The sequence below is a fragment of the Flavobacterium adhaerens genome (genome assembly GCF_040045115.1).
GTDB lineage: Bacteria > Bacteroidota > Bacteroidia > Flavobacteriales > Flavobacteriaceae > Flavobacterium > Flavobacterium adhaerens.
In genome coordinates, this window is the sequence record NZ_JBDLZX010000013.1 from 57,672 (window position 1) to 98,772 (window position 41,101).

The following is a 41,101-nucleotide window of genomic DNA, read 5'->3' on the forward strand; positions in this document are numbered from 1 at the left end:
ATCGAGTTGAGCTGTTTTGTTTTGACCGATGGGAAAAGCTATAAAATTTTGCCAACAGCCAAAGATTACAAACGTATTGGCGAAGGCGATACAGGTTTGAACACAGGTGGAATGGGAGCGGTTTCTCCAGTTCCTTATGTAGATGCCGTTTTGATGGAAAAAATTGAAACCCGTATCGTAAAACCAACAATTGCTGGTTTCCAGAAAGACGGAATCGAATACAAAGGTTTTGTATTTATTGGTTTGATCAATGTAAAAAACGAGCCTTTGGTTATCGAATATAACGTGAGAATGGGTGATCCCGAAACAGAAGTTGTGGTACCACGATTAAAATCGGATTTGGTGGAGTTGTTTTTGGCAGTTGCCAATGAAAAACTAGGGGACTTTAACCTTGAAGTAGATCCAAGAAGTGCTACAACGGTTATGCTTGTTTCAGGAGGTTATCCTGAAGATTTTGAAAAAGGAAAAGTAATTACAGGATTAGAGAAAGTAGAAAATTCAATTGTTTTTCATGCGGGAACCAAGCTAGATAATGGGAATGTAGTTACAAACGGAGGTAGGGTAATGGCGATTACGTCTTACGGAAATAATTTTCAAGAAGCTTTAAATCAATCGTATCAAAATGTAGATAAAATTCAATTTGAAAAAATGAATTTCAGAAAAGATATTGGATTTGATTTAATCTAAAAGACATAAAAAAACACAAATGGAGTTTTTATTAATTCCATTTGTGTTTTCTATATTTTTAAATCTACGGATTATTTTAAAAATGAATGAGCAGTAGTATCTTGTTCATCTTCTCCATTTTCTTTTTGCAATTTTAATTGTTTAATCCAGTAAACAATTGCAGCAGAGCAAATAATAATAAATACCCAGTTGATAAAATTGGCACCAAACCAAGTTTTAAGTTCTAAAGCGCGGAAGAAATCTAAAGGAGCAAATAATATGTTTACAAATAAGTATTGTATTCCTTCAAAAAATGATGTCATCATAATCTATATCTTTTATTTTTAGTATTTTACTTTTAGGAAATTGTAACTTTAAAAAAGTTGTTGTAAATCTTTTTTAATCTTGTTCGATTCCTTTTTAAACAAGTATTATATTTACAGTCACAAAAGTATAAAATATCCTTATGATAACAAGTGTTTTTAAAAAATCTACACCATTTAATTTTTCTTTGGTGGTAATTTTGATGCTGGTTTTCTTTTTTCTATATCAAATTCAAGATCTTAGTTGGACAAATTCAATTATTGAAATTCTACAAAGAGTTGGTTTATTTCTAATTTTATTTGCAACAGTTTTTCTGAATAGTTTTATTTCAAAAAAGAACGGACTTAGTAGAGACAGCACTTACACGGCTTTTTTTACAGTTGTTTTTCTGATTTTTTTTCCAGACCTGTTTAATAATCCCAATTTAATACTGGCAAATTTTTTTATTCTTTTAGCCATTAGAAGATTAGTTTCCTTACAAACTTTAAAAGAATCTAAAGAAAAACTTTTTGATGCCTCTTTATGGATTTTTATTGCTTCCTTATTTCAATTTTGGAGTATTTTATACCTTTTATTAGTTTTTATATCGATTATTTTTCACGTTGCAAGCGATTATAGAAACTGGGTAATTCCGTTTATTGCGCTTTTTGCAACATCAGTATTGTTTGTTTCTTGTTCGTTACTTTTTGATATTGATAGTATAGCATTCCTACAGAAAAGTAGCAGAATTGACTTTGATATCGATTATTTTACCAATAATTATCAAAATGCAGCATTTGCAATTTATGTTACTGTGGCTTTGTTTTTTATAATCTCTATGTTTGCCTCTTTGTCCAATAGGCCACAAGTATTACATTCATCCTTCAAGAAAATAGTAGCTTCTTTTTTTATAGGACTTGTAGTTTTTGTTTTATCGGCAAATAAGAGTAACGAAGTTTTAGTGTTTACCTCTGCACCATTGGCAATAATGGCGACAGCTCATATCGAAATGTCTCAGCCCAAATTAAAAGAAGAAATAGTATTGGCGGTGCTTATTCTATGTAGTTTGTTTACTTTCTTTTCGCAACTATAGTTTTGATCCATAGGCTAAGTCGCCAGCATCGCCAAGACCAGGGACAATATAACTTTTGTCATCGAGTTTCTGGTCTAATGCGGCAACCCAAAGATGACAAGAATCAGGCAAATGTTGTTGTAAATAGGCAACTCCTTCTGGTGCAGCAATGATTGCAGCAATGTGGATTTCTTTTGGAGCCCCCTTTTCTATCAGTTTATTAAAAACGGCCACCATAGATAAACCCGTTGCTAGCATGGGATCGACCAACAATAAATTTTTATTTTCGATGGCGGGAATAGCTTGGTATTCTACACAAATTTCAAAAGAATCATCATTATTTGGGTGATGTCTGTAGGCCGAAATAAATCCATTTTCAGCATTATCAAAATAATTTAAAAAACCTTGATGCAAAGCCAAACCAGCTCTCAGAATCGAACATAAAACGATTGGGTCTGCCATTTCAGTTGTATTTTTAATCCCCAATGGGGTTTTGATTTCAACAGTTTTGTAGGCTACAGTCTGACTGATTTCGTAAGCCATAATCTCACCAATTCGTTCTATATTTCTACGAAAACGCATACTGTCATTTTGAACATTTGTATTTCGAATTTGACTTAAAAAATGATTCAAAACACTGTTTTTTTCGGATAAATAATGTACTTCCATCGTTTTGCTATTAAAGACTTTATTTGTGGAGTTTTTTTTACACTATAAAAGTATAAAAAGTATCTTTGTGTTTTTAAAATCTAAAATTATGTTTTCACAATTAGCTTATTCAGTTTTTGAACAAAGTATAAAAGATTATCATGAATTTGATAATGTCGATCAGCCTATAAACAACCCTTTTCCAAAAGATAAATTTGAACATTTACTGTATTTGAAAAATTGGATAGATACTGTGCAATGGCATTATGAAGACATTATTCGTGATCCAAATATCGATCCAGTTGCAGCTTTGACATTGAAAAGAAAAATTGATGCTTCCAATCAGGAGCGTACCGATATGGTTGAATATATTGATAGTTATTTTCTTCAAAAATACAGTCATGTCATTGCCAAAAATGGTGCTAAAATTAATTCAGAAAGTCCAGCTTGGGCGTTTGATAGATTGTCTATTTTGGCTTTGAAAATTTATCATATGCAGGAAGAAGCTACTCGTACTGATGCTTCACAAGATCACAGAGATAAATGTCAGGCAAAATTGAATATTCTTTTGGAACAAAGAACAGATTTGTCTACAGCAATCGAAGAATTATTGACTGATATTGAAAATGGAGATAAATTCATGAAAGTGTACAAACAAATGAAAATGTACAACGATGATGATTTGAATCCTGTCTTATATCAAAATAAAAAATAATTTTAAAAGTAAACTTTATTTATGATAACTATTGAAAAGTTAAAAAAACTTAAGGAATCTGAGGATAAAGTAGAATTTAAAAAAGGAGAAGGCGGTAACATTTCCTATGATGGAGGTTTTAAACTCAAGCCTAGTGATAGGCGAAGATGTATTTTAGGCTATGTTACCGCTTTATGCAATGAAGGAGGAGGGTATTTGGTTATCGGGATGAGCGATAATTATCCACACGAAGTAATTGGTACAAAACAAAATCTGGACTCCATAGGAGAACTTGAGTCCAAAATATATACTGATACTGCTATTAGGCCTTTAGTTTACGAATTATTTGAAGGACAAAAACGAGTATGGGTAATTGAAGTTCCTTGTCGCCCAGCAGGAAAGGTATTTAAATTTGAAGACGTTGCTTTAATGCGAGTTGGTGAAGAATTAAAGCCAATGTCAGACGAATTTTATTTAAAAATAATTCAAGAACAAGAACCTGATTTTTCACAGCAAATATGTGAGGGTTTAGCTGTTTCTGATTTAGATGAAAGAGCGATTACAATTTTAAAAGACAAATATTCTCTAAAACAAAATAATCCCAACTTTAAGACGCTTTCTAATGAACAGTTACTTTCCGATTTAGATTTATTAAAGCATGGAAAATTAACTAATGCAGCATTAATTCTTCTTGCAAAGAAAGAAGTATTAAATGAAAAACTTCCTCAAGCTGCTGTTATGTTGGAATATCGCAATGCTGAAAATCAGATACCTTTTGATAATAGAATACCTTTTTCTGAACCTTTTTTTATATTAATTGATGAACTTTGGAAAACGATTAATCTAAGGAATGGTAGTTTTCCTATTCAAGATGGAGCTTATATTTTTAATGTACCTTATTTTAATGAAGAAGTAATTCGTGAATCTATTAATAATGCAATCACACATAGAGATTATAGAAAAACTTCTGAAATAGTTGTCAAACAATTTCCTCAAAGATTAGATATATTGAATGCAGGAGGATTTCCAATAGGGGTCAATTTAGAGAATTTATTAAAAACACCAAGTACTCCTAGAAATAGACTTTTGGCAGATGTTTTGCAAAAGACAGGAATTGTAGAACGTTCTGGACAAGGTGTTGATAAAATATTCTACAATACACTTATAGAAGGAAAAGCAGAACCAGATTACTCAAAATCTGATTATTTTCAGGTCAATTTAAAATTATCCGCAGTTATAGAAGATAGAGCTTTTGCTTTGTTTATTGTTGCAGTTCAAGATGAATTATTGGAAACAGAAAAGCTATCAGTTTTGGAGGTACTTACTTTAAATATGATTAAAAAAGGTGCAGCAAAAAACGATTTAGACACTGAAATAGTTTCTAAGCTTTTAGAGAAGAAGCTTATTGAAAAAAGAGGAAAAACCAATGCTATTTATTATATTCTTTCAAAAGATTACTATGAATTTACGGATGAGAAAGCAAAATATTATAATCTGCAAGAATTAGATGAAAGTCAAGTTTTCAATACTGTTTTTAAATTTCTATTGAAGGAAGGAAAGGCTAAAATGAAAGATTTTGTGGGTCTTTTTGAAGATAAATTATCTCGAAAACAAGTACGAACTAGAATTGAAAAATTTGTTACAAATGAAACTATTGAACAGCAAGGAGCTATATATAAAATAAGTGATGATTATATAAAAAAAATGGAAGTTTATGCTGAAGCAATTTCTAAAACTATTTCTGACTTAGAAAACAAAAATGAAAAGGCCAAAAAAAGGCCAAAAAAAGGCCAATAAATTATTGATAAGTATGACTTTTTGTTAACAAGTCAAGTGTTAAGGCTTGATTTTCAAGAGATTTATATAAAATGAAATGGCCAAAAAAAGGCCAAAAAACAACTACATTTTACAACATTTCACCACTATTTAAATTTTAAAACAATAAAATTGTCTAATAAAATAAAGCATATCGCCGTCATGAGGCTCTCCGCAATGGGAGATGTCGCTATGACGGTTCCTGTTTTGCGAGCTTTTGCAAATCAATATCCTGATGTAAAAATTACTGTAATTTCTAGACCTTTTTTTCAACCTTTTTTTGAAGGAATTCCTAATCTTTCTTTTTTTGCTTTTGATGAAAAAGAAAGACACAAAGGTTTCAAAGGACTATTGTGTTTGTATCAAGATTTGAAAGTGTTAAATATTGACGCTTTTGCCGATTTACATAATGTATTACGGTCTAAAGTTGTCCGAACACTTTTTGCCTTGAGTGGAAAAAAAGTCGCAGCAGTCGATAAAGGAAGAGATGAGAAAAAACAATTAACTCGTTCTGAAAATAAAATTTTCAAACCATTAACGACTATGTTCGAACGACATGTAAAAGTTTTTGAACAACTTGGTTTTTCTGTAGATTTATCAAATCCTGTATTTCCAGAAAAAGCAAGATTAGATAATGACATCAAAGAATTAATTGGAGATAATTATCAAAAATTAATAGGAGTCGCTCCTTTTGCACAATATGATTCTAAAGTATATCCTTTGGATTTAATGCAGCAAGTCATAGACCAATTAGCCGAAAATAAATCTCATAAAATTTTGCTTTTTGGCGGTGGAAAAAAAGAAATTGAGCTTTTGAATTCCCTTTCAACTGGAAAAGACAATGTAGTTGTGGTTGCTGGGAAAATAAAATTTCAGCAAGAATTACAACTCATTAGCAATCTTGATGTAATGCTTTCTATGGATTCAGGAAATGCTCATATTGCTGCGATGTTAGGTGTAAAAGTAATCACATTATGGGGAGCAACACATCCATTTGCTGGGTTTATGCCTTTTAATCAGCCATTGGATAATGCATTGGTTTCAGATCGAAATCAATATCCAAAATTACCAACTTCAGTATATGGGAATAAAAAAGTCGAAGGTTATGAAGATGCCATGAGAACAATTAATCCGCAAACAGTGGTCTTAAAAACAGAATCATTGTTGTCTAGATAAATTTAGTATTTATAGAAACGAAAAAACTTCCCCTTTCAGAGAAGTTTTTGTTTATCATTTTATTCTATTTTTAAACATCATCAAAGTCAACATAAATTGTTTCTGATGTGGGATGGGCTTGACAGCTAAGAATTAATCCGTCGGCAATTTCTTTTTCTGTAAGGATGGAGTTTTTCTTCATTTCGGCAGTTCCTTCAGTAACTCTACAAAGACAACTACTACAAATTCCGCCTTGACAAGAATAAGGAGCATCAATACCTTGTTTAAGAGCAGCATCGAGAATGGTTTGTTTTTGAGACATTTCAAAAGTGGTTTCCTCATCATCTACCATTACCGTAATTTTGGTATGACCGTCTAACGATTTTTGAATCGTTTGTTCTTGAGAAGAAGTAGTAAAAAGTTCAAACTTGATAGCCGATTCTTTTACATTTTTTTCTTTTAATACTGCCGAAACAGTATTAATCATGTCCTCTGGACCGCACAAATAGAATTTATCAAACTCCATTGTTGCATGTTTGGTATTCAAAATATAATTTACAGCAGCTTTGTCAATTCGGCCAAATAATGCATGCTCAACATTTACTTGACTATATACATAATCAATAAATAAACGGCCAACATATTGTAATTGTAAATCGTGTAATTCCTGATAAAAAATGGTTTCTTCGGGAGATTTGTTTCCATATACCAAAGTGAAAGAACTTTTAGGTTCGTTTTTCAAAACCGATTTGATAATGGATAAAATGGGCGTGATTCCGCTACCAGCAGCAAAAGCAATATACCCTTTTTGACGGTCACTTTCTGGTTCAAAAGTAAATTTTCCCTCTGGTTTTCCCACTTCGAGTGCATCACCGGCTTTTAATTTGGTATTAGCAAATTGAGAAAAAGCACCATCTTTTACAGCTTTTACAGCAATTCTTAATTCACCACTTTCCGGAGCAGAACATATAGAATAAGCACGACGAATTTCGGTATTGTCTAATGTCAATCGTAAATTAATGTATTGACCCGCAATAAAAGTATAATTAGGTTTTAATTCTTCGGGCACATTAAAAAGTATGGAAACCGCATCTTTGGTTTCGCGTTTTACTTCTTTCACAATTAATTTCAGAAAATTTGGCATAAGACTATTTTTTTTGCAAAAGTAATAAAACTATTCAGGTTTGAAAGGATTTGGCTCTATTCCATTATTTTTGAGCTGGTTTTGTAACTTTTTCTTACGAATGGCAACTAATTCCCAAACCAAAATTAAGATCATGATTTCAAAATTTCTCTACCTCGAATGGAAATCCTTTGTTAGATCGGCTTCTTTTGCAACGAGTTTGGCAATGAAAATTCTAATAGGAGTACTTGTTCTGTATTTTTCATTAATTTTTTTAGCATTAGGAGTAGGTTCTTTTTATATTCTTAAAAAAATGAATTTGGAGCCATTGGAAACTGTAAACAAGTTTATGGCCTATTATTTTTCAATAGATTTGGCGTTTAGACTTCTGCTTCAGTCAATTCCGGTGCTGAATATAAGACCTTTGTTGATTTTACCTTTTAAGAGATCTACTATTGTACATTTTTCTTTGGGTAAAACGGCATTGTCTTTTTTCAATATTATGCATGCTTTTTTCTTTGTTCCCTTTTGTGTTGTTTTGCTAATAGAAGGTTATGATGTAATAAGCGTTTTGGTTTGGGGAACAGCACTTTTTTCATTGGTTTACTGCAATAATTTTGCAAATATTTTATTGAATAATAAAGATCTGTTATTGGTAATTTTTCTAGTAATTGTTTCGATTCTGGGAGGGTGTCAGTATTATAAAGTCTTTGATATCACGTTGTACACTTATCCTTTTTTTGAAGGATTATTTCACACTAAATGGCTCTTTCTAATTCCAATTTTGGTTTTGGCAGGGTTATATTATTGGACTTATAATTATCTAAAAGGGGATTTGTATTTGGATGCAGGACTTTCTGTCAAAAATGACGTTGCTAAAACAGAGAATCTGACTTGGTTGAATCAGTTTGGGACTTTGGGAACTTTTTTAAAGAATGATATTAAATTGATAAAAAGAAATAAACGTTCCAAAGCAACAATTTGGGCAAGTGTTCTGTTTTTGTTTTATGGTTTGATATTTTTTAACAATCCTACCCAACCGGAAGTGATGTACATTTTTGCCGGAATATTTGTTTCGGGAGGATTTTTATTCACTTTCGGGCAGTTTGTTCCGAGTTGGGACAGTTCTTATTATCAGTTGATGATGACTCAGAATATACCGTATCGGGTTTATTTGAATTCGAAATGGTGGTTAATAGTTATAGCTACTGTAGTTTCGACCATTTTGGCATCTTTCTATCTGTATTATGGTTGGCAAATTTATCTTACGATAGTGGCTGGAGCCATTTATAATATTGGAGTAAATTCACACTTGGTTTTATTGGGTGGGGCTTTTACCAAAACTCCAATAGATTTATCGATGAGTAAAGGCGCTTTTGGAGACAAAAAAAGCTTTAATGTAAATACTATGCTACTTTCTTTACCCAAAATGGTTTTACCATTGTTGTTATATTGGTTAGGGTCTTATTTTATGAGCCCTAAAGTGGGGTTGGTTTTGGTTGCTTCGGCAGGAGTTTTAGGGTTTGTATTTAGAAATATAGTTTTTTCATTGATTGAAAAAATTTACAAAAGGGAAAAATACAAAACGGTTGAAGCATACAAACAAAAAGCATAATCGTAGGGGGCTACATTACAATGTCGCTACGCTACAGGATTAAAAATTAATTTCTAAAAAATTGTAATTACCATGATTCAAGTAAACAATCTTTCCAAAAAATACAACGATACCACAGTTTTAAATATAGAATCATTAGAAATTCCAAAAGGACAGAGCTTTGGATTGGTAGGAAATAATGGAGCGGGAAAAACTACTTTTTTCAGTCTGCTACTGGATTTAATTCAGCCCACAACAGGACATATTTTAAATAATGAAATTCAGGTAAATACAAGTGAAAACTGGAAACCTTTTACCGCTTCGTTTCTAGACGAGAGTTTTTTGATAGGTTATTTAACTCCAGAAGAATATTTCTATTTCATCGGTGATTTGAGAGGTCAAAATAAAGCTGATGTTGATGCATTATTGGCTCAGCATGAAGAGTTTTTCAATGGTGAAATCCTTAAAAACAAAAAATATTTACGTGATTTATCCAAAGGGAATCAAAAGAAGGTTGGAATCATTGCCGCTTTAATAGGAAATCCAGCGGTGATAATTCTTGACGAGCCTTTTGCAAATCTGGATCCAACTACGGTAAATAGATTAAAAAAAATTATTAAAGAACTGGCCGAAAACCCTAGTATTACAGTATTAGTTTCTAGTCATGATTTGCAACACACGGTTGAGGTTTGTGACCGAATCGTGGCTTTGAATAAAGGGGAAGTGGTAAAAGACATGTTGACATCAAAGGAGACACTTCAAGAGTTGGAACTGTTTTTTGCGGTTTAAATTTATATATATCAAAAAGAAACGTATTTTTACAAGTCATTATACTAAATACCTTTTTAAAAAGTTTAATGGTTTAAACGTTTCCCTTTGAATACTAATACATCTAAATATTTTTTTGCAGTAATTTTTATCTCTTTCTTGATAGCTTGTTCTACCAAGAAAGATACTTTTTTGGCTAGGAATTCACATGCTTTAAGTACCAAAATGAATATTTTGTACAACGGTCAAATTGCGTTAGAGAAGGGAATAAAAAATGTAAACGATAATACAATCGAAAATTTTTGGAAACAACTACCCGTCGAGAAAATGCAAATTACCGATGAGGTATCGGCCGATGGAAAAGCCAAAAACTCTGATTTTGAAACAGCCGAAGCCAAAGCAACCAAAGCTATTCAAAAACACTCCATGAATATTGGAGGCCACGAAAAAAATTACCAGATAGACGAAGCTTATTTGTTACTCGGGAAAGCAAGATATTACGATCAGCGATTTATTCCTGCCCTAGACGCATTTAACTACATTCTTTATAAATACCCCAACAGTAGTAATATTTATGATGCCAAAATGTGGCGAGAAAAAACAAATGTTCGTTTGGGTAATGAAGCTGTTGCCATAAAAAACATTTCAAAACTCTTAAAAGACAATGAGTATAAAGTAAAAGAGGTAAAGAGAACAAAGTTAAAAGACCAAGAGTTTGCCAATGCTCATGCAATTTTGGCAAGTGCCTATCTGAATTTAGAAGAGAAAGATAGCGCCATTATCAAGTTAAAAGTAGCTAATCAATTTACCAAAATCCATCACGAAAAACAACGCTACTCTTTTTTGTTGGGACAATTATTTGAAGAAGAAGGACAAAAAGATAGTGCGATCTATTTTTACCAATCGGTTATTGATATGAATCGAAAAGCCGAAAGACGATTCGTGATTCAAGCTTATGCCAAAAAAGCCATACTGTCAGAATATAAAGATGCTGATTATGATTTGTTTGTCAAAAAAGCGCAAAAGATTATGGAAGACAGGGAGAACAGACCTTACTTGGATATAATTTACCATGGTATCGGAATTTTTTATGAAAATCATAACGAAAAAGAAAAGGCGTTGTATTATTATAATGCTTCCTTAGAGGCAAAATCTGCGGATCCTTATATGAATGCTTCAAATTATAGAAACATTGGAAATTTATATTTCAAGCATACAGAATATACAAATGCAGCCAAGAATTATGACAAATGTTTAGAATTGTTAAACCCAAAAACAAGAGAATATCTTCAGATTTCTAAAATCAGAAAAAATTTGAACGAGGCTATTGTCAATGAAGAAATTGCCAAACGAAACGATAGCATAATTTATGTGGTAAATCTTTCCGAACCAGAACGAATAGTTTATTATGAGAATTATATTCAAAAGCTAAAAAGTAGTGATGAACTCAAAAAAATGCTCGAGGAACAAAAAAAGCAAAAAGAAGAAAATATCTTAAAGAATGTAGCTTCTAATGATCCAAATCTTGCAATGTCTAATTCTAGTGAGCCTTCGTTAAATCCTCCTAAAGATATACCGAGTACTTTTGGAACAGCAGCATCAAACGTATTCTATTTTTACAATCCCAATACAGTTGCTTACGGAAAATTAGAATTCAGAAAAACCTGGGGTAATAGATTGCAAAATAGTTATTGGAGGATTTCATCAGTTACAGCAAATGCAACTGCAGTTCCAACAGCCACCGTAGTAGCAACAGAGGATAAAAAAGATGAAACTTTAGAAGTTAATGAAAAATATACAGTAGATTATTATTTGAAACAATTGCCAAAATCGCAACAAGAGATCGATAATATTGTCAAAGAAAGAAACGCCGTTTATTACGAGTTGGGAATTGTTTACAAAGAAAAATTCAAAGAGTATGATTTAGCTTCGTCCAGATTAGAAAAATTATTGACTTATCGACCAGAGGAAAAATTGATTCTGCCAACGAAATATCATTTGTATAAAATTTATGAAATTACAAATTCAAACAAAGCAGCAACACTTAAACAGGAAATACTAAATGAGTATCCAAAATCGCGTTATGCTCAAATTATTACCAATACCATTTCAGAAGATGGGGTAAATTCAGATAATCCAGAAGCAACTTACGATAAATTATATAAACTGTTTGAGCAAGAATATTTTGCCGCTGTTTTGCAGCAAGTAGATGCATACATTACAAATTATAACGGTGAAGCCATTGTGCCTAAATTCGAATTGTTAAAAGCATTTACTATTGGGAAATTGTATGGTTTAGTAAAATATAAAAAAGCAATAGAATATGTTGCTGATAATTATGCCAATACAAAAGAAGGAGAAGATGCAATAGAAATCCTTAGAACTCAAATTCCACTTTTGGAACAAATGAAATTTAGCACGGCAGAGAGCAAAAATTGGAAAGTGATTTTTGAAATTGATAAAACAGATACCAAATCAGAAACCGATATAGAAAGTAAGATTGTTTTGTTTTTGGCTACCGAAAATGTAGAGCAATTAAAATACAGTTGCGAATCGTATGACGAAAAAGAAAGTTTTGTAGTTATTCAAGGCATTCACTCTGAATCCTATGCTCAATTTGTGGCTCAATTATTCGAGCAAAATCCAAAATTTAAAATCGATCAGAAAGCAATAGTGATTTCTAATGAAAATTATAAAATAGTTCAGATTAAGAAAAATATTGATGAATATCTTTCATTAAAAAAAATATAAGCATGTTTGAAAAAAAACCAAAATCCTACACCGATCTTTTAGGAAAAACCAACAGAATTGTTGAAGGAACAACCATACATGGCGATATTGTTTCGTCAGCAGATTTTAGATTAGATGGAGAATTAATAGGTAACTTTACTTCAAACGGAAAGTTGGTTATTGGGCCAAAAGGGAGCATCAAGGGCGATATTAGTTGTAATATGGTCGATATTGAAGGAAAATTTGAAGGGAAAATAAATGTAGAAGGACTTTTAAATATAAAAGAATCTGCCAATATTATGGGTGAAGTTCGCATCGGAAAATTATCAGTAGAGCCAGGAGCCAACTTTAATGCATCTTGTGTCATGTTTGACAACTCAAATGAAAATTCAAGTGTCAATGAATAAAGAGCCTAATAAAAACAACTACAATAAATGGTTAGCATTAATTAATATTCCTATCCAAATGGGAGTAATTATTTTCTTGTTTTCGTATTTTGGAAATTGGTTAGATCAAGATTTTCCAAGCGAAAAAGTTTATTACAATAAGATTTTTGTGATGGTTGGTGTAGTAATCGCATTATACAATGTGATACGTCAAGTAAACGAAATCAACAAATCAAAGTAATTTATTTTTTAAAATAGCTTTAAATAAATATTGCATCTTTGCACTAAAATTATTGAAAATGCTTTTTAAAAAATACAAACTTATACTTCATTTATTTTATCTGGTAATCCCAACTTATTTACTGCATAGCTTTTGTTTTGTTTTTTTTAAAATTGACAGTCAAAATTTTTATTACAGCTTAGAAACGCTGTATGTAATATTTTCTGGGTTCGCTTCATTATTATTATGGGTGATAACAAAATTAGAAAAAGACAAATTTGATAGCATCGGAATGTTTTATATGTTGGGAACATTTATTCAAATGTTTTTGGCGTATTTTATTATGAGACCCATTTTATCTGATAAGGTTCGAGATATTACTCTCGAAAAAACTAACTTTTTTGGTATTTTTATTTTGTTTTTATTATTTGAGACGATTTTAACTGTCCGATTATTAAATAAAAAGGGTTAAAATAGCGATTGTGTAAAATTTGATTGAAAATAATTTTTCATATTCTTTTGAATATTAATTAAAAATGTACCTTTGCACCAAATTTTAGAAACGTAAAAATAAGATTTTCTACAGTTATGGTGATTTCAAACAAACCACTCAGTTTTATTCTTGCAGCTTTAGTAGCTTGTATTCCTTTAATGAGCTTTTCAAACACTGAAAATGACTCAACACATGTTCAAACAGAAGTTGCTCACGAAGCTAGTTCAGAAGGGCATCATACAGCAGAGCCAACAGATGTAAAATCTAAGATAAAGGCTTTTATTGGACATCACGTATTAGATTCTCACGACTTTACATTGACACAAGATGATGAAACGGGAACTTATTATGGTTTCCCATTGCCAGTAATTCTTTGGGATAATGGTTTACATATTTTTTCTTCTTCAAAATTTCACCACGGACATGAAGTAGCAGAATCAAACGGAAATTATTATGTGATTAATCACCATGATGGTAAAATCTACAAGACAGATGCTCAAGGAACAATTACCGAAGATGAAAAAACGGGTCACCCAACAAATGTTCGTCCGTTAGACTTCTCAATTACAAAAACAGTAGTTTCTATTTTTGCAGCAGCAATATTAATGTTCTGGTTGTTTATAAGTTTAGCAAAATCGTATGCTAAAAACGGAGGAATCGCTTCTGGTGCAGGAAGATTTTTTGAACCACTTGTAGTTTTTATTCGTGACGAAGTAGCTATACCTAATATTGGAGTAAAACACTACAAAAAATACATGAGTTATTTGTTGACTATCTTTTTCTTCATTTTGTTTTTAAATATCTTAGGGTTAACACCACTAGGAATTAACGCAACAGGAAATTTAACAATAACTTTTTCATTAGCAATCCTTACGTTCTTAATAACAAACCTTTCAGCAAATAAAAATTACTGGGGTCACATCTTCTGGATGCCAGGTGTGCCAAAACCAATGAGAATTATTTTGGCTCCAATTGAATTGTTAGGAGTTTTTATTAAGCCGTTTTCATTAATGATTCGTTTGTACGCAAATATTTTTGCAGGACACATCGTGTTAATGAGTATCATTGGATTGATGTTTATCTTTAAAAGCTGGATAGGAAGTACATTATCTTTCGGATTATCATTTGCACTTTCGATACTAGAAATTCTAGTTGCTTTTTTACAAGCTTATATTTTTACAATGCTGTCTGCACTTTATTTTGGTTCAGCAGTAGAGGAGCACCACCACGAAGAGGAGGGGCACCATTAATAGTAGATTTCAGAATTTAGATTTCAGATTTACATTAGTCTAAAATTTACATTCGAAAATCTAAAATCAAAAAAGAATGTTTAATTTTTAATTTATATATTATGGAAATTCCAAATATCGTTGGAGCAGGATTAATCGTAATCGGAGCAGCATTAGGAATTGGTAGAATTGGTGGTTCAGCTATGGATGCTATCGCTCGTCAACCAGAAGCTTCAGGAAAAATCCAAACAGCTATGCTTATCGCAGCTGCACTTATTGAAGGTATTGGTTTCGCAGCTTTATTCGCAGCTTAATTAAAACACAAAAAAAACAATAGTTGCAACGGTTGGTTGTAACTATTGTTTAAAAATTTAAACATTCAAAATTGCTTTTAATAGTAGCAATTAAAAAAGAGATAATTTAAAATTTAGAATCAAATATAATGGACAAGTTAATTAATCAGTTTGAGTTCGGTTTGTTTTTTTGGCAAATACTAATATTTGTTGGATTAATATTTTTATTAAAAAAATTCGCTTGGAAACCAATTCTTGATGCAGTAAATGATAGAGAAGAAGGAATAAAAAATGCTTTGCTATCAGCAGAAAACGCTAAAAAAGAATTGCAAAACTTACAGGCAGATAATCAACGTATTTTGCAAGAAGCAAGATTAGAGCGTGATAACATGCTTAAAGAAGCTCGTGAAATAAAAGATAAAATGGTTGAGGATGCTAAAAATGAAGCACAAGCTCAAGGTCAAAAAATGATTGACTTAGCTAAAGCTACTATTGAGTCTGAAAAAAATGCAGCTATGTCTGAATTGAAATCGCAAGTTTCTTCATTATCTCTAAGCATTGCTGAAAAATTATTAAAAGAAGAATTATCTAACAAAGAAGCTCAAACAAAATTAGTTGAGAAAATGTTAGGTGACGTAAAATTGAATTAATCATGGCAAGTACTAGAGCAGCAATTCGTTATGCAACAGCAATTTTAGATTTATCCAATTCTAAAGGAGTAGCTGAAGTTGTAAATAATGACATGAAATCTATTGCTTCAACTATTAATGGTAATGAGGAATTGAATACTTTTATTCATAATCCAACCATCAAAGTAGATGTAAAAGAGAAAGCACTTTTAGAAGTTTTTGCTACTGTTAATAACGTGACCAAAGGATTATTTCATTTATTATTTGAAAATAAAAGATTTGAAATTTTAGAAGTTATTGCTAATAAGTATAACGAATTATACGATATCCAAAACAATATTGAAGTTGCCAAAGTAACTACAGCAATTCCTATGGATGCAGCACTTGAGGCAAAAGTTTTAGCAAAAATCGCGACTTTATCTGATAAAAAAATCACAATTGAAAACACGGTAGATCCTGCAATCATTGGAGGGTTTATATTAAGAATAGGTGACCAGCAATACAATGCTTCTGTTGCCAACAGATTACAAGTATTAAAAAGAGAGTTAAGTAATTAGTTTTATTACACATTAGTGTCTAAATTATAAATTAAGATGGCGGAAATCAAACCAGCTGAAATTTCAGCGATATTAAGAAAGCAAGTAGAAGGTTTTGAGTCTGGTGCTACACTAGAGGAAGTGGGTACAGTGCTTCAAGTTGGAGATGGTATTGCTCTTATTTATGGACTTTCAAATGTTCAATATGGAGAGTTAGTTGAATTCGAAAACGGTTTAGAGGCAATCGTTTTGAATCTTGAACAAGATAATGTTGGGGTTGTACTTTTAGGGCCTTCAACAGGAATCAAAGAAGGATCTACTGCAAAAAGAACACAACGTATTGCATCTCTTAAAACAGGAGAAGGAATGGTAGGACGTGTAGTAAACACTCTTGGTCAACCAATCGATGGTAAAGGACCAATTGGTGGTGAATTATTCGAAATGCCATTAGAAAGAAAAGCTCCTGGAGTTATTTTCCGTCAGCCAGTAACTGAACCTTTACAAACAGGTGTAAAAGCGGTTGATGCTATGATCCCAGTAGGTCGTGGACAACGTGAGCTTGTTATTGGTGACCGTCAAACTGGTAAATCTACTGTTTGTATTGATACCATCTTAAATCAAAAAGAATTTTACGATGCTGGTAAACCAGTATTTTGTATCTATGTTGCTATTGGTCAAAAAGCTTCTACTGTTGCAGGAATTGCAAAAACATTAGAAGAAAAAGGAGCAATGGCTTATACTGTGATTGTTGCTGCTAATGCTTCTGATCCAGCCCCAATGCAAGTTTATGCTCCTTTTGCAGGTGCTGCAATTGGAGAATATTTTAGAGATTCTGGTCGTCCAGCTTTGATTGTTTATGATGATTTATCTAAACAAGCTGTGGCTTACCGTGAGGTTTCTCTTTTATTAAGAAGACCACCAGGACGTGAAGCATATCCTGGAGACGTTTTCTACTTACACTCTCGTTTATTAGAGCGTGCTTGTAAAGTTATTGCTGATGATAGTATTGCTAAAGATATGAATGACTTACCAGATTCTTTAAAAGGAATCGTAAAAGGAGGAGGTTCATTGACAGCTTTACCAATTATCGAAACTCAAGCAGGTGACGTTTCTGCATATATCCCAACAAACGTAATCTCTATTACTGATGGACAGATTTTCTTGGATGGAGATTTGTTTAACTCTGGGGTTCGTCCAGCTATCAACGTAGGTATCTCTGTATCTCGTGTTGGAGGTAATGCTCAAATTAAATCAATGAAAAAAGTATCTGGTACTTTAAAATTAGATCAAGCTCAATTCCGTGAATTGGAAGCGTTTGCTAAATTTGGTTCTGATTTGGATGCTGTAACTTTAAATGTAATTGAGAAAGGTAAAAGAAACGTTGAAATCTTGAAACAAGGTTTGAATGATCCTTATACTGTTGAAGATCAAATTGCTATTATCTATGCAGGATCTAAAAACTTATTGAAAAACGTTCCTGTTGCTAAAGTAAAAGAATTTGAAAAAGATTTCTTAGAATTTATGAATGCAAAACACAGAGCAACTCTTGATGCTTTGAAAGCAGGAAAATTGACAGACGAAATTACAGACGTAATTGAAACTGTAGCAAAAGAAATTTCAGCGAAATATAACTAAAAAGTACTAAGTAAAGAGTATTAAGTATTAAGATTTTCTTGGTGCTTAATACTTGATACTTACATCTTAATACTTACTTAAAAAATGGCAAACTTAAAGGAAATCCGTAATAGAATTACTTCCATTTCATCTACGATGCAAATTACATCGGCTATGAAAATGGTTTCTGCAGCAAAGCTAAAGAAAGCACAAGATGCAATCACAGCTATGCGCCCTTATGCCGAAAAATTAACGGAATTATTACAGAACCTTTCAGCTTCACTTGATGGTGATGTTGGAGGTGAATTTACTACACAACGTGAAGTAAAGAAAGTTTTAATTGTTGCAATAACTTCTAACAGAGGTTTATGTGGTGCTTTTAATTCTAATGTAATCAAGGAAGTAAAAAATCGTTCTGAATATTATGCTAATAAGCAAGTAGATATCTTTGCTATTGGTAAAAAAGGTAACGATATTTTATCTAAAACGTCAACAGTTATAGATAATCAAAGTAGTGTTTTTGATCAATTAACTTTTGAAAATGTTGCAGCTATTGCTCAGACATTAACTCAAAAGTTTGTTACTGGTGAATACGATAAGATTGAGTTGGTTTATAATCAATTTAAAAATGCTGCTACTCAAATTGTACAAGTTGAACAATTTTTGCCATTAGCACCTATTCAATCAGACAAAGCTGTTTCTGGAGGAGATTACATTTTCGAACCTGCTAAAGAAGAAATCGTATTGACATTGATTCCAAAAGCATTGAAGACACAATTATATAAAGGAATTCGTGACTCATTTGCATCTGAGCATGGAGCACGTATGACCGCAATGCATAAAGCTACTGATAATGCAACAGCTTTGAGAGATCAATTAAAATTAACTTACAACAAAGCTCGTCAAGCTGCTATTACAAACGAAATCTTAGAGATCGTAGGTGGTGCAGAAGCTTTGAAAGGATAATTTGTAGTAACTATAAAACGAAAAAAGAGCCATTTGGCTCTTTTTTTATGCTTTGTTTTTAAAAGGAACAAATAGCTTTATAATCCTTTGGCTCAGTTTTTAAAAGGTGATTCTTAGCTTTCACCATACTTGTTTTTTTTTGAGGAAACACTAGCTTTATAAAAACCTCTATGCTCTGTTTTTTATAGGGAAAACTTAGCTTTGCCCGTGCTTGTTTTATGGGGACAATTAGCTTTATAAACCCCTCTCTTATTTTTATCTGAGCAAATATCTATTATTTTGAGATTTTGCACAATACCCACTTTTAGTGATTTTTAATCAATCGGTGTACATTTTTATATCAGTTGTTTTTGATTAATTTTGGGAACATCATTTCTAAATATTTTTCAATTGAGAATAATAGAATTTCACACTGTATCTGAAATGCTCACTCAAATTGAGACCATGAAGCATTTATACCCTAATCTCACACTAGATAAATATCAATCGTATCTTAATGAAATGGTACCACATAATTACAAACAGATTGCCGTTTTTGATGGTGATATTTGTGTTGGCTTATCTGGATTTTGGACAGCAATGAAACTTTGGACAGGTAAGTACATTGAAATTGACAATTTTATTGTACATCCTGATTATCGTTCTCAGGGTGTTGGAAAAATGATAACAGACTATATTGATGTTAAAGCGAAATCAGAAGATTGCAATGTAATCGTTTTAGATGCCTTTACAGGAAATTTTACAGCTCATCGATTTTATTACAATCAGGGTTATGAACCAAGAGGTTTTCATTTTATTAAAATGCTAAATAAAGAGGGATTAACCTAAAAGTAGGTTTAGCATTATCTTTTATTCAATAACAAACATAATAATTAACCAAAGAAATGGTTATTTTTGTTTTTAAAACAATTAATATTTAGCTCATTTTGGGAGTATATAAAAAGCTTTTTCAACAAACAGCAATCTATGGGCTTGCTACTGTAATACCAAGAATGTTTAGTTTCTTGTTGGTGCCACTTTACACAGGATTATTAGATCAGGCAGAATATGGTAAGGTTACTATCGTTTTCGCTTGGATGATTTTTTTCAATGTGATTTTGGCATACGGAATGGAAACAGCCTTTTTCCGATTTTATAATGCTGAGAAGAACAAGGAAAGCGTAGTAGAAACAACTATCATATCTATTTTTTGGTCCACTATATTATTTATTTTTGTAGCATTATTATTTAGAGATTCTTTGGCACATTGGTCTGGAGTCGATACACAATATGTTACCTATTCTATTTGGATTTTGGCATTAGATGCTTTGGTAATTGTGCCCTTTTCTAAGCTCAGAGCCAATCAAAGGCCGATGTTTTATGCCAGTATCAAAATTGGGAATGTATTGGTGAATTTGGGATTGAATTTATTTTTCCTGCTCTATTTACCAAGTGAGTATGAATCGCAACCCGACAGTTTTTTAAGCTCAATTTATATTGAAAATTTTCAAATAGGCTATATTTTCTTGGCAAATATCATTGCTAGTTTTTTAACTTTTGTGGTGCTTTTTCCAGATTATTTTTCAATTAAATGGAAATTCGATTTCGAACTTTGGAAACGCATGATGCGTTACGGATTGCCTATTATGGTTGCAGGTATTGCATTTGCCATCAATGAGCAATTTGATAAAATTTTACTAGGGAAACTATTACCGGCCAATATAGCCGATGAACAAGTAGGAGTATATTCTGCTTGTTATAAATTAGGACTTTTTATGGTTTTATATAGAACAGCTTACACCTTAGGAATTGAACCGTTCTTTTTTAGTCATGCTTCTAATGAAAATGCTCAACAAACCTATGCTACGGTAACGAAGTATTTTGTCATATTCGGTTCTTTTATTTTACTATCCGTGATTGTTTTTGCCGATCTTTTAAAACAAATATTAATACCAAATTCTTCCTACTGGGTTGCAATGAAGGTTGTTCCTCTAATCATTTTAGCTAATTTTTTCTTAGGAATTTATACTAATCTTTCCGTTTGGTACAAGCTTATAGATAAAACATATGTAGGTGCTTATATCTCTATAGTTGGCGCCTTTGTAACTTTGGTTTTAAATTATTTATTGATTCCTAAATTTAGTTATTATGGATCGGCAATTGCTACACTTTCAGCATACGGAAGTATGATGTTTATTTCTTATTATTTCGGAAACAAGTATTATCCAATTCCTTATGACAAGAAGAAAATAGGAGGGTATCTATCACTTTCAATAGGATTCTCTTGTATTTCTTTCTACGGATTCAACCAAAATTATTATATAGGAGTGCTACTTTTAGCTATATTTATCGGTTTTATCTATTACAATGAAAAAGAAACCCTTTTACAAATTTTAAAACGACCTGCTAAAAATTAGGAGCTGTTTCCTGCTCTACGCTGTATCTTTATTTTTTTAAAGAAAAAATAAAGGATGCCGCTTCGATCAGGGCTATGGCATTGCAGTATCAAAATATCTTTAAAGATTCAAATACATGAAGATCAATATTATAAACAAATCACAACATCTATTACCCAATTATGAAACCATTGCGTCGGCAGGAATGGATTTAAGAGCCAACTTATCAGAATCCATTACCTTGCAACCACTTGAGAGAATCATTGTAAAAACAGGACTTTTTATAGAATTGCCTATTGGTTACGAAGCACAAGTAAGACCCCGTAGCGGATTGGCAGCTAAAAACGGAATAACAGTGTTAAATGCACCTGGAACCGTAGATGCCGATTATAGAGGAGAGATAGGAGTGATTTTAGTAAATTTATCCAATAATCCATTTGTAATCAAAAATGGTGAGCGAATCGCACAATTGGTCATTGCCAAACACGAACGTGCCGAATGGATTGAAGTTCAGGAACTATCGGAAACCTCTAGAGGCGAAGGTGGTTTCGGGAGTACTGGAGTGAAATAGTTTACAGTGTTCAGAATTTTAGTATTCAGTCATTGTTTTAATAGAAATTTAATAATTTAATGATTGAATGATTTTTTAATTTTTTTCAATCTTTTAATCTTTCAATAAAAAATATGAAAATAATAGTACCAATGGCAGGACGAGGATCGCGTCTTCGCCCACATACCTTAACAATACCAAAACCATTAATTCCAGTTGCCGGAAAACCAATTGTACATAGATTAGTTGAAGATATTGCAGCTGTTTTAAATCAAGAGATAGAAGAAGTTGCCTTTGTAATACACGAAAGTTTTGGCAAACAAGTAGAAGAAGATTTAATTGCCATTGCAAACAAATTAGGAGCAAAAGGGACTATATATTATCAAAATGAAGCGCTTGGAACAGGACATGCCATTATGTGTGCCAAAGATTCGTTGAGTGGACCAGCAGTAATTGCCTATGCAGACACATTAATTCGTGCCGATTTTGATTTGGATACAACTGCTGATAGCGTTATTTGGGTAAAACAAGTCGATCAACCAGAAGCTTTTGGAGTTGTTAATTTGAATGAGAATAACGAAATAATAGAATTGGTCGAAAAACCAAAAGAATTTGTTTCGGATTTGGCCGTAATCGGAATTTATTATTTCAAAGATATTGCGGTTCTAAAAAATGAGTTGCAGTCAGTATTGGATAACAATATTATCCACGGTGGTGAATATCAGATTAATGATGGAATTAAACAAATGATGGCAAAAGGCATGAAATTTGTGCCAGGAGAAGTTGCCGAATGGATGGATTGTGGTAACAAAGACGTGACCGTAGAAACCAATTCCCGAATGCTCGGATTCCTTTATAAGGACGGAATTAATTTGGTAGATTCGAATGTTACATTAGAAAATTCAACCATAATTCCACCATGTTATATTGGTGAAAATGTTGTTTTGGTTAACGCAACTGTTGGCCCTAATGTGTCTTTGGGCAATGGTTGTCAGGTACAAAACAGTACAATACAAAACAGCTTGATACAAACACATTCTACAATCAAAAATGCCAATTTAGATAATGCAATGATTGGTAATCACGCAAGTTTTGACGGAAAGTTTACCAGTATAAGTATTGGAGATTATTCGGTTTTAGAATAATTTTAAAAATAATAAAAAACAGACAAAAGCAGCATTTTTAAGGTTTTATTATGCTGCTTTGTTGTTTTTTTAATTTATTTTGCAGAAAAGAACCATACAAACCATTTTGTTTTCTAATACGTCTTTATTTGATGGTAAAAAGAACAGCTTTCATATTCACTTATTTAGTTTTGCTGTGCAATACCTTTTTGGTATTGGCACAAGACGAACCAGAGAATATCAAAGTAGATGGCGATAAATTTCAGGATTTTTTTTACGAATCACTATTTCAAAAAAGCGTCGAAAATTACGATAAGTCTTTGGTGGCATTAGAACAATGTTTAAAATTAAAACCAGATAATGCCACTGTTTATTTTGAAATGGGAAAAAATTATTTGGCAGCCAAAGAGTATAAAGAAGCCTATTCTTCTTTCGAACAAGCCACAAATATTGACCCTACCAACAAATGGTTTTGGGTAGGATTGTATGATGTGTGTTACGAATCGAAAGATTTTAATCAAGCAATAGTTATCATAAACAAGCTCATCACTTTTGATGAAGAATACAAAGAGGATCTAGTTTCACTTTATATGGTGACCAAGCAATATGATAAGGCACTGGCAGGCATCAACGAATTGAATGAGAAAGTAGGAAAGACAGAGAGACGAGAAATGTATAAAATGGAAATTTTATCGCAAGGTAAATTTCAAAATTCGGAAATCGAAAATTTGAAAAATCGTATTGCTAAAAATCCAAAAGACGAATCCAATTATATCGCTCTAATTTTCTTACATTCTAATGATAATGATGCCGAAAAAGCCCAAGAAGTAGCCAAACAATTAGAAAAAGAAATCCCAGAATCGGTTTGGGCACAAGTAAGTCTTTTTAAAAATTACCTCGAAAAAAGTGATGGCCCAAATGCTGTAAAATCAATGAATATAGTTTTGGCAAGTCCAAAGATTGATACCAAAATAAAGCATCGAATTTTGAATGAATTTTTACTTTTTAGTAATGTCAACACACAATTCATTCCAGATTTGGATAATGCAATAGGCTATTTTAAAAACGACAAAGAGGTAAATGTGCCTAAGGAAATTGGAAAATTTTATTATAGCAAAAAAGAATGGGATAAGGCAATCAAGTATTTTGATATGGCTGACAGAAACAATCCTGGAGCTGATTTAGAGACCAATTTACTTTGGCTTCAAGCCAATACCGAACTCAAAAAGTTCGAATTTGTACAAACCAAAGCTGCTGCCATGATAGATCTTTATCCAGCAGAACCACAGTTTTATTATTATTTAGGTTTGGCCTATAATCAACTGAAAATGTTTAAAAAAGCCAAAGATGTACTTGAGATGGGACTTGATTACGTTGTAGAAAATAAAGATTTAGAAATTAATGTCAATATACAATTGGGTGAAGCCTATAATGGCTTAGGTGATGTCTCAAAAAAAGAATTGTATTTTAACAAAGCCAATCAATTATTAAAAGAAAAAAAATAATGAATCGATTACTAATAAGAGTTTTTTTTGTTTGTTTGATGAGTGTGAGCAGTTCGTTTATAGTAGTGTCCTGTAAAGCAAAAGCAAAAGTTGTTGAAGATAAAAAAACGGAAGATTCTAGTAACTTGACTGCTGGAAAAATTGTAAAAGAGTATTATAACAACAGCAATGATTTTAAAACTTTATATATAAAATCGAATGTAAAATATAATGACGAAAAACAATCACAAAATTTGACAGCTGAAATTAAAATAAAAAAAGACGAACAAATTTTAGTGAGTATTCGTTTTTTAGGAATTACCATGGCCAAAGCCTTGATAACACCAGCGTCAGTAAGCTATTATGAAAAATTGAATAGTTCTTATTTTGAAGGCGATTTCAGTACATTGAGTAAGTGGCTTGGAACTGATTTAGATTACAATAAGGTTCAAAATATTTTGGTTGGGCAAGCAATGGATGATTTGAGAAAAGGAAAATACAAAGACTCAGTCGTGGATCAAAATTATAGATTAGAAGACATTTCAAATAACAATATTCAAAAGTTATTTTTCTTAGACACCAATTCTCTTTTGTTGAATAGACAAGAAATTGCTCAAACAAACGAAAAAAGAAAGATTGAAGTTGCTTATTTTGGTCACAAAAAATACAACGAAATTTCGATTCCATCTGAGATTCGCATTAAGGCAGAACAAGATAAAGGAAACACAGAAATTAATTTAGACTATAATACTGTAAATTTAAATGAAGAACTTAATTTTCCATATAGTGTACCAAATGGCTACAAAAGAGTTTTAATTAAGTAACTTTGAACTAAATATATAATTGTAAAATGCGAAAACTTCTCTTAGGACTATTTTTTTTATGCACCACCACAGTAATCTGGGGACAAGAGTCGCAACAAGAAAAATTAGAAAAGCGTAGAGCCGAAATTCAGCAAGAAATTTTGGAGAATCAAAAAACATTGCAAGCGGTAAAGAAAAAAGAAAAATCGGCTGTAAACGTAATTATTTTGCAGAGCAATAAAATAAAACTTAAACAACAATTGATACGTACTACCGAAAGACAAACCAAAGTGCTTGGAAATAATATGTATCTTAATCAATTGTCAATAAATAAATTAAATAGAGAATTGGCCGTACTCAAAGATGATTATGCTAAGATGATTGTGAAATCCTACAAAAGTAGATCCGAACAAAGTCGAGCCATGTTTATATTATCATCCCAAAATTTTTTACAAGCTTATAAAAGAGCCCAGTATATGAAACAATATACAGGTTATCGAAAAATGCAAGGAGAAGAAATTAAATCCAAAACAAATCAATTGTTGGGATTGAATGAAAAACTGAATGTTCAAAAAAATGAAAAAAAGAAACTGTTAGCCGAAAATACCAAAGAAAAATTGTCCCTTGAAAAAGAAAAAAAGGAACAAATGAAATTGGTTAATTCAATCAAAAAGGATAAAAATAAAATCACTGCTCAAATCAAGAGAAAACAAAGTGAATCAAAAGCAATAGATCGTCAAATTAACAAATTGATTCGAGAAGCCATTGCCGAAGCCAATAGAAAAGCAGCAGGCGAAAACCCAAATGCTTCTGGATCTTCTTCAAGAATAGTTTTGACGGCTGAAGCTAAAATTTTAGCAGATAATTTTAGAGCCAACAAAGGAAGTTTACCTTGGCCAGTAGAAAAAGGATTTGTTTCCTTATGGTATGGCGAACAACCACACCCAATTTATCCAAGTTTGGTTATTCATAACAGTGGTGTCGAAATCACCACAGAAAGAGGGGCCAATGCGAGAGCCGTTTTTGGTGGAGAAGTTTCGAGTGTTATTATTTTATCTCCTGTAAACAAAGCAGTTATGATACAGCACGGAGATTATTTTACAGTATATCAAAATTTAAGTTCGGTTTCAGTAAGCAAAGGTGATAAAGTTACGGTAAAACAAAATTTAGGAAAGATAAGAACAAATGGTGATGGTAATACGATTTTAAAGTTTACCATTTCACAAAACACTACCTATGACAATCCAGCTAGTTGGTTGTTTCATATGTAGTTTTAAATAAAATGATAAACAGCACTATTTTATTGGTTAAAGATAGAATAGTGCTGTTTTTTAATGAAATCATTCAGTAAGTTTGCAGTATATAAAAATCGCAATGTCAAAATATTATTTAAGCTTTATTTTTCTTATCTCAACGGCTTTACTTTGGAGCCAAGACAGCCAAAAAAAATTGGAAGAACGTAAGGCCAAAATTCAAAAAGAAATTCAAGAAAACGAAACCAAACTTCAAACGGTAAAAAAGCAAGAAAAAACAGCTGCTAAGGCAATTGTTATTCAAAAAAATAAAATTAAACTCAAAGAAGAATTAATTGCAACTACCGAAAAACAAAAAACACTACTTGGGAATTCAATAGCCCAAAATCAAAATCAAATAAAAAAATTAGAAAAAGAACTTCAATTACTCAAAGCCGATTATAAAAAGATGATTATACAATCGTATAAAAGTCGTTCGGAAGAGAGTAAAGCAATGTTTATTTTGTCGTCTAATAGTTTTTTGCAAGCCTATAAAAGAGCACAGTATATGAAACAATATACTAATTATAGACGCATGCAAGGACAAGAAATACAATCCAAAGCAAACAAATTGTATGCTTATAATGCCAAATTAGATATTCAAAAAAGTGATAAGGAAAAGCTTATAGCCGAAAATGATAAAGAAAGATTATCATTGGAACAAGAAAAAATAGAGCAAGAAAAATTGATTGCTTCTTTGAAGAAAGATAAAAGTTCGATCATCGCTTCGATCAAGAAAAAACAAATAGAGTCGAAAGCAATAGACCGAAAAATTGACAAGTTAATTCGTGCTGCAATCGCCGAAGCCAATAGAAAAGCAGCTTTAGAAAAAGCCAGAAAAGAAAAAGCTATAGCCGATGCAAAAGCCAAAGCTATTGCACTAGAAAGAGCCAAAGCTTTAGAAAAGAAAAAAGAAATAGAAAAAGCAAATGCATTGGCAGCAGCCAAAGCCAAAGCCAATTCTAAACCAGCTCCAAAACCAATACCGATTCCAAAAGAAGTCGAAAAAGTTATCGCTAAAACCGATATTCCAGAAAGTGCCAAAACACCAGTTTCTTCTACCAAAATGATTTTGTCGCCAGAAGACAAAGTAGATTCGGATAATTTTAAAGCCAACAAAGGTAAATTGCCATGGCCAGTAGAAAGCGGATTTATTTCCTTGGGTTACGGAGACCAAGCCCATCCCGTTTACAAATCATTGGTAATACACAATAGCGGATTAGAATTCTCGACCATTGCAGGAGCCAATGCCAGAGCTGTTTTTGAAGGTGTAGTAAGTAGTGTTATTATTATTTCTCCAGTAAACAAACTAGTTATGCTGCAACACGGTGATTTTTTTACCATATATCAAAACCTGAGTTCTGTTAGTGTTGGAAAAGGCGATAAAGTAAGTATGAAGCAATCCGTTGGAAAAATTCGTACCAATGGTGAAGGTAAAACAGTCTTAAAATTTGCCATTACTCAAAACACAACCTATACCAACCCCAAAACATGGTTATCGAGCCGATAATTAAGAAAATTAGTAAAAATTTTAAATTATCATTTCAAAATATAAATTATATTTGATAGATATTAAACTGAAATAATTATGAATTCGAATAACCCTTTTTTAAACAACAAAACATTTTCTAGAGCTTCAAGCAACAATCAAGTGTATGATGCAGTAGTTATTGATGAAAATCAATACATGACCGTTTCGGGAACCATCAATAGAAGTTTAATTCTTTTCTTATTATTGATAGCTTCTGCAACGGTAATTTGGTGGGCTACTTTCAATGGCATGAATCCAATGGTTCCAGTAATCGGAGGAGCAATTGTAGGACTAATTTTGGTCGTTATTTCGGCTTTCAAACCAGAATATTCTCCGTATTTAGCTCCAGGATATGCCCTTTTTGAGGGATTGTTTATAGGTGGAGTTTCGGCTATTTTTGAAGCACAATATCCTGGAATCGTTACACAAGCAGTAGGAGCCACTTTTGTAACTTTTGGAGTTTGCCTAGGATTATATAAATACAAAATCGTAAAAGTAACCGAACAATTCAAATCAATTGTCATAGCAGCAACATTTGCCATAGCAACTTATTATTTAATCTCATGGTTGTTCTCATTATTCACAAGCTTTACACCAGTACACCACGGAAACTCAATGATGAGTATCGGAATCAGCGTGTTTGTAATTGTAGTGGCAGCACTAAACTTATTCTTAGACTTTGATAGAATCGAAGAAGGAGCAAAACAAGGAATGCCAAAATACATGGAATGGTATGGCGCAATGGGATTAATGATTACATTAGTTTGGTTGTACATCGAATTTTTAAGATTGCTATCAAAATTGAACAAAAAATAAGCACATTAGCATTACATAATACCAATACCCTTCAGGAAATGAAGGGTATTTTTTTTTGAAGCAGTATGATAAGGCATTTTCTGCAAATAATAGTCCCGCTCTCCGCTACAATCTTGCCCTGCGAACCCCGCAGGACAAGGATTTTCACTACGATCGGGGCTAAAAGGCAAGATTTCGCATTTTTGCCAAGAAGATCAGAAACCTTTGAGAAAAATAAAAACGAAACAATCAAACTCAAATTATTAAATTTGCAGTCTTATTTAGAGATATGTTAGAAAAAGAAATAATAAATTTTGAAAGAACGGCTATTGTTGGTATTGTAACCCAAAACCAAACCGAGGAAAAATTGCATGAATATCTCGATGAATTAGAGTTTTTGACATTTACAGCCGGAGGCGAAGTGATAAAACGATTCTGGCAAAAGATGGAAAGACCTAATCCAAAGACCTTTCTAGGAACCGGAAAAATAGACGAAATCAATCTTTTTGTAAAGGAAAACGGAATATCGACTGTTATTTTTGATGACGAGCTTTCGCCTTCACAACAAAAAAATATTTCTCGAATTATCGATTGTAAAATCTTGGACAGAACCAATCTAATTCTGGATATTTTTGCACAAAGAGCCGAAACATCATATGCTAGAACTCAGGTAGAGTTAGCACAATGCCAATATTTATTACCAAGACTTTCAGGTTTATGGACACACCTTGAGCGTCAAAAAGGAGGTATCGGTATGCGTGGTCCTGGAGAAACCGAGATCGAAACCGATAGACGTATTGTTCGGGATAGAATCTCTTTGCTCAAAGAAAAAATCAAAACCATCGATAAGCAAATGGGCGTGCAGCGCAGTAATCGGGGCGCCATGGTTCGTGTAGCTTTGGTAGGATACACCAATGTCGGAAAATCAACTTTGATGAATGCCATTGGGAAAAGCGATGTGTTTGTCGAAAACAAACTTTTTGCAACATTAGATACAACAGTTCGAAAAGTAGTAATCAAAAATTTACCATTTTTGCTTTCGGATACGGTTGGATTTATTCGAAAATTGCCTACACAATTAGTTGATTCATTCAAGAGTACTTTGGATGAAGTTCGCGAAGCCGATTTGTTATTGCACGTTGTAGATATTTCGCATCCAGATTTTGAAGATCACATCGCGTCTGTTAATCAAATCTTGTTGGATATCAAAGCAGGGGATAAGCCTGTAATTATGGTTTTTAACAAAATTGATGCCTACAAACATTTGACTATAGATGAAGATGATTTAATGACCGAAAAAACACCGAGACATTTTACTTTAGAGGAATGGAAACAAACTTGGATGCACCGTTTAGGTGGCAAAAATGCTTTGTTTATATCGGCCTCTCAAAAAGAAAATTTTGAAGAATTTAGAGAATGTGTTTACGAAGCAGTCCGAAAAATTCACATTACCCGATTTCCTTATAACAAATTTTTGTATCCAGATTATAAAGACGCTATAGAGAAAGAAGAAGATAATGAATAACACAAAAAAGACCTTTTAGTAATTGCTAAAAGGTCTTTTTGATTGATTTAAAAGTTATAATTCAGTCCTACACCAAATACTTCTTTGGTTTGAAAACCTGAAAAGGCATCATCGTCATATATGGTTTGGAAATTAAAATTAGCTGTTAGTAATTTATTGATTTTCATAACAATAATTAAATTGTAATTGATGTCAATATTTTGAGGTTTTTCTAAATAGTTAGAATATAAATTCAAAAGGTTTTCAGCCGTAACATTTTCCATTATCGTGAATTTATAATAAGCCGATGCATTAAATCCTAACTGATATAAAACACTTTTATTGGTTGCTACTCCAAAATAAGCTCCATCTACATAACCTGGTATTGAAGTGTAAAAGCTATCAACAAAAGTAAATTTGGAGGTCAGTGGAGCTAAATTTATTTTAAAATTATCATTCTTTTTCCAATACATACCAGGACCAAATAGTAAATAACCTGGAGACATGAAATCGGTGTTTTCTTCTCTTATTTCGGCACCATTTTCATCAGTGGAATATAAATATCCTTTGGTAAATTGTGTTCTAAAATTAGCCAGAAATGAGTAGTACCAATATCCATCTGTTTTTTGAGCTACGATAGAATTAATCTCAAGTTGGTCATCTGTTTTCTTTTCAAAATTAGCATTTTGAGTTTGAAGCAAACCATAAGAGGCCATGATTCTATTTTCCCAAGTAAATTTATCTTTTTTGTAATCTATTTTATAGTCAAGACCAAGGTTTCCAGAGAAACTGTTTTCACCTCCAGCAACCCAGTTGCTAAAGCTAGCTTGGTTAAAAAGAAATGTAAGTTTCCCTTTTGATTTCCAACCATTCGGAATAGTGTCATCGATGGTTTTGGCTGCGTCTTGTGTTTTTTTGATTAATTCTTTTTCAGAATCTTGTGCGTGTAGTACTACTGTTAGGGGGAGTAGTAAAACTAATGACATGATTTTTTTCATTATCTAGTGGGATTGGTTATTCACAAATATAACTAAAATTAAAACGAAGAGAAAGAAGCTTGATTGTATAGGGATAATTATTTTTTAGCTTTTTTATACAAAGGGACAGCAGAACAGGCCTCACCATACATAATGCTTCGGGCAAAAGGTTGCAAGTATTGTGCGGCTAAAATGTAGGCTTGAATTGGAACAGGTTTTTTAGAACAACCTTTTATAATTACAGGTTTGTCTTGATAAACGGTATAATCAATAACTGGTAAAATTGTTTCATATAATGCCGAATCTAGATCTTCAATTGTACCTTCTACTATTTTTTTTGCATAAGGAGCCAGATGCATCGTAACCAAAATGGTAGCCCATTTAGGAATAATAGCATCTGTACTACATGAAACTGCTACATATTGATCTTGGTATTTTGACCAGTCTTGATTAAGGAGTTGTTCTCTAAAATCCTTCTCTTTTAATAACAACCCTTCATAAAGCCATTGCGAAATGTCGATTTGAGTTCGAATTCCTATTGGATAATAATCCTCGAGATCAAAAACCTCTAAGACACTATTGGCTACTTTGTTGATGATTTCGTCCATATTTTAATTAGTGTTCAGTATTCAGTTTTTTAATGTTTCGTTATTCCCTGTTTACTAAAAAACTGAATACTGTCAACATGTTATTAGAGCATTCCTAATTCTAATTTAGCTTCTTCGCTCATTAAATCTTTACTCCAAGGCGGATCGAAGGTAATTTCTACTTCAACATCTTTGATGTTTTCTATACCCTTAATTTTTTCTTCCACTTCTTTAGGTAAACTTTCTGCAACTGGGCAGTTTGGTGAAGTTAGTGTCATTAATATTTTTACTTCATAATCAGTATTGACCATTACATCATAAATCAATCCCAATTCGTAAATATCTACAGGAATCTCAGGATCGTAAATGGTTTTCAATTTCTTTACGATAGATTCTCCTAATTCTTCGGTGTTTATTTCTACTTCCATAATTGTTTTTTTGGAACCATATAAGAGCGTTCTTTTAATGGTTTAATTTAGATTTTTTAATTTTTTTTAGCATCAAATGCCAATGCATACATTTTAATATTTTTTACCATAGATACTAAACCATTGGCTCTAGTTGGAGAAAGATGTTCCTTTAATCCAATTTCGTCTATAAAATCAGTATCGGCATTTAATATATCCGATGCTTTTTGATTTGAGAAAGCTCGAATTAAAATAGCGATTATTCCCTTAGTCAAAATAGCATCACTATCGGCTGTAAAAACGATAGCATCACCGTTTTGTTCGCCCTGTAACCATACTTTAGACTGGCATCCTTTGATGAGATTATCGTCTGTTTTTAGTTCTTCTTTGATTAAGGGAAGATTTTTTCCCAATTCAATGATGTATTCATAGCGTTGCATCCAGTCGTCAAACATAGAAAACTCGTCTATAATTTCGTTTTGTATTTCTTTTATTGTCATTCTTCTTTTTTTGAAAAGGATAGTAATATGTTTACTATTTTTTTTATTTTTTCGGGCGGATTCCCATGATCGAAAGTTTGACTTTCGTAGGTTTTGCCTTTATAGGTTATTTTCAAATTTGCCATTGCAGCTCCGTCATGAAAACGTTTCTGTGAAGGAGCTTTTAAATTGGGTATTTCCTCCAAATTTACTTTTTCAAACGCGGCTATCAATGAACTTAATTGAGAATCTGTCAATGCACTCGATTCGGATTTTCCGTCTCTTTCGGTTGTTAATGATAGCGTTTTATTTTCAACAACGGTTTTAGCATAAAATCCCCTTGTATTGGCAACATACTCAATTTTTGCTGTAATCAAATCTTGATTGATTTGGTCTTGACAATTATTTCCAACGAGTAGTGTTACGAATAAAACAAGGATAATTTTCATTTTACGAAAGCATTAGGGTTGCTTTTTTTACTCCTTCAACCATTGCATCAATTTCTTCTTTTGTATTGTAAAATGAAAAAGAGGCTCTAATGGTTCCAGGAATTCCAAAGAAATTCATGATGGGCTGAGCACAATGATGTCCGGTTCTAACAGCGATTCCTAATTTATCAATAATTGTTCCGATGTCGTACGGATGAATACCTTCTATATTAAAAGAGATTACTGAAGTTTTGGCTTCTGAAGTCCCATAAATTTTGAGCCCATCTATTTCCAACAAACGTTTTGTTGCGTACTCCAACAATTCCAGTTCTTGTTTCTGAATGTTTTCAAAACCAATTTCATTCATATAATCGATGGCGGTTCCTAGAACAATTCCTCCAGCAATATTTGGCGTTCCCGCTTCGAATTTATGGGGTAAATCAGCATAAGTCGTTTTCTCAAAGGTAACTTCTTTAATCATTTCGCCACCACCTTGATACGGCGGTAATTTATTGAGCCAAGCTTCTTTTCCGTATAAAATTCCAGTTCCGGTTGGGCCACACATTTTATGTCCTGAAAACACATAAAAATCACAATCCAAAGCCTGAACATCTGGTTTCAAATGCGGAACTGCTTGTGCACCATCTATTAAAATAGCCGCACCAACTTCATGAGCTTTATCAATCATATATTTAATTGGGTTAATAGTTCCCAATGCGTTCGAAATATGATTTACTGTAACGATTTTGGTATTTGGCGAAAGCAATTTGTCATACTCACTCATGATTAATTCCCCTTTTTCATTCATTGGAATTACTTTGAGTGTGGCTCCAGTTTTTTCGCAAAGCATTTGCCAAGGCACTATATTACTGTGATGTTCTAGTGATGAAACCAATACTTCGTCTCCAGGTTTTAAAACAGAAGCAAATCCGTTGGCTACTAAGTTAATTCCAAAAGTCGTACCCGAAGTAAAAAGCACTTCGTGAAGGTGTTTGGCATTGATATGATTCTGTACTTTCCCCCGCGAAACTTCATAGGCATCTGTTGCCAATTGGCTCAAAGTGTGAACTCCTCTGTGTATATTGGCATTGATTTCTTGATAATATTTTTCAATCGCATCCATAACCACTTGTGGTTTTTGCGAAGTTGCACCGTTATCAAAATATACTAATGGTTTTCCGTTTGCTTTCTGAGAAAGAATAGGAAAATCGGCTCTTATTTTTTGAATATCTAACATTGTTTTATTTAGATTTTTTCTAAACACAAAAGTAACACAATTCATTCAGTTTTCTATAAAACAATAGTTAATAATTCCAAAAGCAGTATGTAAATGAAGCTATTTGACTATAAAACAAATGGGCAATTTTTTTGGGAGCAAAATCCATAAGGCATCTTTGGTTACAGGGTTCCTGCTCTTCGCTACAATCTTGTGAGTCGAACACCGACTCACAAGGATTTTCACTACGATCAGGGCTAAGGGCCAATATTTGGCATTTTTGTAATTCTTCAAATGGAAAACACGATGCTCATTTTTGGTTGAATTTCAATGCACCTAGAGATATGTATTCATGGCAATGACCATTAAAGAAAAAAAAAATATTATTATATCATAGGATTTAGTTATCTTGAGAATAGGTTTATATGGGATTCACATTTTGATTTTAATAGGTTGTTGAAAGTGTAAAGAAATAATATAGGATGAAGCAAAATAAAAAAATACTAATTTCAATTTTAATGTGTGTGATTGGCTTTATTTTGAATGGTTTAGCTTGGTCAACTATAATTAGTCATCCTTATAATTCGATTTGCTTAAATTTAGGACTTGGATTATCATTTTTTGGGGTTATATTTTTTATTTATTCCTTGATAAAGAAATAGCAGAAATAAAAAACCCTTTCAAAGTTTTGAACTCTGAAAGGGTTAACTATTTTGGGTAAATTTATTCTACAAATCAAATCCCAATTTCACTCCTAATTTCATGGCGATGATTTTGGTAATTCTTTGTTTCAATTCTGGTATTTTGATGTTTTCTATTACGGCATTCGAGAACGCATACATCAACAAAGCTTTGGCTTCTTTTTTCGGAATACCGCGTTGTTGCATATAGAACATGGCTGTTTCGTCTAATTGCCCAACAGTACAACCGTGAGAACATTTTACATCATCAGCAAAAATTTCTAATTGTGGTTTGGCATTGATAGTTGCCTTGTCACTCAAAAGAATGTTGTTACTTTTTTGGAAAGCATTTGTTTTTTGAGCTTCTTTTTCAACAAATACTTTTCCGTTGAAAACTCCATTAGAGCGATCGCTAAATATTCCTTTATAATCTTGGAAACTCTCGCAATTTGGACTTGCATGGTTTACCAAAGTATAGTGATCTACGTGTTGTTTGTCGCCAATAATTGTAATTCCGTTTAGCGTACTTGTTAAGCGTTCTCCAAAGTGGTAGAAGTTCAAATTGTTTCTAGTTAAATTTCCTCCAAATGAAAACGTGTGAACCGAAACATGACTTTCTTGTTTTTGAGAAACATAAGTATTGTCAATTAGATTGGCTTCTAAATTATCATTTTGAATTTTGTAATAATCTACAATACCGCGTTTTTGAGCAAAAATTTCAGTAACCGAATTGGTCAAAACTGGATTGTTGTTTAAACTTTGATGACGCTCGATAATTTGCACATGCGAATTTTCGCCAACAATAACTAAGTTTCTTGGTTGTACCAAAAGAGCCGTTTCGTTACCAGTAGAGAAATACATGATTTCGATAGGTTTATCTACGACTTTTTTCTTTGGTATATTGATGTAAGCTCCTTCATTAGCAAAAGCTGTATTCAATGAGGTTAAGCTTTCGTCTTTGCTTGCAATTTGATTAAAATAAGTATCAATAACCATTTTGTATTTTGGTTTGTTTAATGCTGAAGACATCAAACAAACATCAATACCGTCATGTGTGGTTGAAGATAAGTGTGAGCTAAATATACCATCAACAAAAACTACTTTATAAGTATCTATTTCATGTATAAAGTATTTTTTTACATCACTATATTGAATCGCATTTTCTGATTTTGGAAAAACACTAAAATCATTTTTTAGTATAGCACTTAATGAAGTAAATTTCCAAGATTCTTCTTTTTTGGTAGGGAAACCTTTATTTTCAAAGTTTTTTATAGCTGCTGTTCTCACATCGTGAAGTTCAGAGTGAACATCTACGCGTTCTTCAAAAGCCATAAAAGACGATAGTAATTTTTCTTTTAAATCCATATTGTTTATTGTTCAAAGTTTAAGGTTTAAATGTTTAAAGTCATAGACAACTTCAAACTTTAGACTTTAAACAAATTTTATACTTCTTGTTCTTGTTTAATCCAGTCGTAACCTTTTTCTTCTAACTCGTAAGCCAATTCTTTTGTACCCGATTTTACAATTTTTCCGTTGTAAAGTACGTGAACAAAATCTGGAACGATATAATCTAATAATCTTTGGTAGTGAGTGATTACTACAATAGCATTTTTCTCGCTTTTTAATTTGTTTACACCGTTGGCAACAATACGTAAGGCATCAATATCAAGACCAGAGTCGGTTTCGTCTAGGATTGCCAATTTTGGATCCAACATTGCCATTTGGAAAATTTCGTTACGTTTTTTCTCTCCACCAGAGAATCCTTCGTTTAGAGAACGAGATAAAAATTTACGGTCAATTTCTAATAATTCCGATTTTTCACGAATTACTTTCAGCATTTCGTTGGCTGGCATTTCTTCTTGACCATTTGCTTTACGAGTTTCGTTGATAGCCGTTTTCATAAAGTTGGTTACCGAAACACCTGGAATTTCTACTGGATATTGAAATGATAAGAAAACTCCTTTGTGTGCTCTTTCTTCAGGAGCCAATTCTGAAATATCTTCATTTTCTAAAAGAATTTCACCATCGGTTACTTCATAATTTTCGTTTCCAGCAATAATAGCCGAAAGTGTACTTTTACCAGCACCGTTTGGTCCCATGATCGCATGAACTTCTCCTGCTTTTACTTCAAGGTTGATACCTTTTAATATTTCTTTGTCCCCGATTGAGGCGTGTAAATTTTTTATTGATAACATTTTCTGTTTTTGTTTATTCGTAATGACCTTTTAGTGATATAATACTTAGAATATTTACAGTGTTTTCGTCTATAATTTCGTAAATAATTCGGTGTTCCTGATTTATTCTCCTTGACCAGTAACCTGATAAATTATGTTTTAATTGCTCTGGTTTACCAATTCCTTCAAAAGGATGCAATTGAATGTCTTCAATTAAAGAATATATTTTCTTCAGTATCGATTTATTGCCTGATTTTATCCAAAAATTTAAATCTGCTTTGGCTTTACTTGAAAAATCTATTTGCATAAATCTTTCAATTCTTCCATTGTCATTCTAATTCCTTTTCCTTCTCTAACTTCTTTTGCTGCCTCCAAAATCTCTTTGACAAATTCTGGATTATATGGTTTCTCTTTTTCTTCAATAATTTCAAAACCAAGAGATTTTGCCAATGACTTCAACACTGGAAAATCTTTTTTCTTTACATTTCTTAAAGTGATATCCATATCTTTTCGTTTTTATTATCCTACAGAACCTTCCAATGAAATTTCAAGCAATTTCTGTGCTTCTACAGCAAACTCCATAGGTAACTTATTCAATACATCTTTACTGAATCCGTTTACAATAAGAGCAATTGCTTTTTCGGTTGGAATTCCACGTTGGTTGCAATAGAAAACTTGGTCTTCACCAATTTTACTGGTTGTCGCTTCGTGTTCAATTTTGGCCGAAGGATTTTTACTTTCTATATAAGGGAAAGTATGTGCTCCACAATTATTCCCCATTAATAAAGAGTCACATTGCGAAAAATTTCTAGCATTTTCGGCTCTAGCTCCAATTTGAACTAAACCTCTATAACTGTTTTGGGATTTTCCTGCTGAAATTCCTTTAGAAATAATTGTCGATTTACTGTTTTTCCCTAAATGAATCATTTTGGTTCCAGTATCGGCTTGTTGAAAATTGTTGGTAACGGCAATCGAATAAAATTCTCCAATTGAGTTATCTCCTTTTAAAACTACCGATGGATATTTCCAAGTAACGGCAGAACCTGTTTCAACTTGTGTCCAAGAGATTTTAGCATTGTTCTCGCACAACCCTCTTTTGGTTACAAAATTGAAAACCCCTCCTTTACCTTCTTTGTTTCCTGGATACCAGTTTTGAACTGTTGAATATTTTATTTCGGCATTTTCTAATGCGATTAATTCTACAACTGCAGCGTGCAATTGATTTTCATCACGAGTAGGAGCAGTACAACCTTCTAAGTAAGAAACGTAACTACCTTCGTCAGCAATTAAAAGTGTTCTTTCGAATTGTCCTGTTCCAGCTTGATTGATTCTAAAATAAGTTGATAATTCCATTGGACAACGAACTCCTTTTGGGATATAACAGAACGATCCGTCTGAGAAAACAGCCGAATTTAGTGCTGCATAAAAGTTGTCTTTTTGAGGAACAACTGTACCAAGATGTTTACGAACTAATTCTGGATGTTCTTTAATGGCTTCGGAAATACTCATAAAGATGATTCCTTTTTCGGCCAAAGTTGCTTTAAAAGTTGTTGCTACCGACACAGAATCCACAACAATATCCATAGCGATATTGTTCATCTTTTTTTGCTCGTCAATAGAGATTCCTAACTTTTTGTACATTTCTAAAAGTTCTGGATCTACATCCTCGAGTGTTTTGTTTGGATCTGCTTTTTTGGGAGCTGAATAGTAAGATATGGCTTGAAAATCTGGTTTCTCATAATGAACATTTGCCCATTCTGGTTCTATCATTTCTTGCCAAGCTCTGAAAGACTCAATTCGCCAATCAGTCATCCATTGTGGTTCGTCTTTCTTTTTAGAGATAGCACGAACAATATCTTCGTTTAAACCAATAGGAAATGTTTCAGATTCTAATTCAGTATAAAATCCGTATTCGTATTCTTTGGTTTCTAATTCGATTTTTAAATCGTCTTCGGTATATTTTGACATTGTTTTTTTTATTGAAAGATTTAAAAATTGAAGGATTGAATATTTAAATCACTCCGATCATCTTTAAATCTTTAAATTTTTCAATCATTTAATTGGTTTAAAGGGAAAACGATTCTCCACAACCGCAGGTTCTACTTGCATTTGGATTATTAAAAACGAATCCTTTTCCGTTTAATCCTCCTGAAAATTCTAATATTGTTCCAGCTAAATAGAGGAAAGATTTTTTTTCGACTGCAATTTTTATATCGTTATCCTCAAATATTTTGTCGTCTTCGTTTTTGTTTTTGTCAAATTTCAAATCATAAGACAAACCAGAGCATCCACCGCTTTTCACACCTACCCTTACGTAGTCAATAGCAGCATCAAAACCATCGTCTTTCATCAAATCGATGATTTTCTTTTTGGCAGTATCAGAAACTTGTATCATGTGTTAGTATTTTTTAAGTAAATGATTCATAAATAGTTCAAAATTGAAAGCTAAATATGATAATTATCATTTACATTTTATTTTTTTTGTTTAATTGATTTGCAAAGATACTATATAAATTACTTTTTTACATAATTGCTAACATTTATATAACTAATAAGAAAATAGATATTTGTTATATATTACCTTATAGGATGGTTTTAAGTAATAAAAGAGAGATTTTTTTGAATTTTGAAATGGTTGAATTCACAGTATTTTATAGCAATGGAGTTTTTGAATTTATATCTTTGAAGTAAATTAGATTTAAAGAAAAGTTATGAAACTATATCCTATAGAAACTGGAAATTTTAAATTGGATGGAGGAGCCATGTTTGGTGTAGTACCAAAAGTTCTTTGGAATAAAACGAATCCTGCCGATGAGAAAAACTTAATTGATATTGCAGCTCGTTGTTTGTTAATAGAGGATGAAAATCGGTTAATTTTGATCGATACTGGAATGGGAAACAAACAATCGGATAAATTTTTTGGATATTATTCGCTTTGGGGAAATCATAATTTGGATGCTTCTTTAGCTAAGTTTGGGTTTCACCGTGATGATATTACTGATGTTTTTATGACACATTTGCATTTTGATCATTGTGGAGGTAGTGTACAATGGAATAAAGATAGAACAGGATACGAGCCAGCTTTTAAAAACGCTAAATTCTGGACGAATGACAATCATTGGGAATGGGCGACAAAACCAAATGCAAGAGAAAAAGCTTCTTTTTTGTCTGAAAATATTTTACCGATGCAAGAAAGCGGTCAATTGGAATTTATTAAAAATCCTAATTCAAATTTTTTAGGAACTTCAGAGTTAGGTTTTGGAATTTTGTTTGTGGATGGTCATACCGATAAACAAATGATTCCACATATTCAATATCAAGGGAAAACTATCGTTTTTTGTGCAGACTTATTACCAACAGCAGGGCATTTGCCATTGCCGTATGTGATGGGTTACGATACACGTCCGTTACTGACAATGGATGAAAAAGCTGATTTTTTAGATTTGGCAGCAACCAATAATTACTATTTATTTTTAGAACACGATGCCCACAATCAAATCATCACTGTTCAAGAAACCGAAAAAGGAATACGATTAAAAGAAGTTTTTACATGTGAAGATATTTTCTAAAACAAAAAACCCATTTTCAATAAAAAGAAAATGGGTTTTTTAGTTGAACTAAATTTTAATTATTCTATTATAATTTTCTTTGCTGAAGCAACATCTTGATTGATTAAGTATAGGTTGGATATGCAAATAAAAACTGCACATTAAGTTAAGCTACATTTTTGTAATTAATTTGATTGTTAAATTCTTCAATAG

42 protein-coding genes (1 of these 42 running past the window's edge) are annotated in these 41,101 nt (G+C 32.3%); 27 read left to right on the top strand and 15 right to left on the bottom strand.

The features are described 5' to 3' along the window. Positions 1-687, top strand: partial view of a phosphoribosylamine--glycine ligase gene (gene purD / locus ABEB18_RS15330; RefSeq protein ID WP_348800203.1) — the 3' portion only. 588 nt of this gene lie to the left of the window's left edge; only the last 687 of its 1,275 coding nucleotides appear in the window; its start codon lies beyond the left edge, outside the window; it ends in the stop codon at positions 685-687. A 71-nt stretch (positions 688-758) separates the two neighbouring features. On the opposite strand, the gene ABEB18_RS15335 is transcribed toward purD, so the two are convergent. After that, on the bottom strand, positions 759-989 hold the full coding sequence (locus tag ABEB18_RS15335) for a DUF6341 family protein (protein ID WP_348800246.1): 231 nt from the start codon (positions 987-989) through the stop codon (positions 759-761). A 143-nt stretch (positions 990-1,132) separates the two neighbouring features. Between ABEB18_RS15335 and ABEB18_RS15340 the strand changes: the two genes are divergently transcribed. After that, positions 1,133-2,062: a DUF6427 family protein gene (locus ABEB18_RS15340; RefSeq protein ID WP_348800204.1), complete on the top strand. Its 930-nt coding sequence runs from the start codon at positions 1,133-1,135 to the stop codon at positions 2,060-2,062. On the opposite strand, the gene upp is transcribed toward ABEB18_RS15340, so the two are convergent. Further along, on the bottom strand, positions 2,057-2,710 hold the full coding sequence (gene upp / locus ABEB18_RS15345; RefSeq protein ID WP_348800205.1) for a uracil phosphoribosyltransferase: 654 nt from the start codon (positions 2,708-2,710) through the stop codon (positions 2,057-2,059). The two genes, ABEB18_RS15340 and upp, sit on opposite strands and share 6 nt — an antisense overlap. Positions 2,711-2,798: 88 nt before the next feature. On the opposite strand from upp, the gene ABEB18_RS15350 reads away from it, so the two are divergent. The 3 genes from ABEB18_RS15350 (at position 2,799) to ABEB18_RS15360 (ending at position 6,374) form a co-directional block, all read left to right on the top strand. Next, entirely contained in the window at positions 2,799-3,404 is a 606-nt protein-coding gene (locus ABEB18_RS15350; protein WP_348800206.1) for a DUF4254 domain-containing protein, read from the top strand. Positions 3,405-3,425: 21 nt separating this feature from the next. After that, the gene (locus tag ABEB18_RS15355) at positions 3,426-5,180 is read left to right on the top strand and encodes an RNA/DNA-binding domain-containing protein (protein ID WP_348800207.1); all 1,755 of its coding nucleotides are present in this window, start codon (positions 3,426-3,428) and stop codon (positions 5,178-5,180) included. Between the two features lie 180 nt (positions 5,181-5,360). Beyond that, complete coding sequence (locus ABEB18_RS15360) at positions 5,361-6,374, top strand: glycosyltransferase family 9 protein (RefSeq protein ID WP_348800208.1); 1,014 nt, start codon at positions 5,361-5,363, stop codon at positions 6,372-6,374. 70 nt (positions 6,375-6,444) lie between these two features. Here ABEB18_RS15360 and ABEB18_RS15365 read toward each other — a convergent pair whose 3' ends face one another. Continuing rightward, positions 6,445-7,497 (bottom strand): 2Fe-2S iron-sulfur cluster-binding protein, encoded by a 1,053-nt coding sequence (locus ABEB18_RS15365; RefSeq protein WP_348800209.1) that lies wholly within the window; start codon positions 7,495-7,497, stop codon positions 6,445-6,447. 133 nt (positions 7,498-7,630) lie between these two features. Here ABEB18_RS15365 and ABEB18_RS15370 point away from each other — a divergent pair, with 133 nt between their 5' ends. From ABEB18_RS15370 to hflX, 21 genes are all read left to right on the top strand, one after another. Then, positions 7,631-9,091 (top strand): DUF5687 family protein, encoded by a 1,461-nt coding sequence (locus ABEB18_RS15370; protein WP_348800210.1) that lies wholly within the window; start codon positions 7,631-7,633, stop codon positions 9,089-9,091. Positions 9,092-9,163: 72 nt separating this feature from the next. Further along, positions 9,164-9,859, top strand: a complete 696-nt coding sequence (locus ABEB18_RS15375) for an ABC transporter ATP-binding protein (protein ID WP_348800211.1) — start codon at positions 9,164-9,166, stop codon at positions 9,857-9,859. Positions 9,860-9,946: 87 nt separating this feature from the next. After that, positions 9,947-12,589, top strand: a complete 2,643-nt coding sequence (gene porW / locus ABEB18_RS15380; RefSeq protein WP_348800212.1) for a type IX secretion system periplasmic lipoprotein PorW/SprE — start codon at positions 9,947-9,949, stop codon at positions 12,587-12,589. 2 nt (positions 12,590-12,591) lie between these two features. After that, positions 12,592-12,975, top strand: a complete 384-nt coding sequence (locus ABEB18_RS15385; RefSeq protein ID WP_348800213.1) for a bactofilin family protein — start codon at positions 12,592-12,594, stop codon at positions 12,973-12,975. Further along, on the top strand, positions 12,968-13,195 hold the full coding sequence (locus ABEB18_RS15390) for an AtpZ/AtpI family protein (protein ID WP_348800214.1): 228 nt from the start codon (positions 12,968-12,970) through the stop codon (positions 13,193-13,195). The genes ABEB18_RS15385 and ABEB18_RS15390 overlap by 8 nt, the downstream gene beginning before the upstream one ends. A gap of 567 nt (positions 13,196-13,762) precedes the next feature. After that, positions 13,763-14,917 carry a F0F1 ATP synthase subunit A gene (atpB, locus tag ABEB18_RS15395; protein ID WP_348800215.1) on the top strand — a complete coding sequence of 385 codons (1,155 nt, stop codon included), beginning with the start codon at positions 13,763-13,765 and terminating at the stop codon, positions 14,915-14,917. 101 nt (positions 14,918-15,018) lie between these two features. Next, entirely contained in the window at positions 15,019-15,210 is a 192-nt protein-coding gene (atpE, locus tag ABEB18_RS15400) for an ATP synthase F0 subunit C (protein ID WP_163396160.1), read from the top strand. Between the two features lie 128 nt (positions 15,211-15,338). Further along, positions 15,339-15,839 carry a F0F1 ATP synthase subunit B gene (locus tag ABEB18_RS15405; RefSeq protein ID WP_348800217.1) on the top strand — a complete coding sequence of 167 codons (501 nt, stop codon included), beginning with the start codon at positions 15,339-15,341 and terminating at the stop codon, positions 15,837-15,839. A gap of 2 nt (positions 15,840-15,841) precedes the next feature. After that, a complete protein-coding gene (gene atpH, locus ABEB18_RS15410) occupies positions 15,842-16,375 on the top strand; it encodes an ATP synthase F1 subunit delta (protein ID WP_348800219.1) in 534 nt (177 codons plus the stop codon). A 36-nt stretch (positions 16,376-16,411) separates the two neighbouring features. Further along, on the top strand, positions 16,412-17,989 hold the full coding sequence (atpA, locus tag ABEB18_RS15415; protein ID WP_348800220.1) for a F0F1 ATP synthase subunit alpha: 1,578 nt from the start codon (positions 16,412-16,414) through the stop codon (positions 17,987-17,989). 84 nt (positions 17,990-18,073) lie between these two features. Then, positions 18,074-18,934 (top strand): ATP synthase F1 subunit gamma, encoded by an 861-nt coding sequence (gene atpG / locus ABEB18_RS15420; protein ID WP_348800221.1) that lies wholly within the window; start codon positions 18,074-18,076, stop codon positions 18,932-18,934. 390 nt (positions 18,935-19,324) lie between these two features. Next, entirely contained in the window at positions 19,325-19,762 is a 438-nt protein-coding gene (locus tag ABEB18_RS15425) for a GNAT family N-acetyltransferase (RefSeq protein ID WP_348800222.1), read from the top strand. A gap of 98 nt (positions 19,763-19,860) precedes the next feature. Further along, on the top strand, positions 19,861-21,330 hold the full coding sequence (locus ABEB18_RS15430) for a lipopolysaccharide biosynthesis protein (protein ID WP_348800223.1): 1,470 nt from the start codon (positions 19,861-19,863) through the stop codon (positions 21,328-21,330). Between the two features lie 115 nt (positions 21,331-21,445). Continuing rightward, the gene (gene dut, locus ABEB18_RS15435; RefSeq protein WP_348800224.1) at positions 21,446-21,880 is read left to right on the top strand and encodes a dUTP diphosphatase; all 435 of its coding nucleotides are present in this window, start codon (positions 21,446-21,448) and stop codon (positions 21,878-21,880) included. Positions 21,881-21,993: 113 nt separating this feature from the next. Then, positions 21,994-23,004 carry a sugar phosphate nucleotidyltransferase gene (locus ABEB18_RS15440; RefSeq protein WP_348800225.1) on the top strand — a complete coding sequence of 337 codons (1,011 nt, stop codon included), beginning with the start codon at positions 21,994-21,996 and terminating at the stop codon, positions 23,002-23,004. 131 nt (positions 23,005-23,135) lie between these two features. Then, a complete protein-coding gene (locus ABEB18_RS15445) occupies positions 23,136-24,488 on the top strand; it encodes a tetratricopeptide repeat protein (protein ID WP_348800226.1) in 1,353 nt (450 codons plus the stop codon). Beyond that, positions 24,488-25,291, top strand: coding sequence for a lipoprotein insertase outer membrane protein LolB1 (lolB1, locus tag ABEB18_RS15450; protein WP_348800227.1), 804 nt, complete (start codon positions 24,488-24,490; stop codon positions 25,289-25,291). The genes ABEB18_RS15445 and lolB1 overlap by 1 nt, the downstream gene beginning before the upstream one ends. A 26-nt stretch (positions 25,292-25,317) precedes the next feature. Continuing rightward, entirely contained in the window at positions 25,318-26,541 is a 1,224-nt protein-coding gene (locus ABEB18_RS15455) for a murein hydrolase activator EnvC family protein (RefSeq protein ID WP_348800228.1), read from the top strand. Between the two features lie 103 nt (positions 26,542-26,644). Beyond that, on the top strand, positions 26,645-28,072 hold the full coding sequence (locus ABEB18_RS15460; RefSeq protein WP_348800229.1) for a murein hydrolase activator EnvC family protein: 1,428 nt from the start codon (positions 26,645-26,647) through the stop codon (positions 28,070-28,072). Between the two features lie 72 nt (positions 28,073-28,144). Beyond that, positions 28,145-28,909 carry a Bax inhibitor-1/YccA family protein gene (locus tag ABEB18_RS15465; RefSeq protein ID WP_438861452.1) on the top strand — a complete coding sequence of 255 codons (765 nt, stop codon included), beginning with the start codon at positions 28,145-28,147 and terminating at the stop codon, positions 28,907-28,909. 268 nt (positions 28,910-29,177) lie between these two features. Continuing rightward, positions 29,178-30,413, top strand: a complete 1,236-nt coding sequence (gene hflX / locus ABEB18_RS15470) for a GTPase HflX (RefSeq protein WP_348800231.1) — start codon at positions 29,178-29,180, stop codon at positions 30,411-30,413. Positions 30,414-30,460: 47 nt separating this feature from the next. On the opposite strand, the gene ABEB18_RS15475 is transcribed toward hflX, so the two are convergent. The 12 genes from ABEB18_RS15475 to ABEB18_RS15530 all read right to left on the bottom strand — a co-directional run bounded on the left by ABEB18_RS15475 (position 30,461) and on the right by ABEB18_RS15530 (position 39,735). Then, positions 30,461-31,390, bottom strand: a complete 930-nt coding sequence (locus ABEB18_RS15475; protein WP_348800232.1) for a DUF3078 domain-containing protein — start codon at positions 31,388-31,390, stop codon at positions 30,461-30,463. 77 nt (positions 31,391-31,467) lie between these two features. Continuing rightward, positions 31,468-31,977 (bottom strand): DUF2480 family protein, encoded by a 510-nt coding sequence (locus tag ABEB18_RS15480; RefSeq protein ID WP_348800233.1) that lies wholly within the window; start codon positions 31,975-31,977, stop codon positions 31,468-31,470. An 83-nt stretch (positions 31,978-32,060) separates the two neighbouring features. Continuing rightward, the gene (locus ABEB18_RS15485) at positions 32,061-32,384 is read right to left on the bottom strand and encodes an SUF system Fe-S cluster assembly protein (RefSeq protein ID WP_348800234.1); all 324 of its coding nucleotides are present in this window, start codon (positions 32,382-32,384) and stop codon (positions 32,061-32,063) included. 56 nt (positions 32,385-32,440) lie between these two features. Further along, positions 32,441-32,863 carry a SufE family protein gene (locus ABEB18_RS15490; protein WP_348800235.1) on the bottom strand — a complete coding sequence of 141 codons (423 nt, stop codon included), beginning with the start codon at positions 32,861-32,863 and terminating at the stop codon, positions 32,441-32,443. Further along, positions 32,860-33,291: a hypothetical protein gene (locus tag ABEB18_RS15495; protein WP_348800236.1), complete on the bottom strand. Its 432-nt coding sequence runs from the start codon at positions 33,289-33,291 to the stop codon at positions 32,860-32,862. Before ABEB18_RS15495 ends, ABEB18_RS15490 begins: the two co-directional genes overlap by 4 nt. A 1-nt stretch (position 33,292) precedes the next feature. Next, positions 33,293-34,507: an aminotransferase class V-fold PLP-dependent enzyme gene (locus ABEB18_RS15500; RefSeq protein ID WP_348800237.1), complete on the bottom strand. Its 1,215-nt coding sequence runs from the start codon at positions 34,505-34,507 to the stop codon at positions 33,293-33,295. Positions 34,508-35,214: 707 nt separating this feature from the next. Beyond that, on the bottom strand, positions 35,215-36,531 hold the full coding sequence (gene sufD / locus ABEB18_RS15505) for a Fe-S cluster assembly protein SufD (protein ID WP_348800238.1): 1,317 nt from the start codon (positions 36,529-36,531) through the stop codon (positions 35,215-35,217). A gap of 77 nt (positions 36,532-36,608) precedes the next feature. Then, entirely contained in the window at positions 36,609-37,361 is a 753-nt protein-coding gene (gene sufC / locus ABEB18_RS15510) for a Fe-S cluster assembly ATPase SufC (RefSeq protein WP_348800239.1), read from the bottom strand. A gap of 13 nt (positions 37,362-37,374) precedes the next feature. Continuing rightward, complete coding sequence (locus tag ABEB18_RS15515) at positions 37,375-37,647, bottom strand: Txe/YoeB family addiction module toxin (protein WP_348800240.1); 273 nt, start codon at positions 37,645-37,647, stop codon at positions 37,375-37,377. After that, positions 37,638-37,844 carry a DUF2683 family protein gene (locus ABEB18_RS15520; RefSeq protein ID WP_348800241.1) on the bottom strand — a complete coding sequence of 69 codons (207 nt, stop codon included), beginning with the start codon at positions 37,842-37,844 and terminating at the stop codon, positions 37,638-37,640. The genes ABEB18_RS15515 and ABEB18_RS15520 overlap by 10 nt, the downstream gene beginning before the upstream one ends. A 15-nt stretch (positions 37,845-37,859) precedes the next feature. Next, positions 37,860-39,308 carry a Fe-S cluster assembly protein SufB gene (gene sufB, locus ABEB18_RS15525; RefSeq protein WP_348800242.1) on the bottom strand — a complete coding sequence of 483 codons (1,449 nt, stop codon included), beginning with the start codon at positions 39,306-39,308 and terminating at the stop codon, positions 37,860-37,862. Between the two features lie 97 nt (positions 39,309-39,405). Then, complete coding sequence (locus tag ABEB18_RS15530) at positions 39,406-39,735, bottom strand: HesB/IscA family protein (protein ID WP_348800243.1); 330 nt, start codon at positions 39,733-39,735, stop codon at positions 39,406-39,408. A gap of 316 nt (positions 39,736-40,051) precedes the next feature. On the opposite strand from ABEB18_RS15530, the gene ABEB18_RS15535 reads away from it, so the two are divergent. Continuing rightward, positions 40,052-40,909 (top strand): MBL fold metallo-hydrolase, encoded by an 858-nt coding sequence (locus ABEB18_RS15535; protein WP_348800244.1) that lies wholly within the window; start codon positions 40,052-40,054, stop codon positions 40,907-40,909. Positions 40,910-41,101: the final 192 nt, after the last annotated feature.

What these genes read in the sequence shown, in the direction of transcription:
- ABEB18_RS15350 (WP_348800206.1), top strand. Translation starts at nt 2,799, where the DNA reads ATGTTTTCACAATTAGCTTATTCAGTTTTTGAACAAAGTATAAAAGAT.
- ABEB18_RS15485 (WP_348800234.1), bottom strand. Translation starts at nt 32,384, where the DNA reads ATGGAAGTAGAAATAAACACCGAAGAATTAGGAGAATCTATCGTAAAG.
- ABEB18_RS15500 (WP_348800237.1), bottom strand. Translation starts at nt 34,507, where the DNA reads ATGTTAGATATTCAAAAAATAAGAGCCGATTTTCCTATTCTTTCTCAG.
- ABEB18_RS15530 (WP_348800243.1), bottom strand. Translation starts at nt 39,735, where the DNA reads ATGATACAAGTTTCTGATACTGCCAAAAAGAAAATCATCGATTTGATG.
- sufD (WP_348800238.1), bottom strand. Translation starts at nt 36,531, where the DNA reads ATGGATTTAAAAGAAAAATTACTATCGTCTTTTATGGCTTTTGAAGAA.
- ABEB18_RS15340 (WP_348800204.1), top strand. Translation starts at nt 1,133, where the DNA reads ATGATAACAAGTGTTTTTAAAAAATCTACACCATTTAATTTTTCTTTG.
- ABEB18_RS15480 (WP_348800233.1), bottom strand. Translation starts at nt 31,977, where the DNA reads ATGGACGAAATCATCAACAAAGTAGCCAATAGTGTCTTAGAGGTTTTT.
- atpH (WP_348800219.1), top strand. Translation starts at nt 15,842, where the DNA reads ATGGCAAGTACTAGAGCAGCAATTCGTTATGCAACAGCAATTTTAGAT.
- atpA (WP_348800220.1), top strand. Translation starts at nt 16,412, where the DNA reads ATGGCGGAAATCAAACCAGCTGAAATTTCAGCGATATTAAGAAAGCAA.
- ABEB18_RS15495 (WP_348800236.1), bottom strand. Translation starts at nt 33,291, where the DNA reads ATGAAAATTATCCTTGTTTTATTCGTAACACTACTCGTTGGAAATAAT.
- ABEB18_RS15390 (WP_348800214.1), top strand. Translation starts at nt 12,968, where the DNA reads ATGAATAAAGAGCCTAATAAAAACAACTACAATAAATGGTTAGCATTA.
- ABEB18_RS15520 (WP_348800241.1), bottom strand. Translation starts at nt 37,844, where the DNA reads ATGGATATCACTTTAAGAAATGTAAAGAAAAAAGATTTTCCAGTGTTG.
- sufB (WP_348800242.1), bottom strand. Translation starts at nt 39,308, where the DNA reads ATGTCAAAATATACCGAAGACGATTTAAAAATCGAATTAGAAACCAAA.
- lolB1 (WP_348800227.1), top strand. Translation starts at nt 24,488, where the DNA reads ATGAATCGATTACTAATAAGAGTTTTTTTTGTTTGTTTGATGAGTGTG.
- atpE (WP_163396160.1), top strand. Translation starts at nt 15,019, where the DNA reads ATGGAAATTCCAAATATCGTTGGAGCAGGATTAATCGTAATCGGAGCA.
- ABEB18_RS15385 (WP_348800213.1), top strand. Translation starts at nt 12,592, where the DNA reads ATGTTTGAAAAAAAACCAAAATCCTACACCGATCTTTTAGGAAAAACC.
- atpG (WP_348800221.1), top strand. Translation starts at nt 18,074, where the DNA reads ATGGCAAACTTAAAGGAAATCCGTAATAGAATTACTTCCATTTCATCT.
- ABEB18_RS15405 (WP_348800217.1), top strand. Translation starts at nt 15,339, where the DNA reads ATGGACAAGTTAATTAATCAGTTTGAGTTCGGTTTGTTTTTTTGGCAA.
- ABEB18_RS15440 (WP_348800225.1), top strand. Translation starts at nt 21,994, where the DNA reads ATGAAAATAATAGTACCAATGGCAGGACGAGGATCGCGTCTTCGCCCA.
- ABEB18_RS15445 (WP_348800226.1), top strand. Translation starts at nt 23,136, where the DNA reads ATGGTAAAAAGAACAGCTTTCATATTCACTTATTTAGTTTTGCTGTGC.
- ABEB18_RS15490 (WP_348800235.1), bottom strand. Translation starts at nt 32,863, where the DNA reads ATGACAATAAAAGAAATACAAAACGAAATTATAGACGAGTTTTCTATG.
- ABEB18_RS15360 (WP_348800208.1), top strand. Translation starts at nt 5,361, where the DNA reads ATGAGGCTCTCCGCAATGGGAGATGTCGCTATGACGGTTCCTGTTTTG.
- ABEB18_RS15375 (WP_348800211.1), top strand. Translation starts at nt 9,164, where the DNA reads ATGATTCAAGTAAACAATCTTTCCAAAAAATACAACGATACCACAGTT.
- ABEB18_RS15535 (WP_348800244.1), top strand. Translation starts at nt 40,052, where the DNA reads ATGAAACTATATCCTATAGAAACTGGAAATTTTAAATTGGATGGAGGA.
- hflX (WP_348800231.1), top strand. Translation starts at nt 29,178, where the DNA reads ATGTTAGAAAAAGAAATAATAAATTTTGAAAGAACGGCTATTGTTGGT.
- ABEB18_RS15460 (WP_348800229.1), top strand. Translation starts at nt 26,645, where the DNA reads ATGTCAAAATATTATTTAAGCTTTATTTTTCTTATCTCAACGGCTTTA.
- sufC (WP_348800239.1), bottom strand. Translation starts at nt 37,361, where the DNA reads ATGTTATCAATAAAAAATTTACACGCCTCAATCGGGGACAAAGAAATA.
- ABEB18_RS15370 (WP_348800210.1), top strand. Translation starts at nt 7,631, where the DNA reads ATGATTTCAAAATTTCTCTACCTCGAATGGAAATCCTTTGTTAGATCG.
- ABEB18_RS15455 (WP_348800228.1), top strand. Translation starts at nt 25,318, where the DNA reads ATGCGAAAACTTCTCTTAGGACTATTTTTTTTATGCACCACCACAGTA.
- ABEB18_RS15355 (WP_348800207.1), top strand. Translation starts at nt 3,426, where the DNA reads ATGATAACTATTGAAAAGTTAAAAAAACTTAAGGAATCTGAGGATAAA.
- ABEB18_RS15475 (WP_348800232.1), bottom strand. Translation starts at nt 31,390, where the DNA reads ATGAAAAAAATCATGTCATTAGTTTTACTACTCCCCCTAACAGTAGTA.
- ABEB18_RS15335 (WP_348800246.1), bottom strand. Translation starts at nt 989, where the DNA reads ATGACATCATTTTTTGAAGGAATACAATACTTATTTGTAAACATATTA.
- ABEB18_RS15515 (WP_348800240.1), bottom strand. Translation starts at nt 37,647, where the DNA reads ATGCAAATAGATTTTTCAAGTAAAGCCAAAGCAGATTTAAATTTTTGG.
- atpB (WP_348800215.1), top strand. Translation starts at nt 13,763, where the DNA reads ATGGTGATTTCAAACAAACCACTCAGTTTTATTCTTGCAGCTTTAGTA.
- upp (WP_348800205.1), bottom strand. Translation starts at nt 2,710, where the DNA reads ATGGAAGTACATTATTTATCCGAAAAAAACAGTGTTTTGAATCATTTT.
- dut (WP_348800224.1), top strand. Translation starts at nt 21,446, where the DNA reads ATGAAGATCAATATTATAAACAAATCACAACATCTATTACCCAATTAT.
- ABEB18_RS15365 (WP_348800209.1), bottom strand. Translation starts at nt 7,497, where the DNA reads ATGCCAAATTTTCTGAAATTAATTGTGAAAGAAGTAAAACGCGAAACC.